This is a genomic window from Rhizobium sp. WYCCWR10014, from assembly GCF_001657485.1.
Classification (GTDB): domain Bacteria; phylum Pseudomonadota; class Alphaproteobacteria; order Rhizobiales; family Rhizobiaceae; genus Rhizobium.
In genome coordinates this window covers 1-43247 of the sequence record NZ_LXFU01000018.1, presented here as the reverse complement: position 1 = coordinate 43247, position 43247 = coordinate 1, and the positions used below count along the sequence as shown (strand labels likewise).

At 61.5% G+C, this 43247-nt stretch carries 41 protein-coding genes, 1 tRNA gene and 2 pseudogenes; 20 read left to right on the top strand and 24 right to left on the bottom strand.

Going from position 1 to position 43247, the window contains the following annotated elements:
• The coding region (locus A6U98_RS37425) for a hypothetical protein (RefSeq protein WP_210179339.1) at positions 1 to 414 on the top strand (414 nt) is incomplete at its 5' end.
• A gap of 19 nt (positions 415 to 433) precedes the next feature.
• Positions 434 to 2374 (top strand): M23 family metallopeptidase, encoded by a 1941-nt coding sequence (locus A6U98_RS01065; RefSeq protein ID WP_064647288.1) that lies wholly within the window; start codon positions 434 to 436, stop codon positions 2372 to 2374.
• A gap of 101 nt (positions 2375 to 2475) precedes the next feature.
• Here the strand turns inward: A6U98_RS01065 and clpB are convergent, their stop codons facing one another.
• From clpB to A6U98_RS01035, 6 genes are all read right to left on the bottom strand, one after another.
• Entirely contained in the window at positions 2476 to 5076 is a 2601-nt protein-coding gene (gene clpB, locus A6U98_RS01060) for an ATP-dependent chaperone ClpB (protein WP_064647286.1), read from the bottom strand.
• Between the two features lie 251 nt (positions 5077 to 5327).
• Entirely contained in the window at positions 5328 to 6095 is a 768-nt protein-coding gene (locus tag A6U98_RS01055) for a DUF4167 domain-containing protein (RefSeq protein WP_064647284.1), read from the bottom strand.
• 342 nt (positions 6096 to 6437) lie between these two features.
• Positions 6438 to 7298: a peptide chain release factor N(5)-glutamine methyltransferase gene (gene prmC / locus A6U98_RS01050; RefSeq protein WP_064647282.1), complete on the bottom strand. Its 861-nt coding sequence runs from the start codon at positions 7296 to 7298 to the stop codon at positions 6438 to 6440.
• A complete protein-coding gene (prfA, locus tag A6U98_RS01045; protein WP_027666756.1) occupies positions 7295 to 8374 on the bottom strand; it encodes a peptide chain release factor 1 in 1080 nt (359 codons plus the stop codon). Before prfA ends, prmC begins: the two co-directional genes overlap by 4 nt.
• Positions 8375 to 8403: 29 nt before the next feature.
• Entirely contained in the window at positions 8404 to 10671 is a 2268-nt protein-coding gene (gene ptsP / locus A6U98_RS01040) for a phosphoenolpyruvate--protein phosphotransferase (RefSeq protein ID WP_064647279.1), read from the bottom strand.
• Between the two features lie 88 nt (positions 10672 to 10759).
• The gene (locus tag A6U98_RS01035; RefSeq protein WP_017995292.1) at positions 10760 to 12034 is read right to left on the bottom strand and encodes an aspartate kinase; all 1275 of its coding nucleotides are present in this window, start codon (positions 12032 to 12034) and stop codon (positions 10760 to 10762) included.
• A gap of 298 nt (positions 12035 to 12332) precedes the next feature.
• On the opposite strand from A6U98_RS01035, the gene ubiG reads away from it, so the two are divergent.
• Positions 12333 to 13079: a bifunctional 2-polyprenyl-6-hydroxyphenol methylase/3-demethylubiquinol 3-O-methyltransferase UbiG gene (gene ubiG, locus A6U98_RS01030; protein WP_064647277.1), complete on the top strand. Its 747-nt coding sequence runs from the start codon at positions 12333 to 12335 to the stop codon at positions 13077 to 13079.
• 81 nt (positions 13080 to 13160) lie between these two features.
• Here ubiG and A6U98_RS01025 read toward each other — a convergent pair whose 3' ends face one another.
• The 4 genes from A6U98_RS01025 to A6U98_RS01010 are packed head-to-tail and all read right to left on the bottom strand — an operon-like array spanning position 13161 to position 15519.
• Positions 13161 to 13589: a DUF1178 family protein gene (locus tag A6U98_RS01025; protein ID WP_064647275.1), complete on the bottom strand. Its 429-nt coding sequence runs from the start codon at positions 13587 to 13589 to the stop codon at positions 13161 to 13163.
• Complete coding sequence (locus A6U98_RS01020) at positions 13586 to 14443, bottom strand: carbon-nitrogen hydrolase family protein (protein WP_064647273.1); 858 nt, start codon at positions 14441 to 14443, stop codon at positions 13586 to 13588. Before A6U98_RS01020 ends, A6U98_RS01025 begins: the two co-directional genes overlap by 4 nt.
• 10 nt (positions 14444 to 14453) lie before the next feature.
• Positions 14454 to 14711, bottom strand: a complete 258-nt coding sequence (gene grxC / locus A6U98_RS01015; RefSeq protein ID WP_011653683.1) for a glutaredoxin 3 — start codon at positions 14709 to 14711, stop codon at positions 14454 to 14456.
• Positions 14712 to 14742: 31 nt separating this feature from the next.
• Entirely contained in the window at positions 14743 to 15519 is a 777-nt protein-coding gene (locus tag A6U98_RS01010) for a ComF family protein (RefSeq protein ID WP_064647270.1), read from the bottom strand.
• 77 nt (positions 15520 to 15596) lie between these two features.
• Between A6U98_RS01010 and A6U98_RS01005 the strand changes: the two genes are divergently transcribed.
• On the top strand, positions 15597 to 16481 hold the full coding sequence (locus A6U98_RS01005; RefSeq protein ID WP_064647294.1) for a methyltransferase domain-containing protein: 885 nt from the start codon (positions 15597 to 15599) through the stop codon (positions 16479 to 16481).
• A gap of 15 nt (positions 16482 to 16496) precedes the next feature.
• Here the strand turns inward: A6U98_RS01005 and A6U98_RS01000 are convergent, their stop codons facing one another.
• From A6U98_RS01000 to A6U98_RS00975, 6 genes are all read right to left on the bottom strand, one after another.
• Entirely contained in the window at positions 16497 to 16664 is a 168-nt protein-coding gene (locus tag A6U98_RS01000) for a Flp family type IVb pilin (RefSeq protein ID WP_064647292.1), read from the bottom strand.
• A gap of 71 nt (positions 16665 to 16735) precedes the next feature.
• On the bottom strand, positions 16736 to 17053 hold the full coding sequence (locus A6U98_RS00995; protein WP_064647268.1) for a hypothetical protein: 318 nt from the start codon (positions 17051 to 17053) through the stop codon (positions 16736 to 16738).
• A gap of 126 nt (positions 17054 to 17179) precedes the next feature.
• Positions 17180 to 17593 carry an 8-oxo-dGTP diphosphatase MutT gene (mutT, locus tag A6U98_RS00990; protein ID WP_011653687.1) on the bottom strand — a complete coding sequence of 138 codons (414 nt, stop codon included), beginning with the start codon at positions 17591 to 17593 and terminating at the stop codon, positions 17180 to 17182.
• Positions 17590 to 18396, bottom strand: coding sequence for a GNAT family N-acetyltransferase (locus tag A6U98_RS00985; protein WP_064647267.1), 807 nt, complete (start codon positions 18394 to 18396; stop codon positions 17590 to 17592). Before A6U98_RS00985 ends, mutT begins: the two co-directional genes overlap by 4 nt.
• Positions 18377 to 19618, bottom strand: a complete 1242-nt coding sequence (gene argJ, locus A6U98_RS00980) for a bifunctional glutamate N-acetyltransferase/amino-acid acetyltransferase ArgJ (protein ID WP_064647290.1) — start codon at positions 19616 to 19618, stop codon at positions 18377 to 18379. The genes A6U98_RS00985 and argJ overlap by 20 nt, the downstream gene beginning before the upstream one ends.
• Positions 19619 to 19841: 223 nt before the next feature.
• The gene (locus A6U98_RS00975; protein WP_064647265.1) at positions 19842 to 20723 is read right to left on the bottom strand and encodes a peptidylprolyl isomerase; all 882 of its coding nucleotides are present in this window, start codon (positions 20721 to 20723) and stop codon (positions 19842 to 19844) included.
• Positions 20724 to 20969: 246 nt separating this feature from the next.
• Here A6U98_RS00975 and secA point away from each other — a divergent pair, with 246 nt between their 5' ends.
• The 3 genes from secA (at position 20970) to A6U98_RS00960 (ending at position 26561) form a co-directional block, all read left to right on the top strand.
• Positions 20970 to 23687, top strand: coding sequence for a preprotein translocase subunit SecA (secA, locus tag A6U98_RS00970; RefSeq protein WP_064647263.1), 2718 nt, complete (start codon positions 20970 to 20972; stop codon positions 23685 to 23687).
• Positions 23688 to 23867: 180 nt separating this feature from the next.
• Positions 23868 to 25283 (top strand): oligosaccharide flippase family protein, encoded by a 1416-nt coding sequence (locus tag A6U98_RS00965; RefSeq protein WP_064647261.1) that lies wholly within the window; start codon positions 23868 to 23870, stop codon positions 25281 to 25283.
• Complete coding sequence (locus A6U98_RS00960; protein WP_064647259.1) at positions 25284 to 26561, top strand: GNAT family N-acetyltransferase; 1278 nt, start codon at positions 25284 to 25286, stop codon at positions 26559 to 26561. It begins immediately after the preceding gene.
• Here the strand turns inward: A6U98_RS00960 and A6U98_RS00955 are convergent.
• Positions 26558 to 28189, bottom strand: a complete 1632-nt coding sequence (locus A6U98_RS00955) for an AMP-binding protein (RefSeq protein ID WP_064647257.1) — start codon at positions 28187 to 28189, stop codon at positions 26558 to 26560. The two genes, A6U98_RS00960 and A6U98_RS00955, sit on opposite strands and share 4 nt — an antisense overlap.
• 224 nt (positions 28190 to 28413) lie before the next feature.
• Here A6U98_RS00955 and A6U98_RS00950 point away from each other — a divergent pair, with 224 nt between their 5' ends.
• Positions 28414 to 29394 (top strand): aldo/keto reductase, encoded by a 981-nt coding sequence (locus A6U98_RS00950; RefSeq protein WP_064647255.1) that lies wholly within the window; start codon positions 28414 to 28416, stop codon positions 29392 to 29394.
• Between the two features lie 182 nt (positions 29395 to 29576).
• Positions 29577 to 30373, top strand: a pseudogene (locus A6U98_RS00945) (methyltransferase domain-containing protein).
• Between the two features lie 2 nt (positions 30374 to 30375).
• Here the strand turns inward: A6U98_RS00945 and A6U98_RS00940 are convergent.
• Positions 30376 to 30954: a TetR/AcrR family transcriptional regulator gene (locus A6U98_RS00940; RefSeq protein WP_064647253.1), complete on the bottom strand. Its 579-nt coding sequence runs from the start codon at positions 30952 to 30954 to the stop codon at positions 30376 to 30378.
• Between the two features lie 128 nt (positions 30955 to 31082).
• Here A6U98_RS00940 and A6U98_RS00935 point away from each other — a divergent pair, with 128 nt between their 5' ends.
• Both A6U98_RS00935 and A6U98_RS00930 read left to right on the top strand, forming a co-directional pair.
• On the top strand, positions 31083 to 32378 hold the full coding sequence (locus A6U98_RS00935; protein ID WP_064647251.1) for an MFS transporter: 1296 nt from the start codon (positions 31083 to 31085) through the stop codon (positions 32376 to 32378).
• A 124-nt stretch (positions 32379 to 32502) separates the two neighbouring features.
• Positions 32503 to 32587: transfer RNA gene (locus A6U98_RS00930), tRNA-Leu, on the top strand.
• Between the two features lie 196 nt (positions 32588 to 32783).
• Here A6U98_RS00930 and A6U98_RS00925 read toward each other — a convergent pair.
• Together A6U98_RS00925 and A6U98_RS00920 are read right to left on the bottom strand one after the other, a co-directional pair.
• Positions 32784 to 33071: a hypothetical protein gene (locus A6U98_RS00925; RefSeq protein ID WP_012759154.1), complete on the bottom strand. Its 288-nt coding sequence runs from the start codon at positions 33069 to 33071 to the stop codon at positions 32784 to 32786.
• A 169-nt stretch (positions 33072 to 33240) separates the two neighbouring features.
• Positions 33241 to 33525: a hypothetical protein gene (locus A6U98_RS00920; RefSeq protein ID WP_064647249.1), complete on the bottom strand. Its 285-nt coding sequence runs from the start codon at positions 33523 to 33525 to the stop codon at positions 33241 to 33243.
• A 213-nt stretch (positions 33526 to 33738) separates the two neighbouring features.
• On the opposite strand from A6U98_RS00920, the gene A6U98_RS00915 reads away from it, so the two are divergent.
• Complete coding sequence (locus A6U98_RS00915; RefSeq protein ID WP_064647247.1) at positions 33739 to 35487, top strand: cation:proton antiporter; 1749 nt, start codon at positions 33739 to 33741, stop codon at positions 35485 to 35487.
• A gap of 47 nt (positions 35488 to 35534) precedes the next feature.
• On the opposite strand, the gene A6U98_RS00910 is transcribed toward A6U98_RS00915, so the two are convergent.
• Positions 35535 to 35825: a hypothetical protein gene (locus A6U98_RS00910; protein ID WP_064647245.1), complete on the bottom strand. Its 291-nt coding sequence runs from the start codon at positions 35823 to 35825 to the stop codon at positions 35535 to 35537.
• A gap of 197 nt (positions 35826 to 36022) precedes the next feature.
• Between A6U98_RS00910 and A6U98_RS00905 the strand changes: the two genes are divergently transcribed.
• Both A6U98_RS00905 and A6U98_RS00900 read left to right on the top strand, forming a co-directional pair.
• Complete coding sequence (locus A6U98_RS00905) at positions 36023 to 36613, top strand: YqaA family protein (protein WP_064647243.1); 591 nt, start codon at positions 36023 to 36025, stop codon at positions 36611 to 36613.
• A 78-nt stretch (positions 36614 to 36691) separates the two neighbouring features.
• Positions 36692 to 37207, top strand: coding sequence for a disulfide bond formation protein B (locus A6U98_RS00900; protein ID WP_064647241.1), 516 nt, complete (start codon positions 36692 to 36694; stop codon positions 37205 to 37207).
• Positions 37208 to 37281: 74 nt separating this feature from the next.
• Here the strand turns inward: A6U98_RS00900 and A6U98_RS00895 are convergent, their stop codons facing one another.
• Positions 37282 to 37839, bottom strand: coding sequence for an HNH endonuclease (locus A6U98_RS00895; protein WP_004671754.1), 558 nt, complete (start codon positions 37837 to 37839; stop codon positions 37282 to 37284).
• A 111-nt stretch (positions 37840 to 37950) separates the two neighbouring features.
• Positions 37951 to 38643 (bottom strand): DNA-3-methyladenine glycosylase, encoded by a 693-nt coding sequence (locus A6U98_RS00890; RefSeq protein ID WP_064647239.1) that lies wholly within the window; start codon positions 38641 to 38643, stop codon positions 37951 to 37953.
• Between A6U98_RS00890 and gluQRS the strand changes: the two genes are divergently transcribed.
• Complete coding sequence (gene gluQRS, locus A6U98_RS00885) at positions 38642 to 39523, top strand: tRNA glutamyl-Q(34) synthetase GluQRS (RefSeq protein WP_064647237.1); 882 nt, start codon at positions 38642 to 38644, stop codon at positions 39521 to 39523. The two genes, A6U98_RS00890 and gluQRS, sit on opposite strands and share 2 nt — an antisense overlap.
• Here the strand turns inward: gluQRS and A6U98_RS00880 are convergent.
• A complete protein-coding gene (locus A6U98_RS00880; RefSeq protein WP_064647236.1) occupies positions 39488 to 40411 on the bottom strand; it encodes a YihY/virulence factor BrkB family protein in 924 nt (307 codons plus the stop codon). The genes gluQRS and A6U98_RS00880 overlap by 36 nt on opposite strands.
• Before the next feature lie 76 nt (positions 40412 to 40487).
• Between A6U98_RS00880 and A6U98_RS00875 the strand changes: the two genes are divergently transcribed.
• From A6U98_RS00875 to A6U98_RS36615, 5 genes and pseudogenes are all read left to right on the top strand, one after another.
• Positions 40488 to 41321, top strand: coding sequence for an SDR family oxidoreductase (locus A6U98_RS00875; protein WP_064647233.1), 834 nt, complete (start codon positions 40488 to 40490; stop codon positions 41319 to 41321).
• Between the two features lie 18 nt (positions 41322 to 41339).
• On the top strand, positions 41340 to 41543 hold the full coding sequence (locus tag A6U98_RS00870; protein WP_064647232.1) for a twin transmembrane helix small protein: 204 nt from the start codon (positions 41340 to 41342) through the stop codon (positions 41541 to 41543).
• A gap of 20 nt (positions 41544 to 41563) precedes the next feature.
• Positions 41564 to 42142 carry a cob(I)yrinic acid a,c-diamide adenosyltransferase gene (locus tag A6U98_RS00865; protein ID WP_064647230.1) on the top strand — a complete coding sequence of 193 codons (579 nt, stop codon included), beginning with the start codon at positions 41564 to 41566 and terminating at the stop codon, positions 42140 to 42142.
• Positions 42143 to 42175: 33 nt separating this feature from the next.
• Positions 42176 to 42961 carry a rhomboid family intramembrane serine protease gene (locus A6U98_RS00860; RefSeq protein WP_033182077.1) on the top strand — a complete coding sequence of 262 codons (786 nt, stop codon included), beginning with the start codon at positions 42176 to 42178 and terminating at the stop codon, positions 42959 to 42961.
• A 187-nt stretch (positions 42962 to 43148) separates the two neighbouring features.
• Positions 43149 to 43247, top strand: a pseudogene (locus A6U98_RS36615) (electron transfer flavoprotein subunit beta/FixA family protein); the annotation flags it as partial.

Genomic DNA, 43247 nt, shown 5'->3' with positions numbered 1-43247 from the left:
CGAAAGACTTCGTCGCCAGCAGCGCCGCCGCCCTCGTTCAGTGAGTGGGCTTATAGAACTAACCCATTAGAACAGTCAACAGCGCTTTTTGAAAAAATTGATTTTTCTTTCAGGTCATTGTTTTTCCAGGAAAAATTTCGCACAGCACTCAAATGCGGTCATTTCCCGGATTCCGACCGGCCTTACGCGGCCAGGAAAGTTGAACGTCTTTCGACTTTTCGTGGAAAGAACGCTCTTTTGTCCCCTGCGCCCCGACATCATCACAATCTGCTGGTCTTAAGAGAACATGATTCACACAGGCAAATGCAGACAAACTGCCTTTTCCTGAGTGATTTGACTTCCATGCCCAAAATATGCACATCTTTTGCCCCAGCCAGGATGGCCGATACATGCTCCCACAGACGCCTGATGTAAGGACGCGGACCCGACTGCCATGATGACGGAGAAAATGATGATCCGCTCGTTGGGCAACGAGCCTCCGCTTCTGGCCGACGGCAGGCGCGCGCCCGACCGTCGCGAGGTTTCCTTGCGCTGGCTCTCGGGTACGTTCCTCACCGGCATTACATCATCCGTCCTCATGGGTGTCGCTCTTTTCGCCGCCCTTGACGGCCGCCAGCAGTTGGCGATCCCCGCCGAAGCCTATGCGAGTGTCGCGGCAGACGCGCATGAAGATACGACAGTCGTCCGCGGTGGCCGGCTGATCGCGCCCGCCATCGCCGCAAAACCGTCCGACCGCGCCATCATGGAAGTGTCCACCGTCGTCCACGACGGCGAAAAGGAAGTCGTGCGCCGCCAGCCCTTCGCGCATGTGAAGATGACGCTGGCCGCCAACCATGTGGCGACGGAGGACTATCCCGACTTCGATCCCCTGGCGATCTTTTCCGCCGACGAGCCGCAGCCCGCACCGCAAAGCCGCACAGGCGCGCTTTACGGTTCCGACGTCGAATCCGAAGTCAGCCTGAAGACCATTCCCTTCCCGACCGGCAAGACCAGCATGCAGATGGCGTCCGGCCTGTCGCTCGAGGAGGTCGAAGAGAACGTACGCTCCAACGGCTCGGTGCTGACCGACGGCAACACTCAGCTCGCAGCCCTTTATTACGTCGATCCGCGTCGTTTCTCCAACGAGGACGCCGATGTCGATCTGACCGCCGGTCTGTCCGCCCGCGTGCTCGAACAGAACATGACGGTCTCCGCATCGGAATCGATCACGCCGCAGACCGAAGAATTCGCCGACGACATCCTACCCGTGCGCGTCGACACGCCGATCGCCAAGGCGCTGACGGATTCAGGCTATCCGCAGCAATATGCCGACGGTATTGCCGGCTATATCGCGCAGCAACTGGGTTCTGGTGATCTCGACAAGGGCGACGTGCTGCGCATCGGCATCATTCAGAAGGGCGAACAGGCAAAGATCATCCGAGCCAGCGTCTATCGCGGCACGCGCTATCTCGTCACCGTGGCCGTCGACGACAAGGGCAGATACGTGCCCGGCAGCGAGCCGCCGATGTTGGATGCCATCGCCACCGCCTTCGATGACAATTCCTTCGCACCGCCCCCCGGCCAGAACCTGCCGCGCGTCTATGACGGCATCTATCGTGCTGCCCTTTCCTACGGCATGACCAAGGATATGACGGCGCTGATCATCAAGCTGCTCGCCAGCAATGTCGATTTCCAGGCGCAACTGAGGCCGACCGACAGTCTCGAGGCCTTCTTCTCCGTCGCCGATAGCGCCGGTCAGGCGACCGAGGATTCCGAACTGCTCTATGTCAACGCCCGTTTCGGCGACACGCAGACGCGCTTCTACCGTTTCCAGGATCCCGATGACGGCACGGTCGATTATTTCGACGAGAACGGCAAGAGTATCCGCCAGTTCCTGCTGCGTAACCCGGTTCCGAACGGAATCTTCAAATCGGGCTTCGGCATGCGCCGCCACCCGATCCTCGGTTTTGCCCGCATGCACACCGGCGTCGATTGGGCTGCACCCCGCGGCACGGCGATCATCGCCGCTGGCAACGGCACGGTCGAAAAAGCCGGCTGGGATTCCGGCGGTTATGGCAACCAGACGATCGTGCGCCATGCCAACGGCTATGAATCCTCCTACAATCACCAGAGCGCCATTGCCAAGGGCGTCGTCCCCGGTGCCAAGATCCGCCAGGGCCAGGTGATCGGTTGGGTTGGCACGACAGGCGAATCCACCGGCCCGCACCTGCATTACGAGCTGATCGTCAACGGCACCAAGGTCGATCCGCTGCGCATCCGCCTGCCGGGCGGCAAATCACTGCAGGGCGAGGCGCTGGCGAAATTCGAAGACGAGCGCAAGCGCATCGATACGCTGCTGAACAACCAGACGCCAGACCAGGTGGCGAGCAAGTAATTTCCGTTAAACCGACAAGCTGATGCCCCGCCGGTCGTTACCGCGCCTAACGAAAAATGGCGGCCGAGGCCGCCATTTCCCATTCATCCGGCAAACTGGATTTACGCTGCTTCGCTCACCGTCTGCCTCGTCCTGAACTGCAGCCGGTCCGAACCGCTCGTCACCGTCACCGTCGATCCATCCGGCACCTGGCCGGACAGGATCTGCTCGGCCAGCGGATCCTGCACGAACTTCTGGATCACCCGCTTCAGCGGCCTTGCGCCGTAGACCGGATCGTAACCCTTGTTCGCCAACCAATGGCGGGCTTCCTCGTCGAGATCGATGACGATCTTGCGCTCGGACAGCAGAGCCACCAGCCGCTTCAGTTGGATATCGACGATCGCGCCCATCTCCTCGCGCTTCAAGCGATGGAAGAGGATGATCTCGTCGATGCGGTTCAGGAATTCCGGCCGGAAATGCCCGCGCACGACCTCCATCACCTGCTCGCGAACCGTGTCGCTGTCGTCGCCGTCCCTCAGTTGCGTCAGATATTCGGCGCCGAGGTTCGAGGTCATGATGATCATCGTGTTGCGGAAATCGACCGTCCGGCCCTGGCCGTCCGTCAGACGTCCGTCGTCCAGCACCTGCAGCAATATGTTGAAGACGTCGGGATGCGCCTTTTCGATCTCGTCGAACAGCACGACCTGATAGGGCCTGCGGCGCACGGCTTCCGTCAGCGCTCCGCCTTCGTCATAACCGACATAGCCGGGAGGTGCCCCGATCAGCCGGGCAACGGAGTGCTTCTCCATATATTCCGACATATCCATGCGCACCATCGCCGTTTCGTCGTCGAAGAGGAAGCGGGCGAGCGCCTTGGTGAGCTCCGTCTTGCCGACGCCGGTCGGGCCGAGGAAGATGAACGAGCCGATCGGCCGGTTCGGATCCTGCAGGCCGGCGCGCGCGCGGCGGACGGCGCGCGACACGGCCTGAACCGCATCGCCCTGACCGATCACCGATTTCGCCAGTTCGTCTTCCATCCGAAGCAGCTTGTCGCGTTCGCCCTCCAGCATCCTGTCGACCGGAATGCCGGTCCAGCGGGACACGACATGGGCGATATTGTCGGGGATGACCACCTCCTGCACCATCGCGCCGCGATCGCCATCCTGCTTCTCGGCATCGACGAGCTGCTTTTCAAGGTCGGGAATGACGCCGTAGGTCAGCTCGCCGGCACGCTGGAATTCGCCTTTGCGCTGGGCGATCGCCAGTTCGTTGCGGGCATCATCGAGCTGCTTTTTGAGATCGGCGGCAAGGCCGAGTTTCTGCTTTTCCGCCTGCCAGCGGGCCGTCAGCGCATCGGCCTGTTCCTCGAGATCGGTCACTTCGGTTTCCAGCCGCTTCAGACGGTCGGCGGACGCGACGTCCGTCTCCTTTTTCAGCGCTTCGCGCTCGATCTTCAGCTGCATGATGCGGCGGTCGAGTTCGTCGAGCTCTTCCGGCTTGGAATCCACCTGCATCCGCAGCCGCGCTGCCGCCTCGTCCATCAGGTCGATCGCCTTGTCGGGTAGGAAACGGTCAGTGATATAGCGGTTGGAAAGCGTCGCAGCCGCCACCAGCGCCGCATCGGCGATGCGTACCTTGTGATGCTGCTCGTATTTTTCCTTCAAGCCGCGCAGGATCGAGATCGTGTCTTCGACCGTCGGTTCGTCGACGACGACGGGCTGGAAGCGGCGGGCAAGGGCCGGATCCTTCTCGACATGTTTGCGGTATTCATCAAGCGTGGTCGCGCCAACGCAATGCAGCTCGCCACGGGCAAGGGCGGGCTTCAGGAGGTTGGAGGCATCCATCGCCCCATCCGCCTTGCCGGCGCCGACCAGCGTGTGCATCTCATCGATGAACAGGATGATCTCGCCGTTTTCCGCCTGAACTTCATTGAGCACGGCCTTCAGCCGCTCCTCGAATTCGCCGCGGTATTTCGCACCGGCAATCAGCGCGCCCATGTCGAGCGCCATCAGCTTCTTGTCCTTGAGCGATTCCGGCACGTCACCGTTGACGATGCGCAGCGCCAGGCCCTCGACGATCGCCGTCTTGCCGACGCCGGGTTCGCCAATAAGCACGGGATTGTTCTTGGTGCGGCGCGAAAGCACCTGGATGGTGCGGCGGATTTCGTCGTCGCGGCCGATCACCGGGTCGAGCTTGCCCTCGCGGGCTTCCGCGGTGAGATCGCGTGCAAACTTTTTCAGCGAGTCGAAACCCTGCTCGGCATTGGAGGAATCTGCCGTCCGACCCTTGCGGATGTCGTTGATGACCTGGTTGAGGCCCTGGGCCGTCACGCCTGCGTTCTTCAGCGTCGAAAAGGTTGAGGCCGAGGATTCGATCGCCAGCGCCTGCAGCAGGCGTTCTACCGTGACGAAGCTGTCGCCGGCCTTCTTCGCCGCTTCTTCGGCGGTCGAAAGGACCTTGGCGAGTGGTTGTGCCAGATAGATATTGCCGTTGCCGCCGGAGATTTTTGGCAATTTGGCGAGAGCCGCGTCATTGGCAAGACGGGCGGCCTTGGCATCGCCGCCGGCGCGCTCGATCAGCGACGCCGCCATGCCCTGATCGTCGTCGAGCAGGACTTTCAGCACATGTTCGGGCGTAAATTGCTGGTGACCCTGCGCCAACGCATAGGTCTGTGCGGACTGGATGAAACCGCGCACCCGCTCCGAATATTTCTCGATATTCATATTCCACCTCCATGGATCGCCCTGCCCTGACGAGGCGCAGACCGATGATTGAGATCGACCCCCTGAAAAGGCAGGTCGCGTTTTGCCCGTAAGGGATTCGGGCCAAGCAGTTCGAAGAGAATATGGTAGCCTGTTCTGCGAGTTTAAAGAGCCCATTAAATGAAAATCCCCGGCACAAGGCCGGGGATTTTCAAGCAAATTCGAGCAGATGGCATGAACGTCACGCTCTCCCTGAAGGGAAAGCGAAATCCTCATTCCGATGCGACGTCAGCCAGCACTGGCGCCTCGCCAGAGGCGCTCTCGCCTTCAGCGGCGGCTTCTTCGCCCTCAGCACCGCGACGCGGGCGACGGGGACGGCTGCCGGTGCTGCGGCGGCGGGGCTGGCGTTCGCGCGGCTGGCCGGCAGCACCTTCCTCGTCCATGGCGACTTCGGCCGGAATGCCTTCGATCTCCGGCTGCGGACCGGTTCCATCGATGACCTCGGACTGGGGTGCCGGTGCGGGCGCCTGAGCGGCTACCGGCTTCGGCTGTGCCTGCGGCTGGTGCTGTCTGCTCTGCTGCGGCTGTTGCGGCCTGCTCTGCGGAGGCTGGACGATAACGACATCGTCGCCGTCATTGTCATTCTCATTCTCATTGTTGTCCATATCGTCGCCGTCGCGGTCCGCACCGTCGCGATCATTGTACTCGCCGCGGTCGTCGCGCTGGAAGCGTTCCTGCATCTGCGCTTGGGCGCTGGCGATGATACGATTGTAATGTTCGGCGTGCTGGAGATAGTTCTCGGCCATCACCCGATCACCGGAGCTATGAGCGTCGCGGGCGAGCTGCGCGTATTTTTCGGCGATATGCTGCGCCGTACCGCGAATCTTCACATCGGGGCCGGAGCTGTCATAGGTCCGGGTGAGCGGATTGCCGCCCTTGCGGTTGAAATTGTTGTTATTGTTATTTCCACCGCCGCCGCCACCGCCGCCGTTATTGTTACCACGCCCTCGACCGCGCTTGTTCTGCTGTCCTGGCCTCATAGATCGTTCACCTGAATTCTCTGTTTGTGATGGATACATGGCACCAACCGCCATGACCGGAAAACCGGATCAGGACCTTTGTGCCGCGAGCATACTGCGCCTTTGCGCCGACCTGCCGCTTGGTTCTCAAGTCAGTTTGACTGATTCACGCATTGGGTCGTGTTCAACCGTTGAAACTCTCGTTTAAAAGAGCGGACCCCCGAGGCAAACCAAGTACCGAACGAATCTCGTTCATTCCTATCTGCCCAACACGTGACCGCAACCTATATTGCTTCACCGGGAAATCCAAGCCTTTTCTTCGCAATAACAATAATGTCCTGTTCAATGCCGCATTATCGTCTCTCACACGAGCGCGAACACGAGCACCCTGTCGTTCTGACCATAATCTTTCACGGATTTGAGGCACCTGAAGCCTTTCGCTTCAAAGATCGCCGTCACGTCGTTTCGCTGATCGTAGCCGATCTCCAGTCCGACGACCCCATCGGGCCTGATGAACCGTGCCGCATCCTTGGCTATGGCTTTGTAAGCGTCAAGCCCATCCGGGCCGCCATCCAGAGCCGCAGCCGGATCGAATTTGGTCACTTCGGGAGCGAGATCGTGAATGACATTGGAAGCAATATAGGGCGGATTTGAGACAATCGCGTGAAAGGATCCCTGGATGTCCTCGAACCAATTCGACTGTACGGCCTCAAAACGATCCTGCAACCCGTTTCTTTCTGCATTCGATCTTGCCGTCAAAAGTGCATCCGCCGATATGTCACTGCCGACACCTGACGCATCAGGACATTCGCTCAAAAGCGCAAGGCATATCGCCCCGGTCCCGGTTCCCATGTCAAGGATATGGAGACGGCTTTGCGCCATTGCAAGGTCTTTGAGATAGACGAGAACCGTATCGACCAGGATTTCCGTATCCGGCCGCGGTTCCAGCGTTTCAGCCGAGAGCCGAAGCGGCAGACCGTAGAATTCCCGCTCGCCGAGAATGCGATGCACCGGCTCATGACCGAGCCGCCGCTCCAGCGCCTTGAAAATCACTTCGGCCTGCTCGGCAGAAAGCCTCTCGGCCGATCGCGTCAACAGCTCGGTCGGCGACAGTTTCAGAAGGCCCGCGACAAGCAGCCGCGCATCGGTCGCCGGGTCGACGATACCTGCTTCGGTGAAGCGACGGCGCGCTTCGGCAAGTATATCGGCGACCGTCAAGCTCATTGTTGCTCGCCGAGCTGTGCCAGCTGGCTGGCCTGGTAATCGGCCATCAGCGCGTCGACGACCTCCTCGATCTCGCCTTCCATCATCCGGTCGAGCTTATAGAGCGTCAGATTGATGCGATGGTCCGTTACCCGCCCCTGCGGGAAGTTATAGGTGCGGATACGTTCCGAGCGGTCACCGGAGCCGACCTGGCTCTTGCGATCGGCAGAGCGCTCGCTGTCGGCTCTCTGCCGCTCGGCATCGTAAAGCCTGGAGCGCAGCACCTGCATCGCCTTGGCGCGATTTTGGTGTTGCGACTTTTCCGAGCTGGTGACGACAATGCCGCTCGGCAGGTGGGTGATGCGCACCGCCGAGTCCGTCGTATTGACGTGCTGGCCGCCCGCACCCGAAGAGCGCATCGTGTCGATGCGGATATCTTCAGCCCGGATCTCGATGTCGATCTCCTCGGCCTCCGGCAGCACCGCAACCGTTGCGGCCGACGTATGGATACGCCCGCCCGCCTCGGTTTCCGGCACGCGTTGCACGCGATGCACGCCGGATTCAAATTTCAGCTTGGCAAAGACCCCCCTACCGGTAATCGTCGCGATGATTTCCTTGTAGCCCCCGGCTTCGCCCTCGCTCGCCGAGAGCACCTCCACCTTCCAGCCCTTTTCCGCCGCAAAGCGCTCATACATGCGAAAGAGATCGCCGGCGAAAAGGGCGGCTTCCGAGCCGCCGGTGCCGGCGCGGATTTCGAGGATCGCGCTCTTTTCGTCGGCCGCATCCTTCGGCAGAAGCAGGATCTGCATCTCCTGCTCGAGCGCCTCGATCTGCTCCTTCACCTCGGGCAGCTCCAGCTCGGCGAGGTCGCGCATCTCGCGGTCGACCGATCTGTCCTCGAGCAGCGTTTCAAGATCGGCAAGCTCGGCGACCGCCTTCTCATAGACGCGGATCTTCGTCACGACAGGCTGCAGCTCGGAATATTCGGATGCGAGCTTCACATAGACATCGGCAGCCGGACCAGCCGACATGCGCGCCTCGATCTCGCCGAAACGGCGTTCCAGCTCGCGCATCTTTTCAACGGGAAGCTTCGCCACCCTTCACTCCGATTCTTCTTAATCTCTGTCTAAAGGGGAATATTGTGGCTCTCGGCGAAGCGGGCAAGCACCTCGCGCATCGGCATCAAGGCGTGGTGATCGTCCAGCACCTCGTCCATCGCCTTCGTCAGCGCCCCGACATCGAGCCCGAGCAGCATGGCCTTCACCGGTCCGATCGAGGCCGGCGACATCGAGATCGAGCGGAAGCCGATACCGAGCAGCGCCATCGCCGAGATGGGTTTGCTGGCGAGTTCGCCGCAGAGCGTCACCGGCGTCTTATTCCGCTCCGCCCCGCGCACGATATCGCGCAGGATGCGCAAGAACGGCTTACCGAGCGGATCGAAGCGGTCCGAAACCCGTGCATTGCCGCGATCGACCGCCATCGAGAACTGGAAGAGGTCGTTCGAACCGACCGAGACGAAATCGACCGCCTCCATCAACTCGTCGAGCTGCCAGAGCAGTGCCGGCACCTCCAGCATCGCCCCGAACTGCAGCTTGCGCGGCAACCCGTGGCCGAAGCGCGAGAGATGCTGCACTTCCTTCTGCAAGAGCTCGCGCACCATCCTCAGCTCGGAAACCTCGGTCACCATCGGCACCATCAGCTTCAGCTCGGTGTCGGCCGATGCCTTCAGCAGGGCGCGCAACTGGGTGCGCAACAGTCCCGGCCGGTCGAGCGACAGCCGGATGGCGCGCCAGCCGAGTGCGGGATTTTCTTCCTCATGGCCACGGAAATAGGGCACGACCTTGTCGCCGCCGATATCGAGCGTACGGAAGGTGACGGTGCGGCCCGCCGCCTGCTTTATCACATTGCGGTAGAACTGCTCCTGCTCCTCTGCCTTCGGCATGGTGGAAGCGATCATGAACTGCAGTTCGGTGCGGAAGAGGCCGATGCCCTCGGCACCCGATTCCGATAGCTGCGGCAGGTCGACCAGCAGCCCGGCATTCATCATCAGCGCGATCCGCTGCCCATCCTTGGTCACCGGCTCGACGGCGCGTAGCGCCCGGAACTGCTCCTGCCGCCTGGCGCGGAAGCGGACCTTCTCCTCGTAGGAACGCCGATGATCGGCCATCGGCCGCAGATGCACATGCCCCTCGTCGGCGTCGATGATCACCGCATCGCCGTTCTCGGCGAGCGCCACCACGCCCGCCGCCTGGCCGATGACCGGAATGCCCATGGCCCGGGCGACGATCACCACATGGCTCGTCACCGCCCCTTCTTCCAGCACCAGCCCGCGCACATTGGCGCGCGGATAATCCAGCAGTTCGGCTGCCCCCATGGCGCGCGCCAGGATGATCGCATCGCTAGGGAAACCCTCGCCGCTTGTCCGGCCGGTATAACCGGTCAACTGTCTGAGCAGCCGGTTCGCCAGATCCTCGAAATCATGCATGCGTTCGCGCAGATAGGGGTCGGTTAACCGCATCATCCGCGCCTTGGTGTCGCTCTGCACTTTCTCGACCGCCGCTTCCGCCGTCAGGCCGTTGCGGATCGCCTCCTCGAGCTTGCGCACCCAGCCTTGATCATGCGCGAACATGCGATAGGTTTCGAGCACCTCGCGGTGTTCGCCTTCCATCGACACGTCGCGGCGCGACAGCATGTCGTCGATCGAGATCCTGAGCGAGCCCATGGCTTCGGCCAGCCGCCGGATTTCCTTCTCGGCATCTTCGTTCAGCAAGTTGGTGACGACGATGCGCGGCTCGTGCAGCACGACGTAGCCGAGGCCGATGCCGTCATTATAAGTATCGCCGTCGACGGTGACCGAACGCGTCAGGTCGAGTTCGAGGCCCGGCTTGGTAATCTTCTTGAGCTCGCCGGTGGCGATCATCTCTGCAAGCACCATCGCCGTCGTCTCGAGCGCTTCCAGCTCTTCCTCGCGATAGTTGCGGCTCGCCTTGTTCTGCACGACGAGAACACCCAGCGAGCGCCCGGTCCTGAGGATCGGCACGCCGAGGAAGGAATGGTAGATTTCTTCGCCCGTTTCCGGCAGATAGCGGAAGGCCGGGTGCGACTGCGCGTCGGAAAGGTTCAACGGCTGGGCCGAGGCCGCGATGGTGCCGACCAGGCCTTGTCCCATCTTCAATTGCGCCAAGTGCACGGCCTCGCGGTTCAGGCCTTCGGTCGCATAGAGTTCGAGTACGCCGTCGGCGCGCAGCACATAGACGGAGCAAACCTCCGCCACCATGTTGCCCGCGATCTGGCGAACGATCCGGTCAAGACGATCCTGCGGCTCCAGCGGCTCCGCCATCAACTCGCGCAGCCGCCTGAGCAGCACGCGCGGACCGCCGGAAAGGTCTCTCATGGCGTCTCAAGCTCCCGAAACAACGCACTTAGTCCCGGCGGGCCGGCCTCATCTCCTCAACCTGAAGGGGCAGGCCGCCCGCTGGGAATCAATTCTTATCCAGACCGTAGCAGGAATGCAAAGTCCTGACAGCGAGTTCTGCATAGGGACCGTCGATCAGGATGGAAATCTTGATCTCGGAGGTGGTGATCGCCTTGATGTTGATGCCTTTTTCGGCAAGTGCACGAAATGCGGTAGCGGCAACGCCCGCATGGCTGCGCATGCCGATGCCGATGACCGATACTTTCACCAGCCCCGATTCGTTCTGCACGACATCGTAGCCGATCTTCTCCTTATGGTCGCCGAGCACCTTGATCGCCTTCTCGACGTCGCCTGACGGTACGGTGAAGGTCATGTCGGTCTTCGACCCGTCCTCGGAAATATTCTGGACGATCATGTCGACATTGATATGGGATTCGGCGAGCGGCCCGAAGATCGCCGCGGAAACGCCCGGCCGGTCGGCAAGACGGCGAAGCGAGATCTGAGCCTCATCCTTGGCATAGGCGATGCCGGTGACTACTTCCTGTTCCACGATTTCTTCCTCGTCACAAATCAGCGTTCCGGGCGGGTTCAGCAGATCGCCCATGCCCGGAGCATCGGGGTCTTCGAATGATGAGCGCACGAAGGTGCGCACCTTGTGCACCATGGCAAGCTCGACCGAGCGCACCTGCAGTACCTTGGCGCCGAGCGAGGCCATTTCCAGCATTTCCTCGAAGGCGATCTTTTTCAGCCTGCGCGCCTTCGGCACGATTCGCGGGTCGGTCGTGTAGACGCCGTCGACATCGGTATAGATATCGCAGCGATCCGCCTTGACAGCTGCCGCAATTGCGACGGCCGAAGTGTCCGATCCGCCGCGCCCGAGCGTCGCGATCCGGTTGTCGGGTCCCAACCCCTGGAAGCCGGAGATGACGGCCACCTGCCCCTCGCCCATCCGCTTGACGATGTCGGAGCCGTCGATCTCCATGATCCGTGCCGCGCCATGCGCATTGTCGGTGCGGATCGGAATCTGCCATCCCTGCCAGGAACGCGCATTGATATCCATCGCCTGCAACGCGATCGCAAGCAGACCGGAGGTCACCTGCTCGCCGGATGCGACGACCGCATCATATTCCCGCGCATCGTAAAACGGAGAATTGGCGCCGATCACCTTCGGCGTGCCCTGGACCCAGCCGACCAGTTCATTGGTCTTGCCGGACATGGCCGATACCACCACCGCCACCTCGTGCCCGGCATCGACTTCGCGTTTTACGTGGCGGGCAACATTCTTGATGCGGTCCAGGTCAGCGACGGACGTGCCGCCGAATTTCATTACGATGCGTGCCATATGCCTCTACCACGACTGGCGCCGGGAAAGCGGAAAACCGGACCCGGCATCACGAAAGCTCTGGGGCAGACCGCTTGGGCCAGAGAGCCGGGTTCCCAACTTCCGGAACCGCTCTAAAAGCCCAGGCCCCAAAGGCCCCAAGTTGCGGCGTCTCTTAGCGAGTTTGGCGGGGGGAGGCAAGCGCGTGCGATAAAAGCTACTGGCGAGCGGCTCCATGCTCGCCAATCCCCTGATCTGCGCCCCTTGACTTATGCCCCCGATCGTCCGACTTCACTTTTAGCGAATGAAGGAGTGGACGATGACGGAAGGCGCCAGAAGCACGATCGACCAGGGCGAAGTGGACCGCTTCTCGGCGATGGCGGCGGAATGGTGGAGCCCGACCGGCAAATTCAGACCGCTGCACAAGTTCAATCCCGTCCGCCTCGCCTATCTAAGAGACAAAGCCTGCGAGAATTTCGGCCGTGATCCGAAAAGCGCACGCCCGCTCGAAGGCCTGCGTGTGCTCGATATCGGCTGCGGCGGCGGTCTGTTGTCCGAACCTGTTGCCCGCATGGGCGCTTCCGTCGTCGGCGCCGATCCGTCCGAGAAGAATATTGGCATCGCCTCCACCCATGCGAAGGCTTCCGGCGTTTCGGTCGACTATCGCGCCGTCACCGCCGAAGAGCTCGCTGAGGCTGGCGAGACCTTCGATATCGTCTTGAACATGGAAGTGGTGGAACATGTCGCCGATGTCGAGTTCTTCATGACGACCTGCGCGAAAATGGTCCGCCCCGGCGGCCTGATCTTCGTTGCCACCATCAACCGCACGATGAAGGCGGCAGCGCTTGCCATTTTCGCCGCCGAGAACATTCTGCGCTGGCTGCCGCGCGGCACGCATCAGTATGAAAAGCTGGTACGCCCGGAAGAACTGGAAAAGCCGCTGGTGGCGAGTGGCCTTGAGATCACCGACCGCACTGGCGTCTTCTTCAATCCGCTGTCGAACCAGTGGAACCTGTCTAAGGATATGGACGTAAATTATATGCTGCTGGCGAAGCGACCGGCTTAGTCCCGCCATCAATAAACCGGCTACACTTTCAGCGCGATACGCGGGCCGAAATCATGGACAGCAAGCGGCGTGAACTTCATGTCAGTTTACGTCTTCCGGCAAGACGGGAATGGCTGCGATCTCGATGCCCTCTTCCAAAAGCGCCTGCGCCTCGTCGACCGTCGCCTGGCCGATGATGCCGCGGGCATCCGCCTCGCCATAGTGGATCTTGCGGGCTTCCTCGGGAAACTGCGTGCCGACATCCTCGGAATTGGCCTTGACGGCCGCAACGGCCTCCTTGAGTTTTTGCAGAGCCTCGCGGCGCATGGCGTCCATCGCCAGCGTCTGCCTCTCGTCCTTCTTCCGCGCCGTCGACACCGAAGGCGCCATCAACAGCTTGGAAATGGCGGCGGAATGACAGACCGGACATGTCAGAAAACCGGTTTCGACCTGATGATCGAAATCGGCGCTTTCCGAAAACCAGCCTTCGAATTCATGGGCATTGTCACAGGTGAGGGAATAGCGGATCAAGCGGCGACGCCTCCGGCGACTGCCCCCGCAGCCTTCTCGACCGAGAATTCCCGGCCATTCCTCAGGTTCGGGATCTTGTCATGCGCGGCCTTGACCGCGGCGGGATCGATCTCGGCGACGATAACCGCCTCACCGGTAGCGCCGGCCGACGCCAGCACCGTGCCCCAGGGATCGATGATCATCGAATGGCCGAAGGTCTCGCGCCCGTCCTCGTGCCGGCCGGCCTGCGCGGCGGCGATGACGAAGACACCGTTCTCGATCGCGCGTGCCCTAAGCAGGATCTCCCAATGCGCCTCGCCGGTCTGCTTGGTGAAGGCGGCGGGCACTGTCATCACCTCGGCGCCGGCCATGGCCTGGGCGCGGAAGAGCGCGGGAAACCGCACATCGTAACAGATCGCAAAGCCCATTTCGGCAAAGGGCAGCGACAGGACGCGGGCCTCCGAGCCTGCTGTATAGGCGGCACTTTCACGCCAGCTCTCGCCATTGTCGAGGTCGACGTCGAACATATGGATCTTGTCGTAGCGATTGAGAATCCTGCCGTCGGGACCGAACAGAAAACCGCGATTGGCAATCTTGCCGTCGGCAAGGGCAATCGCTGTCGAACCGACATGCATGTGGATGCCGAATTCCCTAGCGAGCTCCGAGCCGGTTTTGACGATGATGTCATGCGCCTCGTCGGCAAGCACGGCGCGTGCCGCCGCACGGTCTCGCTGCAGCATGCCGGTCATCTCGGGCGTCTGCACATAGGTCGCGCCCTGGGCAGCGGCCTCGCGCACCAGCCGCGCCATGGCGGCGGCATTCTTCACCGGATCGACCCCGGAGCACATCTGGACGGCGGCGGCCTTGAAGCTCATCGGTTCTTCCTCAAGCCGCCAGCATCGGATCGAGCTTGCCGGCCCGATCGAGCGCAAAGAGATCGTCGCAACCGCCGACATGATCGGCGCCGATGAATATCTGCGGAAAAGTGGTACGCCCGTTCGACTTGCCGATCATCTCCTGGCGAAGATCCGGCGAAAAGGTCGCGTCATGCTCGACATATTCGACACCCTTTTCTTCGAGAAGGGACTTGGCGCGGGTGCAATAGCCGCAAAACTGCCGTGTATAGATGGTGACGGGTACCATAATCTCTCCAGACTGATGCCGGGTATTCCTGTCATATAGGCTCGGAGAGAGCCCTTGCAAAGGTCAAAACCGTTATGTCAGCCGCACCCGCCTTGCGCAGTGTCCGGCTTGCCGCGGCAACCGTCGCCCCTGTTGTATAGACGTCGTCGACCAGGACGATGCGCTTGCCGAAAATGTCGCTTTCGCAATCCTTGGCGATCGCAAAAGCGCCCCTGACATTGTCTTCGCGCGCCTTGGCGCCAAGACCGACCTGCTGGCTGGTGCGCTTGACGCGCATAAGCGTGGCGGCCAGCAGCGGCTTGCCCGAGAGCCTTGCCATATGGCGGGCAAGCTCGGCTGCCTGGTTGAACTTGCGCGCCAGCATACGGCTACGGTGCAGCGGCACCGGGATCAGCGCATCGCAGCTTTCGACCGTCCCGTCGGAAGCGCGCAGCATCCAGGCTGCCATCATCGGCGCTAGATCGGTGCGATCGCGATATTTGAGCCCATGGACGAGATCGCGCACCGCACGGTCGTGCGTTGCCGCCGACCGCAGCCGGTCGAAGGGCGGCGGGTTGGCGATCGCCTCGGCGCTGAGGATGCCGGCGCCGAGATCGTGCGAGAAGGGAATGCCGAGCACCTCGCAATAGGGTCGTTCGATGAAGCGGATGCCGGACCAGCATTTCGCGCAGAGCCCGCGATGGCCGCCGGTCGAAATGCCGCAGACGGAACAGGCCGGCGGATAGAAAAAATCGGCAAGCACCGAGAACGGCCGCAAGAGATGCGCCCGCAAGAATTCTACCGGTCTTTCGAAATCGACTGGCACCATGCCGTCGAGACTAGCCTGTTCTTAGCGAAAGGAAAATCGTCTTGCCGCACGGCCGGCGCGGGACTAAGGACATCGCCATGGAAACGATCTTCGACAGAGCCCTGATCGCCGCACATCGCCATCGCGCGCTTGCCAACAACGATCCGAAAGCCGCCTTCCTGCTCGACATTGCCGCTGAGGAAATCGCCGAGCGGCTTACGGTCGTCGAGCGGACTTTCGAGACCGCAGTCGAACTGCATGGGGCAACCGGTGCTACCGCCCGTGCCGCGCTGGCGACGGGCAAGATCGGCACGATGATCCGCATCGAAAGCGAGAAGGCCTATGCCGGGCCGGGCGAAAACTTGATTGAGGCGCCGCTTGAGGACGTACCGCTCGAACCCCAATCGGCCAATCTCATCCTTGCGCCGCTCAGCCTGCATCTGACCAACGACACGCCGGGTGTCTTCATCCAGATCCGCCGCGCCCTGAAGCCGGACGGCCTTTTCCTGGCCGCGATCCCCGGCGCCGGCACCCTGCAGGAACTACGCGAGGTGCTGCTGGCGGCCGAGGTCGAGATGACAGGCGGTGCAAGCCCGCGTGTCATTCCCTTCGCCGATGTGCGCGATGTCGGCAGCCTCCTGCAGCGCGCCGGCTTCACGCTGCCGGTGATCGACGCGGAAAACTATACCGTGCGTTATGATTCACTCTTTCCGTTGATGCGGGATCTAAGAGCGATGGGCATGAGCAATCCGCTCGCAGCCCGCGGCCGCATGCCGCTGACGCGCGCTTTCTTCCTGCGTGCGGCGGAGATCTACGCCGAACGCTATGCCGATCCCGACGGACGCATCCGCGCGACGTTCTCCATCATCTATGTCTCGGGATGGGCGCCGCACGATAGCCAGCAAAAACCGCTAAAGCCGGGCTCGGCCAAAGCACGCCTTGCCGATGCGCTGAAGGTGGACGAGCACAAGCTCAGACAGTAGTAGCCGGCTGCTTCTTCAATTGACGGTCAGATTGTTGTTGATGACGTTGAAGACGTCGTGCAGGGCGCCGGAGAAGACCCCAAGAGCGGAGACGAGAGCGCCGCCAATGAGGGCGGCGACCAGGCCATACTCGATCGCCGTCGCACCTCTGTTATCTGCAACAAATGCTTTCAAAAGACGCATGACCCACCCGCTGCGCGAAACCGACAATAAACGACCAATTCCACGACCATCGGAACGATGGCCGGTATTTTTCAGCAACCGGCGCCGACACCGTAGCCCTGGACGACGCAGACCGAGCCGGGCGTATCCTGGAGGACGCTGCGGCGGATCGTATAACGCTTGCCGCTTTCGCTCTTCGGGATCGATCCTGTCGTGATCGTATCGAAATCCGTCGGAGCACTGGCAAAGACGCTTTTCTTCGAGGAATCCGCGAGCATTGGCGTCAGAATAAGCGTCAGCGCGACCACCGCCGTGCCGAACAGGAGGGCGATATTCAGCGCACCCGTCCTGCGCGAGGCAGACGAGGCCCGTTCCTTTTCCCGGACAGCTTTCCAGAAATCATCGTCCATAACGTCAAGCCTTTTAATACACGCACGCCAGATGCTTGATTGAGGCCGATCTTTGGCAGAAGGTGTTAAACGATCCATTAATATCCACAGCCGAAAACGGTATGGCACAATAATAATCAGACAATGCTAAAGTAAATCCTGCAACATCGGGATGAGCGGCTCGTCGGCCGGCGGCATCGGATAATCGCGTAGCGCCTGCGGACGCACCCATTTCAGCGCCTGCCCCTCCCGGCCCTGCGGAATGCCCTCATAGCGCCGGCAGATATAAAGCGGCATCAGAAGGTGGAAGGTCTCGTAGGAGTGGCTGGCAAAGGTCAGCGGCGCGAGGCAGGCGATCTTGGTGTGGATGCCGAGCTCTTCCTCGAGCTCGCGCACCAGCGTTTCCTCCGGCGTCTCACCCGGCTCGACCTTGCCGCCGGGAAACTCCCAGAGCCCGGCGAGCGACTTTCCCTCGGGCCGCTGTGCCAACAGGATACGCCCATCGGCATCGATCAGCGCACAGGCGGCGACCAGCAATATCTTCCGGCCCGCCTCGCTCATCGCGGCTCCTGCTGCCAATAGCAATAATGATAGGCGTCGCGAAAACCGAGGCGCTCATAAAGTGCGATGGCCGGACGGTTGGACAGCTTCACCTGCAGCCAGGCCGAACGGGCGCTGCGCATGCGCGCCCAGCGCAGCGCCGATGTCAGGATTTCTGTGCCGAGCCCCTCGCGCCGCCGCGCCTCGGAGACCGAAAGCGACATGATGCCGGCGAGGTCGTTGTCCTGGACGCAGAGCACGGTCGCAAGCGGGCCGTCCGCCGCGTTCTCGATCATGAACAGGCCGGATGGGGGCTTGATCGCCGAAATGATTTCGGCAAGCGCCGGCTTCAGCCTCAGTGGTGCCTGGTCGACGGTGAGGTTGGCGTCGACGAAACGGCCGACATCATGGGTCGGCAGGTGATCGAGCGTATCCGGCAGCTCCGCCTCGGCAAGGTCGCAGGTCATCACCACCGTATCGTCGAAGCGCGTCCAGTTCTGCGCGCGCAGAAGTTCGATCAGCACCGGCGAGGCAAGCGGCGTCTGGCGGACCACGGCGGCGCGGCCATAGGCCTCGAACTTCCGGCGCGCCTTTTCCAGGCGGATTTCGACGTCGCGATGATCCGAGGGATCGAGCGGCACGATCGAGTTCAGCCGGTTGGACGGGTGACCGGCCGTCAGCCGCACCTGCCAGCTGCCGTCATATTGCACGGATGCCGCCGGCCAGGCGCGGAAGCCGACGGCCTCCAGCCTGCGCACCAGCGGCAGATTGTGTGAGGAAATGGATGCCTGCGCCAATGAACGATCAGCTCCGATAGTCGCCATTGATCGCAACATATTCCTTGGTGAGGTCGCAGGTCCAGACCGTTGCCGAACCAGTGCCGAGCCCGATATCGACTTTGACGGGGATATCCTGCGCCTTCATGACGTCCGAGGCGGCCGCCTCGGAATAATCGGGATCACGCTCGCCATTGACGGCGACCCTGATATCGCCGAACCAGATGGCGAGCCGGTCGCGGTCGGCCATCTCGCCGGATTTGCCGACGGCCATGACGATACGGCCCCAATTGGCGTCTTCGCCGGCGGCCGCCGTTTTGACCAGCGGCGAATTGGCGATCGACAGCGCGATGCGCTTGGCGGCAGCATCGCTCTCGGCGCCCGTCACGGTGATTTCGAGCATCTTGGTGGCACCCTCGCCGTCTCGCACCACCTGCAGCGACAGATCCTTCAGCACTTCGTTGAGTGCGGCCCGGAAGGCGGCAAGGCGCGGGTCGTCGGCACGTTCGATGCGGGCCTGGCCGTCCTCGGCCGCGGCGCCCGTTGCAAACAACATCAGTGTGTCGGAAGTGGAGGTGTCGCTGTCGACGGTCATCGAATTGAAGGTCGGGCCGACGCCGTCGGACAGAAGCGCCTGCAGCGCGGCAGGCGCAATGTCGGCATCGGTGACGACGAAGGAGAGCATCGTCGCCATATCAGGCGCGATCATTCCGGCGCCCTTGGCGATACCGTTGATCGTCACGGCCACGCCGCCGATCTCAGCGCTGCGGGTCGAAACCTTCGGATAGGTGTCGGTCGTCATGATCGCCTTGGCCGCCTCGAACCAGAAATCGCCGGTCGCTTCGACCTGCATCCGATCCAGAACGCCTGCAAATTTGGTGGCATCGAGCGGCTCGCCGATAACGCCGGTCGAGGCCAGATAGACCTCGTTTTCGGCGCAGCCGACGGCAGCGGCAGCCGACTTCGCCGTCAGCGCGGTCGCCTGGCGGCCCTTCAGGCCAGTGAAAGCATTGGCATTGCCGGAATTGACGACGACGGCGCGGGCGCTGCCATGGGGGAGATTGGCCCGGCAGAAATCGACCGGCGCCGAGGGGCACTTCGAGCGGGTAAAAACGCCCGCAACAGTCGCCGGTCTGTCGAAGACCATCATCAGCACGTCGGTGCGGTTCTTGTACTTGATGCCGGCGGAAGCCGTCGCCATGCGCACGCCGCGCAGCGGTGGCATCGAGACGAAGGATTTCGGAGCGAGCGGAGAGACGGAACCGGACATGATGAGACCTGCCAATGAGCATTTCCAGGCGAAATGGAAACCGGTTCGCCGTCCGGAAATGCGACAACAAACGATGCCAGAGCATGATGCCGAAAAGCGTCAGCGGTTTTCGGCATCATGCTCTGCTTTTTGATTTAGATCCGGATTCAGATTTCAGGTCGATCAGGCCCAAATCATCCGGATCTAATGAAGGGCCCGGAAGAACCGGGCCCTGATGCGCTTATTACTGCTGCGGTGCCGGCGCGACGGGCTCACTGCCCGGCTCCGGCTGCTTGTTGGCCTGGTCGTAACCCTTGCGCAGCGTCTCGTCCGTGATCTCGATCTTGGCGGAGGCCTTCGCCTTGTTCAGAAGCTCAAGATACTTGTCACGCATGACGAGCTGACGAACCTGATCCTGCACCTGCTCGAAGGGCGGCGGCGGAGCGTCGCGCTTATCCTCGACCTTGATGACGTGGAAGCCGAAATCGGTCTTAACCGGCGTCTTGGAATAGGTGCCCTTCTCGAGCGCAAAGGCCGCGTCTTCGAATTCCTTGACCATGCGGCCGCGCGAGAAATAGCCGAGATCGCCGCCTTCCGACTTGTTCGGATCGGTGGACTTTTCCTTGGCGAGTTCGGCGAAATCCTTGCCGGCGTCGAGCTGCTTGATGATGTCCTTGGCTTCGTCCTCGGTCTTGACGAGAATATGACGGGCGTGGACTTCCTCCTGCTTCGGCAGGGCAGCGACTTCCTTGTCGTAGCGAGCCTTGACTTCCTCAGGCGTCACGATGTCGACGACATGCTTCTTGAAGTAGGCATTGTGCAGCTCGCGGTCGGTGAGATACTGCATGCGCTTCTTGAATTCGTCGGTCTGATCGAGCTTCTCGGCCGCAGCGTCGGCGGCAAGCAGCTTCACGTCGATGGCGGCCGAAAGGGCTGCGACCTTCTTCTGGTCATCGGGAAGCTGCGCCAGCTGGGGGTCGAGATTGGCGACCGCGAGGTCGAGTTCCGACTGGTGGATCTCCAAGGTGCCGACCTTGGCGATGACGGCGTCATCCGCATAGGCCGGTGCCTGGAGCGCAACAAAGGTTGCAAACGCCAGAACGGCAAGTTTGTTGGTGCTCAACATGAAATACCCTTCACAGTTACATTGCCGGTTTCAGCATCCCCTGAATCCAGCCCAAAATAGCCATCAACACCGGATTGTGGCCTTTCTGTATCCGCCAAATCCGTTGACATCATTCGACCCCCCTCTTATCTGTCACGCAACCTCGCGTCCAGAACAGTTTCCGGGCGTTTTAAGGCGCGCGCCTGATTTTCGGCTGGGCCGCGAACAAGAAACGCCGGGGATGAATATTGAGAAAGGGCCAGTCATATGGTCAGCTTTGGCGGTATAGCCCGCAAGTTATTTGGGTCTTCCAACGACCGCCGCGTGCGGTCCTACCAGCCGAACGTCACTGCCATCAACTCTATCGAAGAGAAGACGAAGGCCCTGACGGACGAGCAGCTCGCGGCAAAGACCGTGGAGTTTCGCGCCTTGCTCGCCGAGGGCAAGACGCTCGACGACATTCTGATCCCGGCCTTTGCCGTCGTGCGCGAAGCCTCGCGCCGCGTTCTCGGCCTGCGACCTTTTGACGTACAGCTGGTCGGCGGCATGATCCTGCATTCGAATGCGATCGCCGAGATGAAGACCGGCGAAGGCAAGACCCTCGTCGCCACCTTGCCGGTCTATCTGAACGCGCTTTCCGGCAAGGGTGTGCACGTCGTCACCGTCAACGATTACCTCGCCCAGCGCGACGCCGCCACCATGGGCCGCGTCTACGGCTTCCTCGGCATGACCACCGGCGTCATCGTCCACGGCCTTTCCGACGAGGAACGCCACGCGGCCTATGCCTGCGACATCACCTACGCCACCAACAACGAACTCGGCTTCGATTATCTGCGCGATAACATGAAGTACGAGAAGAACCAGATGGTTCAGCGCGGCCACAACTTCGCAATCGTCGACGAAGTGGACTCGATCCTCGTCGACGAGGCGCGTACGCCGCTGATCATCTCCGGTCCGCTCGACGACCGCTCTGAACTCTACAATACGATCGACGCCTACATTCCGCTGCTGGTGCCCAGCGACTACGAGATCGACGAGAAGCAGCGCTCCGCCAACTTCTCCGAAGAGGGCACCGAGAAGCTGGAAAACCTGCTCCGCCAGGCCGGCCTCCTGAAGGGCAATGCGCTCTACGACATCGAGAACGTTGCGATCGTCCACCACGTCAACAACGCGCTGAAGGCCCACAAGCTCTTCCAGCGCGACAAGGACTATATCGTCCGCAACGACGAAGTCGTCATCATCGACGAGTTCACCGGCCGCATGATGCCGGGCCGCCGCTATTCGGAAGGCCAGCACCAGGCGCTCGAAGCCAAGGAAAAGGTGCAGATCCAGCCGGAAAACCAGACGCTGGCCTCGATCACCTTCCAGAACTACTTCCGCATGTACGACAAGCTCGCCGGCATGACCGGCACGGCGCAGACGGAAGCGGAAGAATTCGCCAATATCTACAATCTCGATGTCATCGAGGTCCCGACCAACCTGCCGATCAAGCGCCTCGACGAGGACGACGAGGTCTACCGGACCTTCGACGAGAAGTTCAAAGCGATCATCGAGGAGATCCTCGATGCCCACAAGCGCGGCCAGCCGGTGCTGGTCGGCACCACCTCGATCGAGAAATCGGAACTGCTTGCCGAGCGCCTGCGCAAGCAGGGCTTCGACGACTTCAAAGTGCTGAACGCCCGCTACCACGAGCAGGAAGCCTATATCGTCGCTCAGGCCGGCGTGCCGGGTGCCATCACCATCGCCACCAACATGGCCGGCCGCGGCACCGACATCCAGCTCGGCGGCAACCTCGACATGCGCATCGAGCGCGAACTCGGCGAAGTCGAAGCCGGTCCGGAGCGTGACGCCCGGATCCAGGCGATCATCGAGGAGATCAAGGAACTCAAGCAGAAGGCGCTTGAAGCCGGTGGCCTCTACGTCATCGCCACCGAACGCCATGAAAGCCGCCGCATCGACAACCAGCTGCGCGGCCGCTCCGGCCGTCAGGGCGACCCCGGCCGCTCGAAGTTCTACCTGTCGCTTCAGGACGACCTGATGCGCATCTTCGGCTCCGACCGCATGGACAGCATGCTGACCAAGCTCGGCCTTAAGGAGGGCGAGGCGATCGTCCATCCCTGGATCAACAAGGCCCTGGAGCGCGCCCAGAAGAAGGTCGAAGCCCGCAACTTCGACATCCGCAAGAACCTCCTGAAGTATGACGACGTTCTCAACGATCAGCGCAAGGTGGTCTTCGAGCAGCGCCTCGAACTGATGGAATCGACCAATATTTCCGAGACCGTTTCCGACATGCGCCGTGAGGTGATCGAGGACATGGTCGAAAAGCATATCCCCGAACGCGCCTATGCTGAACAATGGGACGCCGCCGGCCTGAAGACCGGGGCTTTGAACATCCTCAATCTCGACCTGCCGGTCGAGGACTGGGTGAAGGAAGAAGGCATCGGCGAGGACGACATCCGCGAGCGCCTGACGGAAGCCGCCAATGCGGCCTTCACGGAAAAGGCCGAGCGTTTCGGCGACGACATCATGCATTATGTCGAACGCTCGATCGTCATGCAGACGCTCGATCATCTCTGGCGCGAGCACATCGTCAACCTCGACCATCTGCGCTCCGTCATCGGCTTCCGCGGCTATGCCCAGCGCGATCCGCTGCAGGAATACAAGTCGGAGGCCTTCGAGCTCTTCACGGCGCTGCTCAACAATCTGCGCGAGGCCGTCACCGCCCAGCTGATGCGCGTCGAACTGGTGCAGCAGGCCCCTGCCGAGCCTGAACCGCCGCTGATGCAGGCCCATCACCTGGATCCGACGACCGGCGAGGACGATTTCGCCCCGGCGATCTACCAGGCATCGGAAGTCATCGTTTCTCCTGAAAACCGCAACCCGGATGACCCAGCCACCTGGGGCAAGGTCGGCCGCAACGAGACCTGCCCCTGCGGTTCGGGCAAGAAATACAAGCATTGCCACGGCGCCTTCGAGCAGGTCTGAGGCAAGCCTTAAATGTCAGCGAAAGTGCCGCCTCCGGGCGGCATTTTCTTTTCTGCGGCAATGCCGGAGAGCCAGAATTTCAGCGTCAGGCGGCAGACCCGATCCGGAACCGTTTCTTAACCCTGTTCTGTCAAGACTTCAGGGGCGATTTGCCTGACCTCAGAGTTTTGCGTGTTCATCATGGCGGTCATAGAAACAGCGGAGAAGATGCTGCCCGCGGGCCTGCGCCCGATCGGCGGCCGCACGCTGCGTTTGCTTGCTGCCGTGCTCACCGAACGCGGTGAGAGGGCTGCCGCCCAGCGCATGGCGCTGACGGCCTTTTCGATCCGCATCCTCAGCGCAGCACTCGCCTTCGTCTCGCAGATCGTGCTCGCCCGGCTGATGGGCGAATATGAATACGGCATCTTCGTTTTCGTCTGGGTGCTGGTCGTCGTCTTCGGTGATCTCTCATGCCTCGGTTTTCACACTGCGATCGTCCGCTTCCTGCCGCAATACAAGGCAGCGGGTGCTTTCGAGGAAATCCGCGGCCTGACCGGCACAGCGCGCATCTTTGCGCTGCTGTCCGGCACGGCGGTGCTCGCAGCCGGCATGCTCGGGTTGCATTTCTTCGGCGATATGATCCAGGTCTATTATCTCGTCCCGATCTTCATCGGCCTGCTCGCCATGCCGATGATCGCGCTCGGCGACATTCTGGAAGGCACGTCACGGGCAAACCATTGGCCGGTGATGGCGCTGAGCCCCGTCTATATCGTCCGCCCGATCCTCATCATCCTTTTCATGCTGATCGCGATTGCCATCGGCGCCGAGCACACGGCCGTCACCGCGATGCAGGCAGCACTCGTCGCCACTTTCGTCACCGCCCTCGGCCAGTATGCCGCAACGCTCTACCGCCTGCGCCGGCATTATGACGACGGCCCGCGCAAGGTCGATTTCCTCGCCTGGTTCAGCGTCGCCTTCCCGATTTTCCTGATCGAGGGCGTGAGCTTCCTGCTGACCAATTCCGATGTCGTCGTCGTCGGCATCTTCCTCGAGCCGCACGACGTCGCCATCTACTTCGCCGCCGCCAAGACGATGGCGCTGGTGCATTTCATCAATTTCTCCGTTAAGGCGGCCTCCGGCCCGCGCTTTTCCTCGATCATCGCCGACGGCGACCACGCCCAGTTGGCGGCCGCTGCCATCGACGCCGCTCGCTGGACCTTCTGGCCGGCGCTCGGGGTCGGCCTTGTCGTGCTTGCGGCCGGTCATCTGCTGCTGTCGCTCTTCGGCGGCGCCTTCACATCAGGTTATCTGGTCATGGCGATCCTGCTCGCCGGCATCCTCGCCAAATCGCTGGTCGGACCGGCCGAAACTCTGCTGATGATGGCAGGTAAACAGAACCTCTGCGTCGCGCTCTATGCCGGCGCACTGACGGCCAATGTCGGCCTCAACCTCGCTTTGATCCCGCATTACGGCATCGAAGGCACAGCGATCGCCACGGCCTCCGCCATGGCCGTCGAGGCAATCCTGCTGCATGTCGCCGTGCGCCGCACGCTCGGCATCGTTCTTTTCGCCTTCGCCAGCCCCTCCGCCGCAACGCCAGAAATGAGAGTTCGATAGATGGTGCGTGTTCCCCCCGTTACCGAAAGCACCGACAGCGCCGCAAACCGCATGGTGCATGATCTCGCCGCACTACATTTCGAAGCCCCGCAGGCCGAGGCTCGTGCCGAGATCGGCCGACCGGGACGCGAGCTCTGCCTCTATCCGGGTAAGCTCGGCTATGAGCTTCAAGATGAGCTCGATTTCCTTTCCAACCGGGCAATGGAACCGAACGTCTTTTTCTCCGGCCGCTTCCTCGCCCCCGCCATGCCGCGGCTCGAAGACCGGCAGGTGAACTTCGCCCTGATCCGCGATCATAATGCCGGACGCAGCCGCATGCGCTTCCTCTTGCCGTTTTCGGTCGACAAGCCGGGCTTTGCCGTCGGCCCGTCGATCATCCGCGGCTGGTCGAACAGCTTCGGTCCGCTCGGCACGCCGCTCGTCGATGGTGAGGATGCCGCCGAGACCCTCGACAACCTTTTCGAGGGACTGACCGCGCGTGATCTCAATCTGCCCGGCATACTGGTTCTGCCGGATCTCAGGCTGAACGGTATCTTCGTGCGCATGATCAAGGCCGTGGCGCTCAGCCGCAATCTTCCCGTCACCGTTACCAATCCCTACCTGCGTCCGATGCTGCAGAGCGAGGAAGAGGCGCCGGCCTATCTCGGCAAAACCATCTCCTCCTCACATATGCGCGAGATGCGCCGCCAGTGGCGCCTGCTGGAGGAACAGGGAACGGCGGTCTATACCGTCGCCCGGCAACCGCGCGAAATCCATATCCGCTTCGAGGAATTCCTGGCGATGGAAGCCGGTGGCTGGAAGGGCAAGCGGCGAAGCGCGCTCGTCACCGATCGTTATCACACGGCCTTCGCCCGCGAGGCGGTGTCGAACCTTGCCGCCGTCGATGCGGTGCGTATTCACACGATCGATCTCAACGGAAAGGCGATCGCCGCCATCGTCGTGCTGATGATGGGCGGCGAGGCCTATACCTGGAAGACCGCCTACGACGAAAACTATGCCCGCTATTCGCCGGGCAAGCTGCTGATGAGCGAACTCACCGAATGGCATCTCGACGACGCCAACATCGTCCGCTCCGATTCCTGCGCCGTCTCGGATCATCCGATCATGAGCCGCTTCTGGCAGGAGCGCGAGGAGATGGGAACGCTGGTGATCGGCCTCACGCAGAACAGCGACCGCGACATGCGCCAGGTCACCGCCCAGCTTCACATGTACCGCAGCACCCGCAATATGGCGAAGATGCTGCGGGAGAAGATCATGTCGCTTGCCGGTCGAGGCTAACCTTCAGCCGCCGCTCTTTCGCGCAGCAGCCGGCGGATCACCTTGCCGGTGGTGGTCAGCGGCAATGCATCGATGAATTCCACTTCGCGCGGATATTCGTGCATCGAAAGCCGCGTCTTCACCCATTCTCTTATGTCGGCGGCCAGCGCCTCGCTTGGATGATGGCCCGGTGAAAGCACGATATAGGCCTTGACGATCTCGGTGCGCACGGCATCGGGCTTGCCGACGGCGGCGGCAAGCTGCACGGCGGGATGGCCGATCAGGCAGTCCTCGATCTCGGCCGGGCCGATGCGATATCCCGACGAGGTGATGACGTCGTCGTCACGGCCTTCGAAGGTCACATAGCCCTCGGCGTCCTGCCGGCCGATATCGCCGGTGAGCAGCCAGCCTTTGGCGAATTTTCGTTCCGTCGCAGCCGTGTCGTCCCAGTAGCCGAGGAACATGACGGGATCTGGACTGGCGATGGCGATCTGGCCCGGTTCGCCGACGGGCAACTCGTCGCCCGTCTCGCTGACGATCGCAACGCGGTGCCCGGGCACCGCCCGTCCGATGGCGCCCGCTTTGGTGACGCCATAGGCAGCACTCGACGCAAGCACGAAATTGCACTCCGTCTGGCCGTAGAATTCATTGACGGTGATGCCGAGCGTATGACGCGCCCATTCATAGGTCTCGCGCCCAAGCGCCTCCCCGGCCGAGCCGATGCTGCGCAGCACCAGATCATATGTCGAGCGCGGATCGGCAACGGATCTCATCAGCCTTAGTGCCGTCGGCGGAATGAAGGCATTGCGCACTTTCATCTCGGCCATGATGCGATAGGCCATGTCGGCATCGAATTTCTGCGCTGGCGACGACACGACGGGAACGCCGAGCAGAAGGCTCGGCAGCAGCGCATTGAGCAGGCCGCCGGCCCAGGCCCAGTCGGACGGCGTCCAGACTTTGTCCCCGGCTCGCGGAAAACCCTCATGGGCGAACTGCATACCGGGAATATGGCCGGGCAGGACGCGATGGCCATGCAAGGCGCCCTTGGGTGGCCCCGTCGTTCCGGAAGTGAAGATCATCAGCGCCGGATCGTCCGGACCGGTTTTGGCGACTTCGAAGACGGGGGGATAGCCATCCACCAGTTCGGCGAAATCAGTTGCATCGGCACTCGCCCCGTCGATGCTGATGACATGTTTCAGCATCGGCAGGCGATCGCGGATCTGCCGGATGCGTTCGAGACCGAAGCCATTGGTGACGACGGCCACAGCACCTGCCGCCTTCAGCCGGTATTCCAGCGCCTCGACGCCGAAGAGCAGCGCCAGCGGTAGCGCGACCGCGCCTGTCTTGTAGATCGCCACATGCGCGATCACCGTTTCGAAGGATTGCGGCAATAGCAGCGCGACGCGATCGCCGCGTTTGATATCAAGTGAAACGAGCGCATTTGCAAAGGCTGAGGAACGATCAGCGAGCGCGAGATAGGTCATCGCGCGGTGATCGCCGTCGGGGCTGAAATGTTCGAGGCAGACGCGCTCGGGCGCCCGGGCCGCCCAGTCGTCGCTGACGGCGCGGCCGATATTGAAATCCTCCGGAATCCGCCAGGAGAAATCGCGATAAAGATCGTCGTAGCGATCGTGAGACGGCAGTTGCATGGTCGGATTCCGGTAAAATGCTGCATCAGCTAACATCTTGCGGCGAGGATGTGCAAGCTGCAGCCGGAATCGATAGCGATGAGCGCGGCTTCAGAAGTCTCGATCACGGATCATTGTGCGCATGCAGCATAGATTCTTCATTTGCCACCCTGCGACTTTAGCCGTCTCGCGCTAAATCATGGAAAGCCGCCTGGGGGTCATCCAATTCATCACGGAGTCGTTTCATGGAATACGCAAAATTTGGGAAGACCGGTCTCGAAGTGTCGAAAATCTGCTTGGGCTGCATGACCTTCGGCGATCCCGGCCGCGGCAATCATGCCTGGAGCCTGCGGGAAGAAGAAAGCCGGACGATGATCAAGCACGCGATCGACCTCGGCATCAATTTCCTCGACACCGCCAATACTTATTCCAATGGTTCCTCAGAGGAGATCGTCGGCCGTGCCATAAAAGACTTCGCCAAACGCGAGGACATCGTGCTGGCCACCAAGGTGTTCAACCGCATGCGGCCAGGCCCGAACGGCGCCGGCCTGTCGCGCAAGGCGATCTTCGACGAGATCGACAACAGCCTGCGTCGCCTCGGCACCGACTATGTGGATCTCTACCAGATCCACCGTTTCGACTACACGACGCCGATCGAAGAAACACTGGAAGCGCTGCACGACGTCGTCAAATCGGGCAAGGCGCGTTATATCGGCGCCTCCTCCATGTATGCTTGGCAATTCGCCAAGGCGCTCTACGTCTCCAGGCTGAACGGCTGGACCGAATTCGTCAGCATGCAGGACCACCTGAACCTGCTCTACCGTGAAGAAGAGCGCGAAATGCTGCCACTTTGCGAGGATCAGAAAATCGCCGTCATCCCCTGGAGCCCGCTTGCCCGCGGCCGCCTGACCCGCGACTGGGACGAGACGACGGCACGCAGCGAAACCGACGAATTCGGCAAGACGCTCTACACGCAGTCCATCGATGCCGACCGCAAGATCGTCGGAGCCGTGGCCGAAATCGCCAAGGCCCGCAACATCTCCCGCGCCCAGGTCGCAACCGCCTGGATCCTGCAGAAGAGTGCGGTGACCGCCCCGATCATCGGTGCGTCCAAACCGAACCATCTCAGAGACGCCGTTGCCTCGCTCTCGGTCAAGCTCACCGCCGAGGAAATCGCGGCACTGGAAGCACCCTACATCCCGCACGCCATCGCCGGCTTCAAGTAAGCCACGGTTGCCGCCACTTTCTCCCGGCTCTCCTCACTTGTGAAGGGCTGGGACCGCATCATCTTTCGGCTGCCCCTCCTTCTTCTTCCATCGGTCAAGCAACTGTCTCGGGCACAAGTCATCACAAGGCAGTCATGATTCCGCCTTAGCGAATGTTCTTAGACATCGAGGAATCGTTCGCCATGACCACCATTCCTTTCGAGCCCCGCCGCTTCCGCACCACCGCCGCCTATTACAGCCGTTTCCGCGTTCCTTATCCCGACAGGCTGATCGAGCGCGTGATCGCTAGGATTGACCTTCAGCCGGGCGATCGTGTGCTCGATCTCGGCTGCGGCCCGGGCCAGATCGGCATCGCCTTCGCACGTCTCGCCCACGCCGATGTCACCGGCCTCGATCCTGAACCTGAAATGCTCGACGCCGCGCGAGAAGATGCCATCGCGGCCGGAGTCGACGCGAGGTTCGTCCTCGCTTCGTCCTATGACCTCAGCCCTTCCTTCGGGCCGCTGAAGATGACAGCCATGGGCCGCTCGTTCCATTGGATGGATCGCGCCGGCACGTTGTCGATGCTGGACACACTGACCGAACCCGGCGGAACGGTCGCTCTTTTCGGCGACCGGCACGTTTCTTCTTCGCCTGCCTGGCGCGAGGCGATGGAGTGGTGTCTGAGACCTTTTCACCGGAGCGGATGCGGACCGACCGGCAGTTTCACCATGGGCAGGATTGGATAAAGCACGAGGAATTTCTGCTGCGCTCGACCTTCCGCAACCTCGAACGCATCGGCGTCGTCACTGAGAGGGTGATCAACGCCGATGAGATCGTCGGCCGCGCCTTCTCCATGTCCGTCACCTCGCCACACGCGCTCGGCGACCGGACGATGGAATTCGAGCAGGCGCTGCGAAGCGAACTCGCCGCGCTCTCGCCGGAGGGGAAATTCACCGAGATCGTCGAGAGCAACGCGCTCATCGCCTTTCGCGAATGAGATTATGTCTGACTGCCGGGATCGAGCTGCCGGCGCATCGTTACCAGAAACTGCTCGGCAAGCGCCCTGTCTTCGACCGCGCGGGCAAGAATGACGGCACCCATCATCGATGAGAGCGTCGTCGTCGCATTGGCGCGACGCTCCTCTTCCGTTTCGCCGGGAACGATATCGGCGAGCGTATCAACCAGCACGGACAGCCCGTCGCTGAAGACCGCGCGGACTGCGCCGCGACTGCGGCTGACCTCCTGGATCAGCGTTGCGAAGACACAGCTGCCGCCCGGATCGTCAACTGTGCGCCAGTGGATATAGTGATCGAGAAGCGCTGCCAGCGGCCGGTCCGGCGATTCGGCGATATGTTCCTTCCAGCGCGTTTCGACCCTGTCGATCAGCTTGCGGCTGACCTCAAGCGCCAAGTCGTCCTTCGAACCGAAATGACCATAGAAGCCGCCATGCGTCAGACCCGCCGCTTTCATGATGTCGGCGACACCGACCCCGTCGAAACCGTTTTCCCGGAAAAGCACGCCGGCAACACTCAGAATCTTTTCGCGGTTTTCGGCAAATTTTTCGCGGCTGACCCGCATTTGTCATCTCCAAAATAGTCGCTTGACAAAATATATGACGTCCATCATCAATACGCAAGAAATATGATGGCCATCATGTAAATCGGTCCAGTATCTTCTAGAACCTGAATTCAAACGGAATCTTGCCCATGGTTTCCACAGCTCTCGCCTCCACCCTTGCCCGGCGCAACATCCATTACGGCTGGGTCGTCGTTGCCGCGACCTTCCTCACCATGCTGGTCACCGCCGGCGCCATGGGCGCACCTGGCGTGCTCATCAAGCCGCTGCAGGATGAGTTCGGCTGGGAGACTTCGCAGATTTCCTCGGCCCTTGCGATCCGCCTGATCCTTTTCGGCTTCATGGGTCCGTTCGCCGCCGCCTTCATGAATTATTTCGGCGTGCGCAAGGTCATCGTCTTCGCACTGGCTCTAATTGGCGCGGGCTTCGTCGGTTCGCTATTCATGACGACGCTGTGGCAGTTGCTGTTGCTCTGGGGCATCGTCGTCGGCTTCGGCACGGGTCTGACGGCCATGGTGCTCGCCGCAACGGTCTCCAGCCGCTGGTTTACCAAGCATCGCGGCCTCGTCGTCGGCATGCTCTCGGCAAGCTCGGCCACCGGCCAGCTCGTCTTCCTGCCGCTGATGGCGGAGCTGACGGAACGCTACGGCTGGCGCTCGACGGTGTTTTTCGTCTGCGCGATGATCATGGTCGCAGTCCTTGCCGTGCTGGCCTTCATGCGCGACCGTCCGGCCGACCTCAACTTGCCCTCCTTCGGTGAGACGCAGGTGACGCCGCCACCGGCGAGCACCTCGCTTAGCGTCGCGTTGATGACGCCGATCACTGTCCTCAAGGAAATCTCGAAGACCTCGACCTTCTGGATCCTCTTTGCCACCTTCTTCATCTGCGGCCTCAGCACCAACGGCCTGATCCAAACCCATTTCGTCACCCTGTGCGGCGATTTCGGCATCGTGCCGGTGGCCGCCGCCAGCGTGCTGGCTGTCATGGGCATCTTCGATTTCTTCGGCACTATCGGTTCCGGCTGGCTGTCCGATCGCTTCGACAATCGCTGGCTGCTCTTCTGGTATTACGGCCTGCGCGGCCTGTCGCTGCTCTACCTGCCCTTCAGCGATTTCAGCTTTTACGGCCTCTCCATCTTTGCCATCTTCTACGGCCTCGACTGGATTGCCACCGTGCCGCCGACCGTCAAGATCGCCGCCGATCGCTTCGGCCCCGAAAAGGTCGGCCTCGTCTTCGGTTGGGTCTTCGCCGGCCATCAGCTGGGAGCTGCCACCGCCGCCTATGGCGCCGGCCTCTCGCGCACGGAACTTTCGAGCTACCTGCCCGCCTTCTTCGTCGCCGGCGCCTTCTGCCTGCTGGCCTCGATCCTGGCGATCACGCTGAAGAAGTCCGGCCTGAGCAGCCCGGCACCCGCCGCCGCCCATTGATATCAGACGAGATCCGGCCTCGAGCGAGGCCGGATCTCTCTACCGGATCAGTCCGATAACTTCGTTTGCCCGTCTTGCGCGCGCGGGTGCTCGCATGTTAGACAGCCGCCCGTTCGTATCCGTTGCCCCATTGGCGGAATTGGTAGACGCGCTCGACTCAAAATCGAGTTTCGAAAGAAGTGCTGGTTCGACTCCGGCATGGGGCACCAGCCTACGCTCTGTGAGCTTCGGCTTGGCAAGCCGACGAGAGCAGCTAAGCGGAGGCTGTCGCGCCGTAGTTCCGTCAGGAACGAAGGCGGACCGGTTCTATAATGCTCCGGTTAGCTGCACCATCATCTCAAGTGCTTTGCCCTTGCCTCATACAGCCAGTGGCCCTACGGAACGAATTTCGCATCTAAGCGAAACTTATTTATTCTTCAGCAGCCACATCTTGCCGGCCATCGTGATGCCGTAGACGTCTTTTGTTGCGTCGTCATCCAGATGCCGCCTCTCCAGAAAACCCGGCTCCTTCAACTCGCCCAGCGTCTTGGCAGTGACCGATTTTATTTTCTGAGGCCGCTCTTTCCAGCGGTCAGTTTTTGCATAAGTCACTGTCGCGTTCTCGTGCGTCCATTTATTGGCTGGCTGAGGATAAAGGTCTCCATCCCTGGCGAGTTTAAGTGCGGCGATCTGGGACGGCGTAAGCTCAATCATACTAAAAGATCCTGTGCGGGCGGTGTTTGCGCTGGGAGCGCGCTTTTACCAAAGGCGTGCTCATAACACCGACAGACGACTTTCACCACCGCATTGAGATATTCTTGCCACAAAAGGCGAAAACCCGGCTCGTCGGAACCGGGCTTCGTCCTTATCGCATATTTTTTCGTTAATTGCAGCGCCGGACTGTCTTGGTGACCTCACCTTCGTCAGTCTGTCGGGTGACGCTCCTGGTTTCGCAGCCATTATCGCGATAGCGGCGGTGCTCACGTTCGCGTACGGCGCCGAAAGTGACGCCACGCTCACTGATGGTGATGCCGGGTCGTACCCGCTCGTGGCGATAGCCGTCATCATAAGAACGCTCCCTGACATACACGCTGTCGGCAAGAACAGGCGCTGCAAACGAACAGACGGCAAGGGCCGCCACAGTACACTTCAAGATCATCTTCCGCATGTCGTTCTCCTTTCTTGATGAATAGGCAACGAGACAAGACGCAAGTGGTTCCAACATCGGTGACGGCCCGACCGCGCCGTGGACGACGTATGCGCCTCACTAGCCAGGACTGAGAAAGAAGGCTTCAAACAGTAGCCCATCCCCCAAATCAACTGTTTAATTTTGTTTGCGCTTCGTCCAAAGTGGCCGCCGCTATCACAAGAGAGGGCGGACGTGCATCAGGAAGTAGGACTTATCGCGACGGTCGCCGTCAGTTTCGTTTTCGCGGCGATCCTGGGCTATGGCGCCGACCGGCTTCGGCTGCCGCCACTCGTCGGCTACCTGATGGCGGGCATCCTGATGGGGCCGTTCACGCCGGGCTTCGTCGCCGATACCGCCCTTGCCGGCCAGCTCGCCGAGATGGGCGTCATTCTTCTGATGTTCGGCGTCGGCCTGCATTTTTCCGCCTCCGATCTGCTCGCCGTGCGCGGCATCGCCGTGCCTGGTGCGATCGGACGGATTATCCTCGCGACGCTGTTGGGCATCGGCCTTTGCAAACTCTGGGGCTGGAGCCTCGGCGCCGGCATCGTCCTCGGCCTCAGCCTATCGGTGGCGAGCACAGTCGTGCTCTTGAAGGCGCTGGAGGAGCGCAATCTCGTCAACGCGGCAAGCGGACGCGTCGCCGTCGGCTGGCTGATCGTCGAGGACCTGGTGATGGTGCTGGCGCTGGTGCTGCTGCCTGCGCTGGCAGAGCTTCTGGGTGGAAACGCCAGTACTACGACCAACCACGGCCTCGGCGATCTGCCGCTGGCGCTGACGATCGGCCTGACGCTGCTGAAGGTTGTGGCCTTCGCCGCCATGGCGATCTTCCTCGGCCCTCGCATCGTGCCTTGGCTGCTGACGATGATCGCCCGCACCGGCTCGCGCGAACTCTTTACGCTGACGGTGTTGGCGATCGCGCTCGGCATCGCCTTCGGCTCGGCGGCGATCTTCGGCGTCTCCTTTGCACTCGGCGCATTTTTCGCCGGCGTCGTCATGAGCGAATCCCAGCTCAGCCACAGGGCGGCGGCCGACTCGCTGCCGCTGCAGAACGCTTTCTCCGTGCTGTTCTTCGTCTCCGTCGGCATGCTCTTCGACCCCTCGATCCTGGTGCGCCAGCCGCTGGCCGTGATCGGCGCGCTGACGCTCGTCATCCTCGGCAAGGGCATCATCACCTTCCTCATCGTGATCCTGCTCAGATATCCGATCAGCATGGGACTGACATTGGCCGGCGGCCTTGCCCAGATCGGCGAGTTTTCCTTCATCCTCGCCGGCCTCGGTGTCTCGCTCGGGCTCCTGCCGCATGAGGGTCAGGATTTGATCCTGGCTGCCGCGATCCTGTCGATCACACTCAACCCGATCGTGATCTTCGCAACCGACGGCCTGAAGAAAGTTATCCATTCGAGGTGGCCCTCCCTCTGGGAGAGCTACGGCAAAAGGAGGCAGAAGGCGCTCGGCAAAGAACTGGAAAAGATCAGGGCGCTCGGTGAAGAGCGCGAGCGCCAGCATCAACTGAAGATGCAGCAGCTGATCGAGACTTTCCCGCTGTTCTCCCAGGTCAACGAGGACGCGCAAGAGGAGCTGTTGCTACTCTTCAAGGCGAAATCCGCGCCGCCCGGCGAACGCGTCATCCGCCGCGGAGACCGCGGCGACAGCATGTATTTCATCTCCTCGGGCGCGGTGGAAGTGCGGCTCGCCAGCGGTGCAATTCGCCTGGAGCCGGGAGCCTTCTTTGGGGAAATGGCGCTGCTGACTGGCGCACGACGCACCGCCGACGTCATCGCCGTCGATTTCTGCCAGTTCGAAGTGCTCGAACGGCGCGACTTCAACATGTTCATGTCGCACCATCCACATCTGCGCGCCGCCGTTAGCGAAATGGCCCAGAAGCGGACGGAAATGAACGTCCTGCGGCAGCAATGGGAAAAGTCGATGGACCTGTCCTGACGCAAACATCACCGCCTGTCAGCAGGAATCGCGATAGCGTGATTGCTTCAGCCCGCCGGCCAATAGCCGTCGGAGCGGAAATCCTCTGGGATCGGGTCGAGCCGCGACAACGTCTCGGCTGCGAAATCGATCTGCAGCGACAAGTATTTAAGAGATGCCAGCATTGGCACGCCGGTCGCGAATTCCCGGATGCGAGACAGATGATAACCGCTCTCGCTGATCCGCCGCGCAGCCTCCCGGCGCACGTCGTCTTTGCTTGGCCCGCGCCGCTCTTCGGGACAGTCATCCATTTGCACGGCCCGCCCACGGCCGCCTTCGATCACTTTGAACATTCTCATGCCACCTTGCACGTCGACCCTAAATTAGCTTGCCGCAGAATGGCCGATTCGCAATCCTGCGAAATCTTGGGAGAGGCGCTGACACCCGTCATCACGAAAATTTTTTGACGGCGGTGGCACGAAGGACACGGGCGAGCATTTACAGCGTCGCGCACGGCCCCTAAAGCTCTTTTGCACTGCAACAGGAAGGAAACGGAATGCTCCGCAGACTTTACGACTGGACCATGTCTCTGGCCGCGCGCAAATCGGCCGAAATCTGGCTCGCCGTCATCGCCTTCGTCGAAAGCTCCGTCTTTCTCGTCCCTGCCGATGTGCTCTTCCTGCCGATGGCGCTTGCCAGGCCGGAACGCTCCTATCGCTATGCGCTGATTGCAACCGTCGCCTCCGTGCTCGGCGGCATCGCCGGCTGGGCACTCGGCTTTTACGCCTATGAGACGGTGGCGCGGCCGGTTCTCGAATTCTATGGCAAGCTTGATGCCTTTGAGCAGATGAAGGCCTATGTCACCTACGAGTGGATCCTGCTGCTGCTTGTCACATCAGGTCTTGCGCATTTGCCGCCGATCAAGATCGTGACGATTCTGTCTGGCGTCATTCACGTCAATCTGGGCCTTTTCATTGTTTCGGCGATTATTGCGCGCGGCGCGCGTTTCCTCTTCCTCGCTTGGCTGCTGCGCCGCTACGGCGAGCCGATCCGTGACTTCATCGAGAAGCGCCTCGGCCAACTCGTTGGCATCGGTGCCGCGACGGTGATCGTGCTATATGTCGGCTACCGCTCTTTCGCTCACTAGGCGAGGATGATTTTCGGCCGAACAGGCCTAAAATCTCAATCCGCATCTCATGCTCTACCAAACTCGCGGAGTTCCGCCATGCCTATTTCCTCGCCGCTCGCCCGCCCCGGCTTTGTCTATTCCATGTTGCTCGCCATCGGCATGGCGGCCGCGGTCGGCACGGCGCTCGGCTTCCAGTATATCGGCGGCTATATTCCCTGTGCGCTCTGCCTGTTGCAGCGGCAGCCCTATTATTACGCCATCCCGATCGCGATCCTGGCCGCCATCTCCGAGCTCGTCGGCCTGCCGAACTGGATCACCCGGGCGCTTATTCTCGCGGCCGGCATGCTGATGCTGGTAACGGCAGGCATGGGTGTCTATCACGCCGGTGTCGAATGGCACTTCTGGCCGGGCCCGGCCACCTGCTCGACCACGGCAAGCAGCATGACGACCAATGCCGGCGATCTGCTCGGTGAGCTCAACACCATCAAGGGCCCATCCTGCACCGATGCGGCGCTGCGCGTGCTCGGCCTGTCTTTTGCGGGCTGGAACGTGATTGCCGGAATCCTGCTCGCGGCCTTCGCCTTTGTCGGCGTTCGCAAGGCCGCCGCATAAAATTATGCCGCATTCGAAGGGCTGCAGCGTCCTTTACGCCTCAGAAAGGACGCGCAGCGCTGCAGGCCGTTCGATCAGGGCTGCAGTTCGGTATCCCAGTAGAGATAGTCGAGCCAGCTGTCATGCAGATAGTTTGGCGGGAACAGCCGGCCGTTATTGTGCAGATCCTGCACCGTCGGCTGGTAGGGCTTCTGCGCCGGGAACATGCCTGCCTGCTTCGGAAGCTTGCTGCCCTTGCGCAGATTGCAGGGCGAGCAGGCTGCCACGACATTCTCCCAGGTCGTCTCACCGCCATGGGCGCGCGGGATGACGTGGTCGAAGGTCAGGTCGTCATGGGCGCCGCAATACTGGCATTCGAACCGGTCGCGCAGGAAGACGTTGAACCGGGTGAAAGCGGGATTGCGGGACGGCTGAACGTAAGTCTTCAGGCACACGACACTCGGAAGCCGCATCGAAAAGCTCGGCGAGGAAACCGAATGTTCATATTCTGCAATGATGTTCACACGGTCGAGAAATACCGCCTTGATCGCGTCCTGCCAGGACCACAACGACAAGGGGTAATAACTCAGTGGCCGGTAGTCAGCGTTCAGGACGAGCGCCGGCAGGGCCTGTGGGGAGACTGCAATCGTCAAGGGACTCTCCTGATCGATTCGGCATCTGCACCTGTATATTAGGCCGGTTGTTACAGGATTGTGAAGTCCAATAAATTCAGAGGATAAAGGCAATTTGAAGAGTGTTGCCGATCAGCCGATCGGCACCATGTCACGGCGCATCTTCGTGGCGTAGTAGGCCCAGAAAAGCCGTGCCGCTACCGAGCGCCATGGCGACCAGACTGCCGAAAGCTCAGCAAGCGTCTTCGCCTGCGGCCGTGCGGCAAGACAGAATGCCGCTCCGACGGCATTCTGCAGCGCGACATCGCCGGCCGGGAAAACATCGGCATGGCCGCCGCAAAACATCAGATAGACCTCTGCCGTCCACGGCCCGACGCCCTTCAGCGCGGTCAGTTCGCCAAGCGCCTCGCCCGGCGGCTTCAGGCAGAGTCCGGAGAGATCGAGACGGCCGGAGGCGACCGCTTCGGCAATCCGCGACAGCGTCTCGGCCTTGGCGCGCGAAAGGCCGAATTCGCGCCACGCCTCGGCGTGAAGCAGTGCGTAACTTTCGGCCGTCAGCGAACCGTCCGCCGGCAGCATCCGCCGCCAGATCGCCTCGGCGCTGGCGCGCGACACCATCTGCGAGACGATGATATGGGCAAGACCGGCAAAGCCGGGCTCGCGCAACCGCAGCGGAATGGACCCAGCCTCCGCAACGATCGGCGCAAGGCGCGGATCGAGGCGAAGCAGCGCTTCGAGCCCCTGCCTGACATCGTCTTCGTTACGGATGATCTGCACTTTGCCTCGCAGTGGTTCAAAAGCCGAATCCATGGCAGAAGAAAGCATGACCACGAGTGAGCGTCAAAAACCTGTCTTTCGTTTTGCGCCGAGCCCCAACGGACCGTTGCATCTCGGACATGCCCTCTCGGCCCTTCTAAACCGCGACATGGCCGAGGTCGAACAAGGCCGCCTGCTGCTGCGCATCGAGGATATCGACCAGACGCGCTGCACGCCCGAGTTCGAGGCCGGCATCCTCAGGGATCTCGAATGGCTTGATATCGGCTGGGAAAGCCCGGTGCGGCGCCAATCGGAACATTTTCCCGAATATCAGGCGGCGCTGCACGCGCTGATCGAACGCGGACTGGTCTATCCGGCCTTTCTGACGCGCGGCGAGGTGAAGGCGCGCGTCGTCGCCTACGAGGCGGCGGGTGAACCCTGGCCGCGCGATCCAGACGGCACTCCGCATTATCCCGCAAGTGATCGCGAGCGTCCGGCAGACGAATGGCGGAACATGCTGACCTCGGGGAAGAAACATGCCTGGCGGCTCGATATGCGCAAAGCGCTCGACCTGATCGGCGAACTGCTGTTCTGGACGGAAACCGGCGACGGCAGGACAGGCGAGATCGCCGCCGAGCCCGACGTCTGGGGCGACGTCATCCTGTCGCGCTCGGATGCGCCATCGAGCTATCATCTGTCCGTGGTCGTCGACGATGCGCTGCAGGGCGTCACCCACGTCGTGCGTGGGCTCGACCTATTCCCCGCGACATCGGTGCACCGGCTGTTGCAGGTGCTCCTCGGCCTGCCGCAGCCGGTCTATCACCATCATCGTCTTATTCTTGGCGCCGATGGCCGCAAGCTTTCGAAAAGCCAAGGTGACAGCGGGCTTGGCGAATTGCGCGCCCAGGGCATGTCAGGGGCGGATATTCGCCGCCTTGTCGGGCTCTGATTGCCTTTCGACACGCTCTCTGCCGACGATCGAAAGCGTGTGGGAGAACATCCGGAAGACCCGGAACTTGATCAGCGCCGCATTGATCTCCGCCCCGATGATGAAGATGACGCCGACCATATAGAGGAAGATCAGCACGATCATGACGGAGGCGAGACCGGCATAGGTTGCCGTATAATTAGCGAAGGTCGCGAGATAATAGGCAAAGATCAGCGCGCCGGCGAGCCAGAGAAGCAGTGTCAGCAGCACCCCGGGAATGACGTCGAAGACGCGCCGTTTGCCGGCCGGCAGCCAGAGATGCATCACCAGCAGTCCAACGGTCAGAACCACCAGCGTGCCGTAGATGCGCCAGCTGAAGACGATGTCGAGCGTATCGGCGAACAGTGGGAACCATTTCCTCGAATAATCGAGCGCCAGCGGCAGGGCGACCAGCAGAATGCTGATCGCCGTGAAGATGATGACCGCGACCAGCACGTAGCCCAGGCTGGCGAGACGGGTGAAATACCATGCCCGCGTTTCCTGCACCCGATAAGCGCGATTAAGCGAAATGCGCAGCGCCTCGACGCCGTTCGAGGCGAAATAAGCCGCCGCCAGCACCGAGATCGTCAGCAGCCCGCCGCGCGGAATGGTCAGCACCTGCAGCACCTGGTCGGCGAGCGGTTTGGCAATCGCCTCGGGCCAGGTGTCGAATATCAGGTGGATGGCGGTCGAGGAAAATTGATCGGCGCCGAGGAAGCTTGCAAGCGCGGTGCCGAAGATCAGGAAGGGGAAAACCGCAAGCAGGCTCGACAGCGCCACATGGCTTGCCATGGCGAAGCCGTCGTCCTCGACCATGTGACAGATCGCGTCATAGACCACGTCGTAGATCGTGCGCAGTACCTTCGGCATTCCGTCTCCGGCTTTCCAGATTGTATCCTCTGGCCGAATATGGGAAACGAGTCCCATTTTGTACAGGAATCATTCCATGGCGGGAGAGCGCACCATCGTCGTGACCGGATGTTCGTCCGGTATCGGCGCTCATTGCGCGCGGGCGCTGAAAGCCGATGGCTGGCGTGTCTTCGCGACGGTGCGCAAGCCGGACGATCTCCAGGTGTTGGAAGCAGAAGGCATCGAAGCCTTCCTGATGGACTATACCAGGACGGAGACGATTTCCGACCTGGTCAGCACAGTTCTGGAACGCAGCGGCGGTCGCATCGACGCGCTCTTCAATAACGGCGCCTATGGCCAGCCGGGCGCCGTCGAGGATCTGTCGACGGCAACGCTGCGCGCGCAGTTCGAGGCGAATTTCTTCGGCTGGCACGAACTGACGCGGCAGGTCATTCCGCCGATGCGCAAACGCGGAGAGGGGCGAATCGTGCAATGCTCGTCGATCCTCGGCGTCGTCCCCTATCGCTATCGCGGCGCCTACACCGCTTCCAAGTTCGCGCTCGAAGGCCTCAGCATCACCCTGCGCATGGAGCTGCAGGGCAGCGGCATCCATGTCAGCCTGATCGAGCCGGGACCGATCGCCACACGGTTCACCGCCAATGCGCTCGCAAAGATCAAGGAACATATCGACCTCGAGAATTCGCCGCATGCGGTCGATTACATCAGCCAATTGGCGAGACTCGACGGATCGGGGCCGGTCAACCGCCATAAACTCGGCCCGGAAGCGGTCTATTCCGTGTTGAAACACGCATTGAACTCGAAAAATCCGAGGCCACATTATCCCGTAACGACTCCGGCTAAGCAGGGCATGTTTCTGAAGCGGCTGCTTCCGGCAGACCTCTTCTACCGCCTGATGCGCTGGACGGACTGACTGAGAAAGCTGAACGCCATGTCCACAGTCACCTATATCCTCGCGATCATCGTCATGGGCGTCGTCGCCCTCGTCCTGATCCGCGGTCTCTTCAACATGATGAAGGGCGGCGATCCCAACCGTTCCAACAAGCTGATGCAGCTTCGTGTCCTGTTGCAGGCGATCGCCGTCGTCCTGATCATGATAACGCTTTGGCTGACCGGCGGCGGCCGCCCGACCTGACCGGACTTCAAGGGGAAACCATGGTCAAGCTCAACAAGATCTACACGAAGACAGGTGATGACGGCACGACCGGGCTGGTGTCCGGCCCGCGCCGGCTAAAAGACGATCTGCGCGTCGAGGCCTACGGCACGATCGACGAGGCCAATTCCGTGATCGGCCTGGCGCGGCTGTACACGTCCGGCTTGCCTGAACTCGATGCCATGCTGATGTCGATCCAGAACGACCTTTTCGATCTCGGTGCCGATCTCGCCACCCCTGACACCGGTGAGCCGCCGACCTACGAGCCGCTACGGATCGCCGAGACGCAGGTCGACCGCGTCGAGCGCGATATCGACCAGCTGAACGCCGGTCTGGAGCCGCTGAAATCCTTCATCCTGCCGGGTGGCAGCCCGGCTGCCGCACATCTGCATCTTGCCCGCACGGTTGCGCGGCGCGCCGAGCGTTTGATGGTGGCGCTTGCCCGCACCGACGGCGAAATCGTCGGCGAGCCGGCGATGAAATACGTCAACCGCCTCTCCGATTTCCTCTTCGTCGCCGCGCGTCATGCAAATGACCAGGGCCATGCGGATGTACTTTGGGTTCCGGGAAAAAACAGATAGGCTTGCCGCGTTCACGATCGCCGGGGGGCCTTTATGTTCATACCACTTCACGATGCCAATACGCTGAAACATATCAAGGTTCAGTGGGTGACGCTCGCATTGATCGCGCTGAATATCGCGGTCTGGCTTTTGACCAGCCTGGAGAGCGAACAGGCAGCCCAGGCGACGACCGTCGGGCTCGGCTATATCCCGGCGATTGCCTTCGGCCATGCGATGCTGGCGCAGGGGCTCGAAATCGTGCCGGAACCGCTGACCTACCTCACCTATGCCTTCGTCCACACCGGCTTCTGGCATCTCGCCGGCAACATGATCTTCCTCTGGGTCTTCGGCGACAATGTCGAGGATGCGATGGGACATCTGCGCTTCCTGATTTTCTATCTCGTTTGCGCCGCCGCCGGCGCGCTCTGCCACGGCTTGCTGACCATGACCTCGGAAGCACCGCTGGTCGGCGCATCGGGGGCGGTCTCCGGCGTCGTTGCCGCCTATGTCATGCTGCATCCGCGCGTCCGGGTCTGGGTGCTGGTGTTTTTCCGTGTGCCGTTGCCCCTGCCGGCCTTCGTGCCGCTGCTTCTGTGGATCGGGCAGCAGTTTTTCATGTTGGCGATCGCACCTGACGGCGACGTTTCCTGGGGCGCGCATGTCGGCGGCATCCTTGCCGGGGCTTTCCTGATCCTCGTGTTGCGCCGACCTGGTGTGCCGCTCTTCGACCGGCAGATCGTCACGCCCCGCGCCGTCAGAAACGACCCAGGTGCCGGCCCGGCCATCGCAGCCGGCACGGACGGGCGGACGGCACAGCGATTTCCGTGGGGTCGCCGCTGACCGCAATATTGACGTGAACGTAAACGTCCATATATTGCCGAAGCAAATCGCCTGCCGGCGTCATGGAAGCGTTGAATTTGGAAGAAAAACGCGTATCCATGTCGCCATTCGACAATCGGAGCGGCGTCCGAACGCGCATTTTCTAAAAAAAGTCTCCGAAGCCAGTTTCTCCTGAAGGAAGGACCACATGAAGATACTCGTCCCAGTCAAACGGGTTGTCGACTACAACGTGAAGATCCGGGTGAAGCCGGATGGCACGGGTGTCGAGCTTGCCAATGTGAAGATG

Bases quoted from the DNA above. Each gene is read 5' to 3' on its own strand.
- clpB (WP_064647286.1), bottom strand. From the start codon at position 5,076: ATGAATATCGAGAAATATTCGGAGCGGGTGCGCGGTTTCATCCAGTCC.
- A6U98_RS00960 (WP_064647259.1), top strand. From the start codon at position 25,284: ATGGTGCGTGTTCCCCCCGTTACCGAAAGCACCGACAGCGCCGCAAAC.
- A6U98_RS01065 (WP_064647288.1), top strand. From the start codon at position 434: ATGATGACGGAGAAAATGATGATCCGCTCGTTGGGCAACGAGCCTCCG.
- ptsP (WP_064647279.1), bottom strand. From the start codon at position 10,671: ATGAGAGACCTTTCCGGCGGTCCGCGCGTGCTGCTCAGGCGGCTGCGC.
- A6U98_RS00860 (WP_033182077.1), top strand. From the start codon at position 42,176: ATGTTCATACCACTTCACGATGCCAATACGCTGAAACATATCAAGGTT.
- secA (WP_064647263.1), top strand. From the start codon at position 20,970: ATGGTCAGCTTTGGCGGTATAGCCCGCAAGTTATTTGGGTCTTCCAAC.
- A6U98_RS00925 (WP_012759154.1), bottom strand. From the start codon at position 33,071: ATGATTGAGCTTACGCCGTCCCAGATCGCCGCACTTAAACTCGCCAGG.
- ubiG (WP_064647277.1), top strand. From the start codon at position 12,333: ATGACGGAAGGCGCCAGAAGCACGATCGACCAGGGCGAAGTGGACCGC.
- A6U98_RS01055 (WP_064647284.1), bottom strand. From the start codon at position 6,095: ATGAGGCCAGGACAGCAGAACAAGCGCGGTCGAGGGCGTGGTAACAAT.
- A6U98_RS00905 (WP_064647243.1), top strand. From the start codon at position 36,023: ATGCTCCGCAGACTTTACGACTGGACCATGTCTCTGGCCGCGCGCAAA.
- A6U98_RS00920 (WP_064647249.1), bottom strand. From the start codon at position 33,525: ATGCGGAAGATGATCTTGAAGTGTACTGTGGCGGCCCTTGCCGTCTGT.
- A6U98_RS00950 (WP_064647255.1), top strand. From the start codon at position 28,414: ATGGAATACGCAAAATTTGGGAAGACCGGTCTCGAAGTGTCGAAAATC.
- A6U98_RS01005 (WP_064647294.1), top strand. From the start codon at position 15,597: ATGGAAACGATCTTCGACAGAGCCCTGATCGCCGCACATCGCCATCGC.
- A6U98_RS00965 (WP_064647261.1), top strand. From the start codon at position 23,868: ATGGCGGTCATAGAAACAGCGGAGAAGATGCTGCCCGCGGGCCTGCGC.
- A6U98_RS00985 (WP_064647267.1), bottom strand. From the start codon at position 18,396: ATGGCGACTATCGGAGCTGATCGTTCATTGGCGCAGGCATCCATTTCC.
- A6U98_RS00880 (WP_064647236.1), bottom strand. From the start codon at position 40,411: ATGCCGAAGGTACTGCGCACGATCTACGACGTGGTCTATGACGCGATC.
- gluQRS (WP_064647237.1), top strand. From the start codon at position 38,642: ATGACCACGAGTGAGCGTCAAAAACCTGTCTTTCGTTTTGCGCCGAGC.
- A6U98_RS00900 (WP_064647241.1), top strand. From the start codon at position 36,692: ATGCCTATTTCCTCGCCGCTCGCCCGCCCCGGCTTTGTCTATTCCATG.
- A6U98_RS00995 (WP_064647268.1), bottom strand. From the start codon at position 17,053: ATGGACGATGATTTCTGGAAAGCTGTCCGGGAAAAGGAACGGGCCTCG.
- A6U98_RS01010 (WP_064647270.1), bottom strand. From the start codon at position 15,519: ATGGTGCCAGTCGATTTCGAAAGACCGGTAGAATTCTTGCGGGCGCAT.
- A6U98_RS00875 (WP_064647233.1), top strand. From the start codon at position 40,488: ATGGCGGGAGAGCGCACCATCGTCGTGACCGGATGTTCGTCCGGTATC.
- grxC (WP_011653683.1), bottom strand. From the start codon at position 14,711: ATGGTACCCGTCACCATCTATACACGGCAGTTTTGCGGCTATTGCACC.
- A6U98_RS00870 (WP_064647232.1), top strand. From the start codon at position 41,340: ATGTCCACAGTCACCTATATCCTCGCGATCATCGTCATGGGCGTCGTC.
- A6U98_RS00940 (WP_064647253.1), bottom strand. From the start codon at position 30,954: ATGCGGGTCAGCCGCGAAAAATTTGCCGAAAACCGCGAAAAGATTCTG.
- mutT (WP_011653687.1), bottom strand. From the start codon at position 17,593: ATGAGCGAGGCGGGCCGGAAGATATTGCTGGTCGCCGCCTGTGCGCTG.
- A6U98_RS00955 (WP_064647257.1), bottom strand. From the start codon at position 28,189: ATGCAACTGCCGTCTCACGATCGCTACGACGATCTTTATCGCGATTTC.
- prmC (WP_064647282.1), bottom strand. From the start codon at position 7,298: ATGAGCTTGACGGTCGCCGATATACTTGCCGAAGCGCGCCGTCGCTTC.
- argJ (WP_064647290.1), bottom strand. From the start codon at position 19,618: ATGTCCGGTTCCGTCTCTCCGCTCGCTCCGAAATCCTTCGTCTCGATG.
- A6U98_RS01035 (WP_017995292.1), bottom strand. From the start codon at position 12,034: ATGGCACGCATCGTAATGAAATTCGGCGGCACGTCCGTCGCTGACCTG.
- A6U98_RS00910 (WP_064647245.1), bottom strand. From the start codon at position 35,825: ATGAGAATGTTCAAAGTGATCGAAGGCGGCCGTGGGCGGGCCGTGCAA.
- A6U98_RS01020 (WP_064647273.1), bottom strand. From the start codon at position 14,443: ATGAGCTTCAAGGCCGCCGCCGTCCAGATGTGCTCCGGGGTCGATCCG.
- A6U98_RS00935 (WP_064647251.1), top strand. From the start codon at position 31,083: ATGGTTTCCACAGCTCTCGCCTCCACCCTTGCCCGGCGCAACATCCAT.
- A6U98_RS00890 (WP_064647239.1), bottom strand. From the start codon at position 38,643: ATGCTTTCTTCTGCCATGGATTCGGCTTTTGAACCACTGCGAGGCAAA.
- A6U98_RS01000 (WP_064647292.1), bottom strand. From the start codon at position 16,664: ATGCGTCTTTTGAAAGCATTTGTTGCAGATAACAGAGGTGCGACGGCG.
- A6U98_RS00975 (WP_064647265.1), bottom strand. From the start codon at position 20,723: ATGTTGAGCACCAACAAACTTGCCGTTCTGGCGTTTGCAACCTTTGTT.
- A6U98_RS00865 (WP_064647230.1), top strand. From the start codon at position 41,564: ATGGTCAAGCTCAACAAGATCTACACGAAGACAGGTGATGACGGCACG.